At 36.0% G+C, this 57,671-nt stretch carries 49 protein-coding genes (1 of these 49 running past the window's edge); 30 read left to right on the top strand and 19 right to left on the bottom strand.

Annotated features, from left to right (window positions below; genetic code table 11):
* Positions 1-3,206, bottom strand: partial view of a preprotein translocase subunit SecA gene (gene secA / locus BMW53_RS14410; protein WP_038561892.1) — the 5' portion only. It extends 118 nt beyond the left edge of the window; 3,206 of the gene's 3,324 nt are visible here — the first part of the coding sequence; its start codon is at positions 3,204-3,206; the stop codon falls past the left edge of the window.
* A gap of 1,153 nt (positions 3,207-4,359) precedes the next feature.
* Here secA and BMW53_RS14405 point away from each other — a divergent pair.
* The 27 genes from BMW53_RS14405 to gmd all read left to right on the top strand — a co-directional run bounded on the left by BMW53_RS14405 (position 4,360) and on the right by gmd (position 35,465).
* Positions 4,360-4,626 (top strand): transposase, encoded by a 267-nt coding sequence (locus tag BMW53_RS14405; protein WP_038561891.1) that lies wholly within the window; start codon positions 4,360-4,362, stop codon positions 4,624-4,626.
* A 68-nt stretch (positions 4,627-4,694) separates the two neighbouring features.
* A complete protein-coding gene (locus BMW53_RS14400) occupies positions 4,695-5,285 on the top strand; it encodes a UpxY family transcription antiterminator (RefSeq protein WP_051568011.1) in 591 nt (196 codons plus the stop codon).
* 100 nt (positions 5,286-5,385) lie between these two features.
* Entirely contained in the window at positions 5,386-6,198 is an 813-nt protein-coding gene (gene rfbF, locus BMW53_RS14395) for a glucose-1-phosphate cytidylyltransferase (protein ID WP_051568009.1), read from the top strand.
* A 162-nt stretch (positions 6,199-6,360) separates the two neighbouring features.
* The gene (locus BMW53_RS14390) at positions 6,361-7,407 is read left to right on the top strand and encodes an NAD-dependent epimerase/dehydratase family protein (protein ID WP_038561888.1); all 1,047 of its coding nucleotides are present in this window, start codon (positions 6,361-6,363) and stop codon (positions 7,405-7,407) included.
* 10 nt (positions 7,408-7,417) lie between these two features.
* The gene (gene lhgD / locus BMW53_RS14385) at positions 7,418-8,620 is read left to right on the top strand and encodes an L-2-hydroxyglutarate dehydrogenase (RefSeq protein WP_038561884.1); all 1,203 of its coding nucleotides are present in this window, start codon (positions 7,418-7,420) and stop codon (positions 8,618-8,620) included.
* 42 nt (positions 8,621-8,662) lie between these two features.
* Entirely contained in the window at positions 8,663-9,958 is a 1,296-nt protein-coding gene (locus tag BMW53_RS14380) for a class I SAM-dependent methyltransferase (RefSeq protein ID WP_051568008.1), read from the top strand.
* Between the two features lie 45 nt (positions 9,959-10,003).
* Complete coding sequence (locus BMW53_RS14375) at positions 10,004-10,846, top strand: sugar phosphate nucleotidyltransferase (protein ID WP_074780844.1); 843 nt, start codon at positions 10,004-10,006, stop codon at positions 10,844-10,846.
* A complete protein-coding gene (locus BMW53_RS14370) occupies positions 10,833-11,474 on the top strand; it encodes a PIG-L deacetylase family protein (RefSeq protein WP_038561881.1) in 642 nt (213 codons plus the stop codon). Before BMW53_RS14375 ends, BMW53_RS14370 begins: the two co-directional genes overlap by 14 nt.
* A gap of 135 nt (positions 11,475-11,609) precedes the next feature.
* Positions 11,610-12,218: a hypothetical protein gene (locus BMW53_RS14365; protein ID WP_038561878.1), complete on the top strand. Its 609-nt coding sequence runs from the start codon at positions 11,610-11,612 to the stop codon at positions 12,216-12,218.
* A gap of 23 nt (positions 12,219-12,241) precedes the next feature.
* A complete protein-coding gene (locus BMW53_RS14360; RefSeq protein ID WP_051568006.1) occupies positions 12,242-13,414 on the top strand; it encodes a class I SAM-dependent methyltransferase in 1,173 nt (390 codons plus the stop codon).
* A 152-nt stretch (positions 13,415-13,566) separates the two neighbouring features.
* On the top strand, positions 13,567-15,084 hold the full coding sequence (locus tag BMW53_RS14355; protein ID WP_038561875.1) for a T9SS type A sorting domain-containing protein: 1,518 nt from the start codon (positions 13,567-13,569) through the stop codon (positions 15,082-15,084).
* A gap of 339 nt (positions 15,085-15,423) precedes the next feature.
* On the top strand, positions 15,424-16,578 hold the full coding sequence (locus BMW53_RS14350; protein ID WP_081804899.1) for a glycosyltransferase: 1,155 nt from the start codon (positions 15,424-15,426) through the stop codon (positions 16,576-16,578).
* A gap of 106 nt (positions 16,579-16,684) precedes the next feature.
* A complete protein-coding gene (locus tag BMW53_RS14345) occupies positions 16,685-18,169 on the top strand; it encodes a lipopolysaccharide biosynthesis protein (protein WP_051568005.1) in 1,485 nt (494 codons plus the stop codon).
* Between the two features lie 18 nt (positions 18,170-18,187).
* Complete coding sequence (locus BMW53_RS14340; RefSeq protein WP_038561870.1) at positions 18,188-19,525, top strand: hypothetical protein; 1,338 nt, start codon at positions 18,188-18,190, stop codon at positions 19,523-19,525.
* A 57-nt stretch (positions 19,526-19,582) separates the two neighbouring features.
* On the top strand, positions 19,583-20,749 hold the full coding sequence (locus BMW53_RS14335; protein WP_038561867.1) for a glycosyltransferase family 4 protein: 1,167 nt from the start codon (positions 19,583-19,585) through the stop codon (positions 20,747-20,749).
* Entirely contained in the window at positions 20,740-21,771 is a 1,032-nt protein-coding gene (locus tag BMW53_RS14330) for an ATP-grasp domain-containing protein (protein ID WP_038561864.1), read from the top strand. The genes BMW53_RS14335 and BMW53_RS14330 overlap by 10 nt, the downstream gene beginning before the upstream one ends.
* 31 nt (positions 21,772-21,802) lie before the next feature.
* Entirely contained in the window at positions 21,803-22,909 is a 1,107-nt protein-coding gene (locus tag BMW53_RS14325; RefSeq protein WP_038565323.1) for a glycosyltransferase, read from the top strand.
* Positions 22,910-22,978: 69 nt separating this feature from the next.
* Entirely contained in the window at positions 22,979-24,136 is a 1,158-nt protein-coding gene (locus BMW53_RS14320; RefSeq protein ID WP_038561861.1) for a glycosyltransferase, read from the top strand.
* Positions 24,137-24,185: 49 nt separating this feature from the next.
* Positions 24,186-25,316: a glycosyltransferase family 4 protein gene (locus BMW53_RS14315; protein ID WP_038561858.1), complete on the top strand. Its 1,131-nt coding sequence runs from the start codon at positions 24,186-24,188 to the stop codon at positions 25,314-25,316.
* Positions 25,317-25,404: 88 nt separating this feature from the next.
* Positions 25,405-26,196 carry a polysaccharide biosynthesis/export family protein gene (locus BMW53_RS14310; RefSeq protein WP_074780840.1) on the top strand — a complete coding sequence of 264 codons (792 nt, stop codon included), beginning with the start codon at positions 25,405-25,407 and terminating at the stop codon, positions 26,194-26,196.
* A gap of 12 nt (positions 26,197-26,208) precedes the next feature.
* On the top strand, positions 26,209-28,563 hold the full coding sequence (locus BMW53_RS14305) for a GumC family protein (RefSeq protein WP_038561855.1): 2,355 nt from the start codon (positions 26,209-26,211) through the stop codon (positions 28,561-28,563).
* 44 nt (positions 28,564-28,607) lie between these two features.
* Positions 28,608-28,985 (top strand): BT0820 family HAD-type phosphatase, encoded by a 378-nt coding sequence (locus tag BMW53_RS14300; protein ID WP_051568002.1) that lies wholly within the window; start codon positions 28,608-28,610, stop codon positions 28,983-28,985.
* A gap of 404 nt (positions 28,986-29,389) precedes the next feature.
* On the top strand, positions 29,390-30,109 hold the full coding sequence (locus tag BMW53_RS14295; RefSeq protein WP_051568001.1) for a WecB/TagA/CpsF family glycosyltransferase: 720 nt from the start codon (positions 29,390-29,392) through the stop codon (positions 30,107-30,109).
* A 153-nt stretch (positions 30,110-30,262) separates the two neighbouring features.
* Positions 30,263-31,198, top strand: coding sequence for an NAD-dependent epimerase/dehydratase family protein (locus tag BMW53_RS14290; RefSeq protein ID WP_074780837.1), 936 nt, complete (start codon positions 30,263-30,265; stop codon positions 31,196-31,198).
* A 10-nt stretch (positions 31,199-31,208) separates the two neighbouring features.
* Positions 31,209-32,174 (top strand): MraY family glycosyltransferase, encoded by a 966-nt coding sequence (locus tag BMW53_RS14285; protein ID WP_074780833.1) that lies wholly within the window; start codon positions 31,209-31,211, stop codon positions 32,172-32,174.
* A gap of 75 nt (positions 32,175-32,249) precedes the next feature.
* Positions 32,250-34,265, top strand: a complete 2,016-nt coding sequence (locus BMW53_RS14280) for a polysaccharide biosynthesis protein (RefSeq protein WP_074780830.1) — start codon at positions 32,250-32,252, stop codon at positions 34,263-34,265.
* Positions 34,266-34,283: 18 nt separating this feature from the next.
* A complete protein-coding gene (gmd, locus tag BMW53_RS14275; protein ID WP_038561853.1) occupies positions 34,284-35,465 on the top strand; it encodes a GDP-mannose 4,6-dehydratase in 1,182 nt (393 codons plus the stop codon).
* An 86-nt stretch (positions 35,466-35,551) separates the two neighbouring features.
* Here the strand turns inward: gmd and BMW53_RS14270 are convergent, their stop codons facing one another.
* From BMW53_RS14270 to BMW53_RS14260, 3 genes are all read right to left on the bottom strand, one after another.
* Positions 35,552-35,821 carry a hypothetical protein gene (locus BMW53_RS14270; RefSeq protein ID WP_139178181.1) on the bottom strand — a complete coding sequence of 90 codons (270 nt, stop codon included), beginning with the start codon at positions 35,819-35,821 and terminating at the stop codon, positions 35,552-35,554.
* 28 nt (positions 35,822-35,849) lie between these two features.
* A complete protein-coding gene (locus tag BMW53_RS14265) occupies positions 35,850-41,546 on the bottom strand; it encodes a LamG-like jellyroll fold domain-containing protein (protein WP_081804898.1) in 5,697 nt (1,898 codons plus the stop codon).
* A 417-nt stretch (positions 41,547-41,963) separates the two neighbouring features.
* Positions 41,964-42,293, bottom strand: coding sequence for a hypothetical protein (locus BMW53_RS14260; RefSeq protein WP_038561845.1), 330 nt, complete (start codon positions 42,291-42,293; stop codon positions 41,964-41,966).
* Between the two features lie 299 nt (positions 42,294-42,592).
* On the opposite strand from BMW53_RS14260, the gene BMW53_RS14255 reads away from it, so the two are divergent.
* Positions 42,593-42,775, top strand: a complete 183-nt coding sequence (locus BMW53_RS14255; RefSeq protein WP_038561842.1) for a hypothetical protein — start codon at positions 42,593-42,595, stop codon at positions 42,773-42,775.
* A gap of 60 nt (positions 42,776-42,835) precedes the next feature.
* On the opposite strand, the gene BMW53_RS14250 is transcribed toward BMW53_RS14255, so the two are convergent.
* Together BMW53_RS14250 and BMW53_RS14245 are read right to left on the bottom strand one after the other, a co-directional pair.
* Complete coding sequence (locus tag BMW53_RS14250) at positions 42,836-43,306, bottom strand: hypothetical protein (RefSeq protein ID WP_038561840.1); 471 nt, start codon at positions 43,304-43,306, stop codon at positions 42,836-42,838.
* Positions 43,307-43,702: 396 nt separating this feature from the next.
* The gene (locus BMW53_RS14245) at positions 43,703-44,173 is read right to left on the bottom strand and encodes a hypothetical protein (protein ID WP_038561837.1); all 471 of its coding nucleotides are present in this window, start codon (positions 44,171-44,173) and stop codon (positions 43,703-43,705) included.
* 385 nt (positions 44,174-44,558) lie between these two features.
* Between BMW53_RS14245 and BMW53_RS14240 the strand changes: the two genes are divergently transcribed.
* Positions 44,559-45,077: a nitroreductase family protein gene (locus tag BMW53_RS14240; RefSeq protein WP_038561834.1), complete on the top strand. Its 519-nt coding sequence runs from the start codon at positions 44,559-44,561 to the stop codon at positions 45,075-45,077.
* On the opposite strand, the gene BMW53_RS14235 is transcribed toward BMW53_RS14240, so the two are convergent.
* From BMW53_RS14235 to BMW53_RS14225, 3 genes are all read right to left on the bottom strand, one after another.
* A complete protein-coding gene (locus tag BMW53_RS14235) occupies positions 45,067-46,224 on the bottom strand; it encodes a pyridoxal phosphate-dependent aminotransferase (RefSeq protein WP_074780827.1) in 1,158 nt (385 codons plus the stop codon). The two genes, BMW53_RS14240 and BMW53_RS14235, sit on opposite strands and share 11 nt — an antisense overlap.
* Before the next feature lie 60 nt (positions 46,225-46,284).
* Positions 46,285-47,220 (bottom strand): SIS domain-containing protein, encoded by a 936-nt coding sequence (locus tag BMW53_RS14230; protein WP_038561831.1) that lies wholly within the window; start codon positions 47,218-47,220, stop codon positions 46,285-46,287.
* Positions 47,221-47,296: 76 nt separating this feature from the next.
* Positions 47,297-48,187: a fructosamine kinase family protein gene (locus BMW53_RS14225; protein WP_051567997.1), complete on the bottom strand. Its 891-nt coding sequence runs from the start codon at positions 48,185-48,187 to the stop codon at positions 47,297-47,299.
* Positions 48,188-48,283: 96 nt separating this feature from the next.
* On the opposite strand from BMW53_RS14225, the gene BMW53_RS14220 reads away from it, so the two are divergent.
* Entirely contained in the window at positions 48,284-50,353 is a 2,070-nt protein-coding gene (locus tag BMW53_RS14220; RefSeq protein ID WP_051567996.1) for an ATP-binding protein, read from the top strand.
* A 5-nt stretch (positions 50,354-50,358) separates the two neighbouring features.
* Here the strand turns inward: BMW53_RS14220 and BMW53_RS14215 are convergent, their stop codons facing one another.
* From BMW53_RS14215 to BMW53_RS14165, 10 genes are all read right to left on the bottom strand, one after another.
* The gene (locus BMW53_RS14215; protein ID WP_038561829.1) at positions 50,359-50,691 is read right to left on the bottom strand and encodes a TraR/DksA family transcriptional regulator; all 333 of its coding nucleotides are present in this window, start codon (positions 50,689-50,691) and stop codon (positions 50,359-50,361) included.
* 15 nt (positions 50,692-50,706) lie between these two features.
* The gene (ftsY, locus tag BMW53_RS14210) at positions 50,707-51,657 is read right to left on the bottom strand and encodes a signal recognition particle-docking protein FtsY (RefSeq protein WP_038565303.1); all 951 of its coding nucleotides are present in this window, start codon (positions 51,655-51,657) and stop codon (positions 50,707-50,709) included.
* A 141-nt stretch (positions 51,658-51,798) separates the two neighbouring features.
* Positions 51,799-51,951, bottom strand: coding sequence for a DUF4295 domain-containing protein (locus BMW53_RS14205; RefSeq protein WP_074780824.1), 153 nt, complete (start codon positions 51,949-51,951; stop codon positions 51,799-51,801).
* A gap of 7 nt (positions 51,952-51,958) precedes the next feature.
* Entirely contained in the window at positions 51,959-52,141 is a 183-nt protein-coding gene (gene rpmG / locus BMW53_RS14200) for a 50S ribosomal protein L33 (protein ID WP_038561825.1), read from the bottom strand.
* A 13-nt stretch (positions 52,142-52,154) separates the two neighbouring features.
* Positions 52,155-52,397: a 50S ribosomal protein L28 gene (gene rpmB / locus BMW53_RS14195; protein ID WP_038561818.1), complete on the bottom strand. Its 243-nt coding sequence runs from the start codon at positions 52,395-52,397 to the stop codon at positions 52,155-52,157.
* A 383-nt stretch (positions 52,398-52,780) separates the two neighbouring features.
* Positions 52,781-53,578 carry a tetratricopeptide repeat protein gene (locus BMW53_RS14185; protein ID WP_074780822.1) on the bottom strand — a complete coding sequence of 266 codons (798 nt, stop codon included), beginning with the start codon at positions 53,576-53,578 and terminating at the stop codon, positions 52,781-52,783.
* Positions 53,579-53,764: 186 nt separating this feature from the next.
* The gene (locus BMW53_RS14180; protein ID WP_038561802.1) at positions 53,765-54,052 is read right to left on the bottom strand and encodes a tetratricopeptide repeat protein; all 288 of its coding nucleotides are present in this window, start codon (positions 54,050-54,052) and stop codon (positions 53,765-53,767) included.
* A gap of 2 nt (positions 54,053-54,054) precedes the next feature.
* Complete coding sequence (locus BMW53_RS14175; protein ID WP_038561797.1) at positions 54,055-56,247, bottom strand: RelA/SpoT family protein; 2,193 nt, start codon at positions 56,245-56,247, stop codon at positions 54,055-54,057.
* Positions 56,248-56,310: 63 nt separating this feature from the next.
* A complete protein-coding gene (locus tag BMW53_RS14170) occupies positions 56,311-56,826 on the bottom strand; it encodes a ferritin (protein ID WP_038561792.1) in 516 nt (171 codons plus the stop codon).
* A gap of 163 nt (positions 56,827-56,989) precedes the next feature.
* Positions 56,990-57,565 (bottom strand): carboxypeptidase-like regulatory domain-containing protein, encoded by a 576-nt coding sequence (locus tag BMW53_RS14165; RefSeq protein ID WP_038561787.1) that lies wholly within the window; start codon positions 57,563-57,565, stop codon positions 56,990-56,992.
* Positions 57,566-57,671: the final 106 nt, after the last annotated feature.

Here is a 57,671-nt window from a genome sequence, read left to right as displayed (position 1 = left end):
GCCGTATTTGTATTGGCTCCTTCCATGGCATTTTCGGCCGATGGAAGTTCTGACTTCTGTGTTTTATAACGGCTCATATCCGTTCTACGTCGTACTTCTGCCTCACGAACCTGCTCCGGGCTCTGAATCGGAATCTGTCCTTTCATTAAGGTTGAAACAACATCCTTATTCACTTTGGCAACCATTATCTTAAACAGGTTAAACGACTCGAACTTGTAAATTAACAATGGGTCTTTTTGCTCGTAAGTAGCATTTTGTACCGATTGTTTTAATTCGTCCATTTCGCGAAGTTGTTCTTTCCACGATTCATCGATCGTGTTCAGCACAATTTGTTTCTGGTACGATTTTACCAATTCCTTACCTTTATTATTGTAGGCCTTTTCAAGGTTACAAATAATCTGGAATACACGTTTTCCATCGGTTATCGGGACAACAATATTTTTGTAAACCTCTTTTTTGGTTTCGTAAACATTTTTAATTACCGGATAAGCTTGTTGCGCAATGGTTTCAACTTTACGGTTGTAATTGTTGATCATTTTTTCGTAAATACTCTCGGTTACCGCTGCAGCATTCAAACTCTTAAATTCTTCCTGACTAACAGGCGATTCCAGCGAAAGCAAACGCATCAGTTCCATGTTGAAATCTTCGAACATATCGGAACCGTGGTATTCATTTACCAACTCTTCAACCGAGTCGTACATCATGTTCAGCACATCAACTTCCAAACGTTCGCCATATAATGCATGGCGACGTTTTTTGTAAATCACTTCGCGCTGCGAGTTCATTACATCATCATATTCAAGCAAACGCTTACGAATACCGAAGTTATTCTCCTCAACCTTTTTCTGCGCCCGTTCAATCGATTTCGAAATCATGGAGTGTTGAATCACCTCTCCGTCTTCCAAACCAAGCTTGTCCATTACTCCGGAAATACGATCGGAGCCAAACAAACGCATCAAATTATCTTCCAGCGAAACGTAGAATTGCGAAGACCCCGGATCTCCCTGGCGTCCTGCACGTCCTCGCAACTGTCTGTCAACACGTCGGGAGTCGTGACGTTCGGTACCAATAATTGCTAAACCACCGGCTTTTTTAACCTCGTCGGTCAGCTTGATATCGGTACCACGACCTGCCATGTTAGTTGCAATTGTTACTGCTCCGGCCTGACCGGCTTCGGCAACAATATCAGCCTCGCGTGCGTGTAATTTCGCGTTCAAAACGTTGTGCTTAATACCTTTTATTTTCAGCATTCGGCTTAACAACTCCGATATTTCAACCGAAGTTGTACCCACCAATACCGGACGACCTTTTTTGTTTAGTTCAACAATTTCGTCGCTTACCGCATTGTATTTTTCGCGCTTGGTTTTGAAAACCATGTCTTCCCTGTCGTCGCGAACAATCGGACGGTTGGTGGGAATTACCACCACTTCCAGTTCGTAGATGTCCCAGAACTCGCCTGCTTCCGTTTCAGCAGTACCGGTCATACCGGCCAGTTTGTGGTACATTCTGAAATAGTTCTGAAGCGTAATGGTTGCGAAAGTTTGCGTTGCAGCTTCCACTTTCACCTGCTCTTTGGCTTCAATTGCCTGGTGTAATCCATCAGAATAACGACGACCTTCCATAATACGACCGGTCTGTTCGTCAACAATTTTCACCTTATTGTCCATCACCACATATTCCACATCTTTTTCAAACATGGCATATGCTTTTAACAACTGGTTTATGGTATGAACTCGCTCTGATTTTATCGCGTAGTCCTGCAGTAACTTATCTTTTTCAAGCTGAATGTCTTCCGGCGCTTTCTCACTGTTTTCCAGCTCGGCCATTTTTCCACCCATATCAGGCAAAACGAAGAATTCAGCATCTTCAAAACCGGCAGAAATCAAATCGATACCTTTATCGGTAAGCTCTACCGAGTTTTGTTTCTCTTCGATAATAAAAAACAGCGGATCGGTTACAATGTGCATGTTTTTGCTGTTCTCTTGCATGTACAGGTTTTCTGTTTTTTGCATAACAGCTTTCATGCCATCCTCGCTCAAAAATTTAATGATCGATTTGTTTTTAGGCATCCCTTTGTGGGCACGCAATAAAAGCAAACCACCTTCTTTTTTCTCGTCGGAAGTTGCATCGGGTTTGGTAAGCAGGCGCTTGGCATCAATAAATATTTTATTGACCAATTCGCGCTGCGCCCGGTATAATTTTTCTACGTAAACTTTCAGTTCTTCAAACTGCTGGTTATCGCCTTTTGGTACCGGCCCCGAAATAATAAGTGGCGTACGTGCATCATCAACCAACACCGAGTCAACCTCATCGACAATGGCATAATGATGTTTGCGCTGCACCAAATCCTCGGGATTGATGGCCATGTTATCGCGCAGATAATCGAAACCAAATTCATTGTTGGTTCCGAATGTAATATCCGAGTTGTATGCTTTTCTTCGTGCTTCAGAGTTTGGCTGGTGCTTATCGATACAATCAACCGATAATCCGTGGAACTCGTATATTGGCCCCATCCACTCGGCATCACGTTTCGACAGGTAATCGTTCACCGTTACAATGTGTACCCCTTTTCCGGTAAGTGCATTCAAAAACACAGGTAAAGTTGCTACCAGCGTTTTTCCTTCTCCGGTTGCCATCTCGGCAATGTTCCCCCGGTGAAGTACCACACCACCAATCAGCTGCACATCGTAGTGAACCATGTTCCAGGTTACCCGGTTTCCTCCGGCTAACCAACTGTTTTCCCATATGGCTTTGTCTCCGTTAATTTTAATGCTGTCGCGGGTTGTCGAAAGATCGCGGTCGAAATCGTTGGCAGAAACCTCAATAGCTTCATTTTCTGCAAACCGTCGTGCTGTATCTTTTACTACAGCAAAGGCAGTTGGCAGAATTTCATTGAGAACTTCTTCTATTTTCTCATCAATTTTTTCTTCCAACTTGTCGATACGTTCGTATATCTTTTCGCTTTCCTGAATTTCAACTTCTTCAACTTCTACTTTTAAAGCAGCAATTTCGTCTTCTTCAGGTTTAATTCGGTCGGCTATAATTTGCTTTAATTTCGCCGATTCGGCCCTAAGATCATCATGAGATAATTTGGAGATTCTTTCGTATTCCTCTTTTATTTTATTGATGATAGGAGTTATTTCTTTAATATCCCGCTCCGATTTGTTTCCCAGCAATTTTCCCAGGATCTTATTTACAAATGCCATCTGTGCAACTTATATTTAAATTATATGAAACCTGTGCAAATGTAATTAATTGTACAGGCTAAAAAAACATTCGATTTACTTATTACTAATAATTATGCCAAATATAAACTGGATTATTTTATAGACAGAATTTCATACTTTAAACTGCAATATGTGACAATCACGTCAGAATATCATGAAAGAGGCACTAAAGTTTCCATTTTCTGCTATTGTGTGGCGATTACTTTTGAGCAGGACACCTCTTTTTATAAGCACAGAATATTTGTTAAGAATGAATAAAACAAATCCTATTTTTATTCGACAATAAAATAAGACTTATCTATCTTTTTTAACAAACCACAAAACACTGAAATACTGATTATTACACACAACAAAGTTGGAGCAAAATAGAAAAACCAGTAAAAAATCTAAGAATTTTATTGCAAATAAGTTTGTAGTATTAGAAATTATACGTAACTTTTTTTTCGAAAACGATAAGATAAAAACATTAAAAAATCATTTTCGTTGTAAAGAACTTATAAGTTGAGGATAGTAACATGGATTAGAAAATGTTTTCAACTTTAAGTACTGCACAAACACAGAATAATAAATAAGGGTAATCATTTATTTTCTGTATTCTCACCCAAAATAAGTTGTACCAGTGCATTATTAGTGTAATTGTTTTACAGAAATTAAAAATTTTGTGATTCATTGTAGGGAGACCTCTGTTCAATTTCACACTATTTATACATTTTCTGTAAAATAATTTAAAAGGACAAAAAGCATTTATATTAAACTATAAATGCTTTGACGAAAGGCTTTTTCGTCTTCGGATTTGTTAAGACTTTGTGATTAACTGTAGGGATACCTTTATTCTTTTTCAAAAAAAAGAAGAGAATACCAGAACGCCTCCAAAAGTATGACTTAGAGCAATTAAGCAGCTTTTTTTTAAACTTTTAATTCCAATATTTTATAAATAAATTTTAAGAATTAAGAGCCTTAAACTTTGAAAAACGAAAAAAAAGAGTGGTAGAGGGTTTGTTTATACAAAAATAGAGAGCAACTATTGTTCTTTCCTTAAAGAAATTAAACCACCCAACCAAATTACAGCTCCACTCTTAGAAAAGTTCAATCAATACCTAAATCAGTCTTTTCCATACCAAAAACTATTCAGATGGTAAAAAAGAGATTTAAAAAATCTGAAATAGCCCAAATACTTCAGGAAAATAGAGATGGCAAATCTATTCAGCAAATTATAGATGAATATGGAATTAGCCAGGCTACATTTTACAACTGGCGGGCCAAATATGGGAAAAGCAATTCAGACGAACTTTTAATGATTAATAAACTCAAAGAAGAAAATGATCGCTTAAAACGTATGTATGCCGACTTAAGTTTGGAGAACTTAATTTTAAAATCAAAACTAGAAAAACAGAATTGATATAAAAATAGCTAGTGCTACTAACTGTTTTGTTCTTATTGAAAACAATAACTCTTAAAATATAAAAAATGAAGCTGGAAGAACCATCGTATTTTTGGTATGCTATTTATACCAAACCGAATAGAGAGAGAAAAATTCTGGAAAATTTAAAAGAGCAAAATTTAACTTGTTATCTCCCACTACAAGAATCATTACGAATATGGAGCGACAGAAAAAAATGGATTGAAGCGCCTTTGTTTAAAAGCTATGTTTTTGTTAAAGTGAGTTATAAAGAATTTTTTAATGTTCTTAGTATTCCGGGAGTAATTCGCTACGTAAGTTTTGGAGGAAAAGCACAAGCAATTCCAGAAAAACAAATTGAAGACATTAAAATTTTTGTTGAACAAGACAAAACAAAAATTGCCATAACAAAAGAAAACATTGCGCCAGGCACAAAAGCAGAGGTTTTATATGGTGCACTAAAAGGAGTTCGTGGAGAGATCGTCAAATTCAACGGAAAATTCCGAATTCTAATTCGTATTCCCATGATGGGGTACTGCTTACATGCCAACATCTCGAAAGATGAAATAAAAATACTTAAGCCCGAAAAACAATCTGACGAGTTAAAAAAGCGAACCCTCCCCCAAAAAAGTATCGCAAAAACATCAGTAAGATTCTAATGACCACAAACTGCAGGCTTAAACGCTAACTAACATCTACACATCTCTTTCAAATAGAATTACATCTACAATCACTCTCATAATTCTTAAAAATGAAAAAATGAAAGTACTTATACTTGCAGGAGGATTAGGTTCCCGCCTATCCGAAGAAACAGATATTAAACCTAAACCAATGGTTGAAATAGGTGGCAAACCCATCCTATGGCACATAATGAAAATCTACTCCCACTACGGATTTAATGACTTCATTATTCTTCTTGGCTATAAAGGATATGTTATTAAAGAATATTTTGCCAATTACTACATGCACCAGTCCGACATTACCTTCGATATGGAATCGAACGAAATGAAAATTCTGAACAATCAATCGGAACCCTGGAAAGTTACCTTGATTGATACGGGCCTTAACACCATGACTGGTGGACGAATTAAAAGGGTTGCAAAATACATTAATAACGAACGTTTTATGCTCACCTATGGTGACGGAGTTGCTAATATCAATATCCAGAAATTGTTGGAATATCATACCTACAACAATAAACTTATTACAATGACATCGGTTCAACCAGAAGGAAGATGGGGGTCGTTAGTAATAAACGAGAAAAATGAAGTAACGAAATTCCAGGAAAAATTAAGTGGAGACGGGCAATGGATAAATGGTGGTTTTTTTGTTTGCGAACCAGAAGTGCTAAACTACATAGAAGGAGACTCTACTGTTTTTGAAAGAGCTCCGTTGGAAAACCTGGCTTTTGATAAAGAATTAGTTACTTATAAACATGAAAATTTCTGGGTTCCGATGGACACTGCTCGCGACAAACGACACCTGGAAAGACTAATAGAAGCTGACAATGCCCCATGGATGATCTGGAACAAGATTCCGACCGATAAATATCAAAAAACAATCAGGCCATGAGGTCAAAGGTTACTTCATCACTCTTAACGCACAATCTGTTTCTGTAAAATCAATAATAATCTAATCGATAAACGAACTTGTAATATTTCGACATCTAAAAATATGATTAAAACAAATGCAAGTTCCGCACTACACCTTTAAAAACCAACAATTTTAAATAGTATGAAAATATTAATAACCGGCAATATGGGCTATGTTGGTCCGGGAGTTGTTAGTCAACTTCGAAAAACCCATCCAAACTCCAGGTTAATTGGTTTCGACACTGGTTTTTTTGCAAGACATCTGACAAATTCGGCCATTTTACCCGAAACCAAACTCAATGAACAGATTTTTGGCGATGTTAGAAATTTCGACACGGAAATTCTTAATAATGTTGATGCCGTTATTTACCTGGCCGCCATTTCAAACGACCCCATGGGAAACAAATTTGAACAAATAACCATGGATATTAATTACAAAGCAACCATTGAGCTTGCAAAAGCAGCAAAAGCCAAAGGTGTTCGTGCGTTTATTTTTGCCTCGAGTTGCAGTGTTTACGGCGCAGCAGACGATGCTGCAAAAATTGAGACCGATACCTTAAACCCACTTACAGCTTATGCCCGATCAAAAATTGCTGCAGAAAAAGATCTGGAAACCATAGCTGATAAAAATTTTACAGTAACCTGCCATCGCTTTGCTACAGCATGTGGGGCCAGCAACCGGCTACGTCTTGATTTGGTAGTAAACGATTTTGTAGCCGGTGCAGTTACCTCTAAAAAAATCGACATTTTAAGCGACGGAACTCCCTGGCGACCTCTGATTAACGTGTTCGATATGGCCAGGGCAATTGATTGGTCGGTTACGCGAAAACCGGAACAAGGTGGTAACTTCCTGGCTGTTAACACCGGCAGTAATGAATGGAACTACCAGGTAAAAGAACTCGCCGAAGTTGTTGCAGAGGTTGTTCCCGGTTGTAAAGTATCAGTCAATGCAGATGCACCTCCTGACAAGCGTTCATACAAAGTTAATTTCGATCTGTTCAAAAAACTGGCTCCTAATCATCAACCCATCTATAGCCTAAAACCCAGCATACAAAACCTGTATGACCAATTAACAAACATGGGATTTAATGACGCCAATTTCAGGTCATCTTCACTTATGCGATTAAACGTAATTAACCAGCTACTTGAAGCAAAAACTCTTGATGATAACTTGAGCTGGAACTGGTAATCCGTAATCCATGAAACAAGATATAATTATAATTGGAGGGGGAATTGTTGGACTTGCAACCGCCTTGTATCTAGCGGAAAACAATCCTTCAAAAAAGATTACAGTTCTTGAAAAAGAGGCCAAAGTTGCCCTGCACCAAACCGGTAATAACAGCGGAGTTATACATGCAGGAGTTTATTATAAACCGGGTAGTCTGAAAGCCATTAATTGCCGGAAAGGTTATCAAAAACTAATCGATTTTTGCGAGAACGAAAACATCAAATATGATTTGTGCGGAAAGTTAATAGTTGCTACCCGCGAAGATGAATTGCCGCGGCTTGAGGATCTTTGGGAAAGAGGTATTCAAAACGGATTGGTTCGGATGAGAAAAGTGCACCGGGAAGAAATTAAAGCTTACGAACCACATGCCTCGGGAATAGCTGCCATACATGTGCCATACACCGGGATAATTGATTATGGCGATTTGAGCAATAAATATGCTGAAATTTTTACCGAAAGGTTTGGTGGGCACATAAAGCTGAACACCAAAGTTGAAAAAATCGGTTTGATTAATAATGGTGTTACCATCGAAACAAATCAGAATACATATACGTGCCGAATTCTAATTAATACAGCAGGCTTGTATTGCGATAAAATTGCGGCCTTGTCTGAATCGGAACTAAATGTACGAATCATTCCATTCAGAGGAGAATATCACCAACTAACCGAAGCGAAAAGTCACCTGGTGAAAAACCTCATATACCCTGTCCCCGATCCGAATTTTCCATTTTTGGGTGTTCATTTTACACGGATGATACATGGTGGTATTGAAGCCGGCCCCAATGCTGTATGGGCATTTAAACGAGAAGGTTACACGAAATACTCATTTAAATGTACTGAATTTTTAGAGTCACTCGCATGGCCTGGATTCAGGAAAGTAATGCGCCAATACTGGAGAATGGGATTAGGAGAATACTACCGATCGTACAATAAAGCTGCCCTGGTTAAAGCACTGCAAAAGCTGGTGCCTGAGATTCAATATGATGACATAAAAACGGGAGGCGCCGGAGTAAGAGCGCAGGCATGCGATCGTAACGGAAAGCTGATTGACGATTTTCTGATTTCTGAAAACAAGCATATCCTTAATGTCTTAAACGCACCATCTCCGGCAGCCACAGCTTCGCTAGCAATAGGAGAAACAATAGCCCAAAGGGCAATGAGCAAACTGACTTAATCAAATTTTCGCCAAAATATAAATACACACGAACAGCACATTATGAAATCAAAAACAGCTTTTAACAAATGTAATTTCTGCAAATCTTCGTTAACGCATGAAGTTACCGACCTTGGAATGCAACCACTCTGCCAGGATAGAATAAAACCTGAAGACCTGAACAAAATGGAACCACATTTCCCTTTGAAGGTTTATATTTGTGAAAATTGCTATCTAACCCAGGTACCAGAAAGTGCTTCGCCCGAACAGATTTATCGCGATTATGGGTACTATTCATCATTTTCCGACACATGGCTCAACCATGCAAAAAGGTATGTTAACCATGCGATGAAACAATTTAAAATAACCTCAAATAGTTTGGTTACCGAAATTGCCAGTAACGATGGATATCTGTTACAATATTTTGTTGAAAAAGGAATTCCGGTTCTTGGGGTTGAGCCATCAGAAGGGGTTGCCGACTATGCCATTAATGAAAAGAATATCAGAACGGAAAAAAAGTTTTTTGGTGTTAATACCGCAAAAGAGCTGGTTGAAAAATACGGAAAATCAGATTTAATAATAGGAAATAACGTATTGGCACATGTCCCCGACATTAATGATTTTGTTGAGGGAATGAAGATATTTCTAAAAGACGAAGGCGTTATTACAATGGAATTTCCGCACCTGATGCGACTTGTGGCCGAGAACCAATTTGATACAATTTATCATGAACATTTCTCCTATCTTGCATTTACCGTTGTTCAGAAAATATTTTCAAAACACGATCTTGAATTGTTCGATGTTGAAGAACTTACAACACATGGCGGTTCAATACGGATATATGCACATCATAAAAATGACACGAAAAGGAGCATCCAACAAAGCGTATTCGACCTAATGGAGACTGAACACAAGGCAGGTATGAATAACCTGCAATATTACGATTCGTTTAACGAAAAAGTAAAAGAAACCAAGCGCAACATTTTGGCCTTTCTGATTCAGGCAAAAAATGAAGGGAAACACATAGCCGGTTATGGAGCACCCGGCAAAGGAAACACACTTTTAAATTATTGTGGTATCCGATCTGATTTTTTGGACTATACAGTTGACAGAAGCCCACATAAACAAGATACCTTCCTGCCCGGTTCTCACATTCCGGTTTATCATCCTGAAATGCTGAAATCTACTAAACCTGACTATGTTTTTATACTTCCCTGGAACTTAAAAAAGGAAATTATCAGTCACCATAAATATGTATTCGACTGGGGCGGAAAATTTGTTGTTCCAATTCCCCGGCTAACTGTTATCGATCACGCCTATGCAGAAAAGAATCATTACTGCGTAGAAGAAATCGGTTAATCATTTATCTTAAGCAGCACAACAAACTCATCCTCATTTTTCCCTATGAAAGTAGTTTTATTTTGCGGTGGACAAGGAATCCGACTCCGAGAATATTCGGAACAGATTCCCAAACCAATGGTAACAATTGGTTATCGTCCAATTCTTTGGAATGTAATGAAATACTACGCCAGTTACGGACACAAAGATTTTATTCTTTGCCTCGGATATAAGGGCGATTACATAAAAAACTATTTCATTAATTACAACGAAACACTATCGAATAATTTTGTCTATACCAAAGGAGGCAGTGAAATCGAGCTTCTAAATTCGGATATAGACGATTGGCGAATAACCTTTGTTGATACCGGTTTAAACTCAAACATAGGTATGCGACTATTGAAAGTGAAAGAATACCTTAAAGATGAAGATTTATTTTTGGCTAATTATAGTGATGGATTAACAGACCTCCACCTACCTGATATGCTAGACTGGTTTCTAAATGATAAAAGCAAAACTGCTGCTATTATGGCCTACCAACCAACACAAAGTTTCCATGTCGTACAACGTAAAAATGATGGAACTGTAAAGAAAATTAGCCATATTGGATCGGCCGGATTGCATATTAATACCGGTTATTTCATTCTTCGCAAAGAGATTTTTGACTACATGGAGCAAGGTGATGAATTGGTGGATCAACCATTCAGTCGCTTGATTAAAGAAAACAAACTCATTTCATGGGAACATAACGGTTACTGGGCTAGCATGGACACGTTTAAAGATAAAAAGAATCTGGATGACATTTATGCACAGGGGAATCCTCCCTGGGAAGTTTGGACACGCTTTGAAAATCAGGAAAAGAAAAAAACTAAATTAATTAAAAGATTTACGAAATATGTTGTCCTTTAAATTTCAGAACGATACTCCATTAAAAATCCTTTGTTTAGGGGCACATTGCGATGATATTGAGATAGGAGCAGGTGGTACCCTACTTAAGATAATTCAAGAAAATGAAGTTAGCCACCTTAGTTGGATAGTTTTCGCATCTAACAAAATAAGAAAGCAAGAAGCTCTTATAAGTGCTCATAGGTTTGTAGAAGATATCCCTAACAATAAGGTTTCAATAAATACATTTCGAGATGGTTTTCTTAAAACCGAATTTGTGAAAATAAAGGAATATTTTGAGGAACTAAAAAAGGATATTGACCCCGACCTGATATTCACACATTATAGAAAAGACAGGCATCAGGATCATCGTTTAATAAGCGATTTAACCTGGAATACCTGGCGAAATCATATGATACTAGAGTATGAAATACCAAAATACGATGGTGATTTGGGAATCCCTAATTTTTACGTTCCACTCCAAGAAGAAATTATACACAAAAGGAACAAGATAATCTTGGAAAGCTTTATTTCTCAGCAAAATAAACATTGGTTTGATGAGGCAACTTTTAACGCACTCCCCCGCCTAAGAGGAATAGAATCAACATCAAGATTTGCAGAAGCATTTTATGTTAGAAAGTTGGTGATTTAAGCGACAATATTCAACTATACATTTGAGCTTAAAACCGGCACTTGTTAACTTGATGATTGGCAGAGAATCACTTCTTTTCATTACTGTCTCCAAGATATCTGCTTAATAAAAGAACACTATAAATAAGAGCAAAATATGACGTTAGTTATCAAATCAAAACAAATATTACGTAAAATAAGGAAATACTATTTACAAAAACAAAATGCAAAAACACCTATAAGAAATAGAATAACGATAAAAATTGAGCTCTACAACCAACTAGATAAAACAACATTATCGGCAATTGACAATATATTCAAAAAAGTATTCAATCGCACATTAAGTTCTGATCAGGAGTGGCACACCCCGCACTTGATTGCGATTGCCTATCTAAGGAATAAAATTATCAGCATCAGATATATTATTAAAACAAGTGCACTGTTTGATTCCAAACCAGTTATTGTAGGAGGAACTGGAGGGCTTTTAACCTTGCCATCTTACAGAGGCTTTGGAATTGCAAAAAAAACATTCAAATATGTTGACAACCATCTTTTTAACCAACTAAATGTAGAGTGTGGATTATTTATTTGCGGGGAACAACTAGTACATTATTACCGCAAGCTTGGTTGGTATAGATCAAAAAGCCAACTGTTTTATTACAAGGATAATATCAGAACAGAATTAGTTGAATATTGCGTCATGTTAAAGAGTAAGAATAACAAATATCAACCTAATATTATTGAAATAAATGGGGAACTATGGTAGAAATTTCTTTATAAAACAACACAATGAAGCATTTACACTGCCCTTCTTGTAACAGCCATAAAACAGAAGAATTCTTTCGGGTAAAAAACGCACCTGTTCAAAGTGTGGTTACTGTAAAATCATACGAAGAAGCAATATCAATTCCTCGGATGGATATTACACTGGCTTTTTGTAATTCATGTGGTTTTATTTACAACAGCTCTTTTGACACCAGTATTGATTACTACACAAAAGGATATGAAGACCAGCAAGGTTATTCGCCAACATTTAAGAAGTTTATTACCGAAATTACCAACCGGTTTATTAATAAATACAATGTTCGGAATAAAGATGTTGTGGAAGTAGGTTGTGGCAAAGGCGATTTTTTAAACCTGATTTGTGAATTAGGCAACAACAGAGGTATTGGAATTGATCCGGCCTATGTTAATGGCCGATTAAAACCAAATCCGAATGTTTCATTCGTAAAAGAATTCTATTCAAGCGAACATGGCAAATTGCCTAACGATGTAATTGTGTGCAGGCACACACTGGAACACATTCACAATACAAAAACTTTTTTAGATACGATAAAACAATCCATACAGGCAAAGAATGAAGTAATTGTATTTTTCGAAGTTCCCAGCATCGTTCGCATTTTAAAAGTCCAGGCTTTTTGGGATATCTTCAACGAACACTGTTCCTATTTTAGTCCGGGTTCACTGGCACGCCTGTTTAAAACGTCTGGGTTCGAAGTTCTGGATCTATATCAGGAATATGAGGAACAATATTTGTTTATCGAAGCAAGAGTATCGCAAAATTCGTCACAGCAAATTCACGCCATAGAAGAAAGTATTGAGCAGCTCCGCAAACACGTTAATGAGTTTGCAATAAAAATAAATCATCAATTGAACAGCTACAAAAAGTTACTTCAAAAGTTAAAAGATGAAAACAAAAAAGTTGCGTTATGGGGCGGTGGTTCAAAGTCAGTAGGTTTTTTGACACATTTTGATGAAATGAAAGTAATTAAGCATGTTGTTGATATAAATCCTCACATGCAAGGTAACTATATTCCGGGAATTGGTATTCAGTACGTACATCCCAAAATTCTTCATTTGTTTAAACCAGATACCATTATTATAATGAATGCCGTTTATAAAACGGAAATAGAAAAAATGTTAACTGAAATGGACCTTTTTCCTGAGCTAATTTGTTTATAGGCCGTTAAGGTCAAAATTTATCTAAATGGCAAACTCCGGAATAATTTATTGCTGATTATGCCTTATTGCTATGCAATATCTATCCACGCTTAAATAACTGATCTATATAAGATTAACATTTTACAGTTTTATCTCACTTAAAAACAAGAGACATGAAAAAAAATTTACTTTTACTTGTTTTGAGTATTGCATTCTTTCAGTTTGCAAATTCTCAGGTTATTGAACTCGTTGGGATTGGTGTAGAAAATACCAATCCTTCAACGCTTTACATTTCCGATCGGGGCACAGTTGACCATGTTGTAGTAGAAGCGGCTTCAGTATTTCGGGGCACCACACCTGCTGATGTTACTTTTTCTGATGCTAATGAAAATTACACTGTTTCATTCAACCTTGCAGAACAAGACTTTGCTCCAACCGTTCCGAATGGAGTAAGCCAACATTGGGGATATTACACTGCAACTTTCACCGATGTTGATGCGGGAGGAATTACTCTCCAGAATTACGACCAGTTGGAAAATGTAATCTCTTTCACGGCATATGTTTACCGATCGGGTGGAGATCCGGATGTGTACAGTATTGTTGAATATGATCATGCCTTTGTATTTCACAATGGAGCCGCTGATCCTTTAACTTACAACTTTACTTTACCATGGAGCATGGAAGCACGTGATATCGAAGTAGATATTCCGATTAGTGAGCTAACTGAAGACCATCGGTACGTTGTTATTAAACTAACTGCAGGGGCAGAAACTGAGGAATTAGAATTTGACTCTAATAATCTTGGACATCTTTTAAATATCCAAAACATTATGCTCTCAAATATCCCGGGCGATGTTACTGAGGTAAGCTTAGAGATCTATTCTCCAAATTATCCTGTTGATGATAAAGTAGGCGATTCATTTCTTACAGGTACCATCTTACTAACAACCACAGTTAACCAGGGCTGTACTTATACCCAGGGATACTGGAAAACCCACTCCGAATACGGACCGGCCAGCAAACCTGACGCTACCTGGAACGAACTCTCAGATGGTCCTGATACTGAATTTTACTTATCAGGAATGAGTTGGATCGATTTATTTAATACTCCGGTAAAGGGAAATGTGTATTATAATTTGGCGCACCAGTTTATGGCCGCCTACCTAAATACCTTACGAGGAATATATGTTCCTTCTGAAGTTGAAGATGCTCTAACTGATGCTATGTCCATTTTTGAGGTAGATGAACCTGGCTACTACGAAAAGGTAAAAGGCAAAACAGATGCAAGTAAAGAAGAAATCAAAGAACTGACTGATCTTGCTTCAATACTTGCCGATTATAATGAAGGAAGAATTGGTTCTGGTCATTGTGACGACGAATCCTATTATATGGAAAAATCGGCATTCATAACTGCTCCTGATGAGATGGGAGTCGTTGATTTACAAGTTTATCCAAATCCAGTAAAAGGAATAGCTACAATTTCATTCACTCCTAAAGTTAGTTCAAAAGCTACCATTGACATTTATAATTCAACCGGCCAAAAAGTCAGAAGAATTTATGATAAAAATGTGGTAGAAAACATTCCGGAAACTCTGCGTTTCGAAAGTACACGATTTAATGAAGGTCTTTATCTCCTGGTCATTCAAAATGGTGCCAGCAAACAAATCACAAAAGTTATAATAAAAAGGTAAGTTATTTTCATTATATATTGAGGTTGGCTGAGATTAATAAGGGTGTACAATAAAAGCATCTCAGTTTCTAATAGTATTCCATAAGAATAACAAAGACACCCTTGTTTTTTATCACTCCGTTCTGGAGTTAGGAAATGACGGTTTCCGTGTCAAGTTTTTATTCTATAATAACAACTCAATTTTATGGCATAAGATTTTTCTACGGGAACTGTTGTTTCCTTTTCATTAAATACACCAAAACATATTCCTCTTTTTTAGTAATTTATTCAATATTATTCCCTAAATAACGGATAAGACATCATGTTCGAAATTCCCTAAAGTAAACGAAACAATATAATCATGACTAATATTGCTCAAGTATTACGCTTCTATTCATTAAATGAAATTATGGATTTTAAAGACCAGGGGGGAGAATACCCCGGACATAATATGTGGGGCTATGATCAAATAAAAGAATATGGATATTATATTAATGAAATTAATTTCAACAAAGAAAGCTTCTTTAATAAACTAGGTAAGAAAATCAAAATCCTAAATCTCCAGCAACAATTAAATTTATTACGAGATTCGAACAATTATAATATCATTTACAGTCCTTTTATTGAAGATGTTTTCTTGCTAGCATTATTAAAAACACTGGGGCTTTATAATAAACCTATCATCGGGATGGGTATCGATGATCATACTCCGTATAAGAAAAATATTTTCAAAAAATTACGGCAGAAAATTGTACGATATATATATATTCATGGTATCGATAACTTACTTTATATAACTGAAAAAACCTACTTAAAATCCAACGAGTACAGTAAATTAAAAAATGGACACAGCTTCTCTAGGTCATGGGGAGCAGATTTGGACTTTATCAATTCATTTATAGATAAACAAACCGAACCTCCAACGCTGGACTATATATATTCAACGGGTGGCTCAGGTCGAGATTATAAAACATTAATTGAAGCTTTTGCTGAAATCAACTTTAATCTCAGAATAACAACAAAACGAGATATGGAGCAAAGCATAACGAAACAACTAACACCAAATATTTCCATTAACAATACGATAAAACCAGGCTTAGACTCCGTCAGTATTATGCGGAAAGAATATTATGATGCATTGGCTGTTGCGATACCATTAAATGGAGCAATCCAGAATGCCCCAATTGGCCTTACAGTTATTTGGGAAGCTTTGGCCATGGGTAAACCTATAATTTGCACAAAAAACCAACTCCACCAGTTTGATTACGAAAAAGAAAAAGTTGGTTTTATTATTAATGACAAAGATATTGAAGGTTGGAAACAATGCATTAAATACCTTATTAACAATCCTGATGAAGCTAAAGAGATGGGAGCAAGAGGAAGGTATTTATGCGAGAAGAAATATAACTACAAACTATTTTCTAAAGAGATTATTGAAAGAGTTAATTATTGGAATCATCAACATGATATTGAATATAAAACTTTAAAAAGAAAATTTAAACAACCAACACTCTAATTTTTTAAATGTACTAGTGCAACTTCGTAAAGCATCCAAAATTTAATAGAGACAAAGCAAGAAAAAGTTATGAATAATAAATTCCCCATGCATAATTTCCTTTAATATGGATGAGCACAAAAATATTTCACTGAGTCAACTTAAGGAAAAAACGTTAACTGGATTTAAATGGTCATTCTTCGATAATGTTGGTCGGTTAGGTGGACAATTTGTAATTGGAATAGTATTGGCCCGTTTACTTGATCCTGTTGATTTTGGGCTAGTTGGGATGCTTACCATCTTTATTGTTATTGGCAGCTCTCTTACGAACAGTGGTTTTGGCCAAGCCTTAATTCAGAAGAAAGATGCAGGTGATGTTGACTTTTCTACCGTATTCTATTTCAATGTCTTCACAAGTATATTTCTTTATATTCTTGTTTTTGCATGCTCCGCACTAATATCAAGATTCTATAATGAAACAGACCTTATTTCTCTGACCCGAGTTCTATGTCTTATTTTTATTATTGATGCTTTTGGCCTAGTTCACCGAACCTATTTAGAAAAAAAATTAAATTTCAAAGCTCCTTCCATAATCGGAGTTGTAAGTATTTTTACGTCAGGCGCAATTAGCATTTATCTTGCATTAAAAGGCTTAGGCGTATGGGCTTTAGTTTGCAATTCAATTTTAAGAAGTTTTATCACCACAACTTTATTGTGGATATTAAGCGGATGGAAACCTTCTTTTGTTTTTAGATTCAAATCGTTTAAGGTTTTATTTTCATATGGATCTAAAATATTAATAGCAGGAATACTAAACTCAATATTTAACAACATCTATTATCTTATAATTGGTCGATTTTTTCAAGCTGCAAGTTTAGGTTACTATACAAGGGCGGTTCAATTTTCCAACTTACCTGTAAATACATTAACTGTTGTTGTACAAAAAGTTGCCTACCCTGTTTTTTCTCTTATGCAGGATAACAATCCTAAACTTATAGTAGGATATACCAAAATAATCCGAATACTGGCTGCAATAGCTCTCCCTCTAATGGCTTTAATCTACATTATTGCAAAACCGATAATTATAGTTGTTCTGGGAGACAAATGGCTACCAGTTGTCCCCTATTTAAGAATTATGTGCATTTATGGCTGGATATTTATATTATATTCTATTAATAATATAGTAATTACAGCTAAGGGAAGAAGCGATTACTATCTACAATTACAGATTATAAACAAAATAATTATTGCAGGAGCGATTGCAATAACATACAAACACGGAGTTTCAGCATTAATTTACGGACAAATGGGAGCAACGGTTCTTACCTATTTGGCAAGTAGTTGGTATTTAAAAAAAGTAATAGATATTTCCATCGGGTATCAATTGAAAAATATTTTACCGTTCTTTATTTCCACCATACTTATGTTTGCTGCTAGTATTCCAGTCTCTCATTTAATATCCAGCGATATAATACGTATACTATGTAGTACATTATGGGGAATATTTATCTACACAGCCTCCTTATGGATGATGAAAATTGGAGAACTGGAAACCTGCATAAGATTCGTCAAAAATAATATGAAACAATTTTATATTAAAGCCAAGTTATAATTACTGTATGAAATTGATATGGAAAGCATCAGGTCTTCATCAAAAAATAGCTTACTCTATATATTTGAATATTTTACAGTTTTTATTGTAATTTTTTATGCAGGTAAAGCCAGTTTGTTTGTAGGTGCAATCGAGAGTTGGGCAAATCCAATCGGGTTAATGCTACCCATCTTAACATTTGGTGCGTTAGCCTTTATGAAAGGTATTCATTTTAACTACAAATTTATTTTATTAATATCTGGTTATATTATATATACAATTGCCTCCACAATTAAATTTGGAGCGATTCACCCCAGGTTTTTTGCTATATATTTAATCAAATTTATTTTTGCTTATATAATAATTGCAAGTTTACGTATTCGTTTTTTTCGAATTTATGAAGACCTGATCTATTACCTGTGTATTATAGCTCTTGTGTTTTGGACAATCCAAAATATTATTCCTGTCCCATTTATCGAATTTCTTCGCAATTTCGAATTTTCAACACAAGGACCAGTAAAGGGAAATGTGGACTTCAACACAATTGTTTATACAATTCCAAATTTTAAAGAAGTACCTAAAACAATTATGCATTTAGGAGGCATTCAAGTCTTCAGAAATGCCGGATTCGCATGGGAGCCAGGAGGATTCGCTACTTTTATAAACCTGGCAATTTTAATTAACCTGATACGAAACAACATGTCAATCAACTCAAACAAACATTTTTTTGTATTTGTATTTACTCTGATAACAACCTTCTCTACCACTGGATATTCAATTTTTATTATTATTATTCTCTTCTATATATATAATCAGCATTTGATTAAAATGGTCTGGATGGCTCCCATTGTTCTTATAGCAACAACACTAATCTTTACACTTCCATTTATGCGTGAAAAAATTACAGACGATCAAGGATATACAACAAAGGAACTTGTCTATTATTCTGCAAAATACGGGAATCAATATTCCACTCAACGATTTCAATCATTACAAATAGATTTTGTAGATTATTTGAATCATCCTATAATCGGGTATGGAGGGCACGAGGAAGCAAGATGGACCAACAACCTAGGGGCCCAAATATTTACAGTATCAGGCATTGGAAAAATTTTAGCCAGGTTTGGTACCATTGGCTTCATTTTCTTTCTCTTTAGTTTATGGCAATCAACAAAAGAGATATTAAAGTTATATAAATTAAAAGGCACTATCTTCCCAGTACTAATTATGTTTATGATCTCTATCAGTTACAGTCTGTTCACGATATTGTTCATGTGCATTTGGTTGTTCTATCTTCCTGGTATATTAAAGGTTGAGAATTATCGAAAACACATTCTCTCCTATGTATTAAAAACAATAGAGACTCAGAGCTCATAAGTTCAATATTAACACCGGCAATATCGTGTTCAAATAATTAATGAAGTACATAGCCAAATGAAGATATTTCTGCTTCTAAATCAACCCTACCCACACGGATTTGCATTAACAAAACGATTTCATTTATATGCAAAAGGATTTGTACATGAAGGGCATATCGCTAAAGTAATTCTGCCTGTACCAACTGAAGCGAATAATGTTTTAAATAATTCAAAAATCTCCGGAATATTTGAGAAAATACCTTTTGAATATACTTGTAACAATACAATACGAAGTAAACGATTTATTTTAAGGAGATGGCAAGATATTTTAGGATCGATTAAAGCAGGTTTAGTTTGTATACGAGAACTACCTGATGTGCTTATTATATCTGCTTTTCCAATCTATTTTTATCTATTTTTGAAAGTTATTTCTATTGTGACCGGAACCAAATTAATTCGCGAAAAAAATGAAGTGGATTTTTTGGATGAGAATGAAATATCTGAAAAGCAGATAAAACAAATAAACAGGAAAAACAGATTATTTCATGGTTTTATTGTAATAAATAGTCAATTACAAGATTACCTAAGAAATGATTTGAAATTAAAGACAAAGTCGCTTGTTGTACCAATTTTAATTCAAGATTTTAAAGCAGACAAACATCTTTCAACCACCCGTAACATCACATACACAGGAACTTACCTAGAGAGGAAGGATGGTATACTAACCATATTAAAGGCATTTTCAAAGCTTATACAAAAAAATCCTGATTTGAATCTGGTACTAACCGGGTCCCCTCAGAGGTCAAAAGATTATCATGCATTAAAAACTATTATAGAAAACCATAATTTAGAACGGAACATCTGTTTCCCAGGTTATTTATTAGAAACAGAATTGCAGGATATATTAATGTCTTCAAGTATGTTAATTCTTGCAAAACCGGAAAATCGGCAAAATAGATATAATTTCCCTACAAAAATTGGAGAATACTTGATTTCCGGCAGACCTGTTATCTCAACAAAAACAGGGATAATTGGAGATATTTTGAAAGATAGAGAAAATGTAGTGTTCACTGAATTTAGCGCAGAAAATATCTGCCAAAATATCGAATATATTCTAAACCATCCCAAGGAGGCAAATACCATAGGGAGTAATGGAAGAAAGTTTGCATTAGAAAACTTCGATTATCACACACACACACAACGAATGATTCGTTTCTTTAAAATGATACAATCATGCAAATAGCAATTCATGACAGATCCGGTAGTTTTAGTGACATATGGATTGAACACTGTATTGAGAATGGCATTCACTACAAAGAAGTTAATTGTTACAACTCCAATATTATTTCAGAGTTGAAAGACTGTGATGGCCTAATGTGGCACTGGGATTTAACCGATTATAAATCAAATTTAATGGCTCGCCAATTAACTCAATCGTTGGAAAGAATAAATATTAAAGTTTTTCCGGATGTAGATACCAGTTGGCATTATGATGATAAAGTTGGACAAAAATATTTACTAGAAGCTATTGGAGTACCACTCATTAATACTTATGTATTTTTTTCGAAAAAAGATGCTGATAACTGGCTATCAAGAACTACATTCCCAAAAGTTTTTAAATTAAGAAATGGGGCCGGGTCTTCAAATGTCAGGCTAGTGAAAGATAAGCCTGAGGCAGAAAGGATGATAAACATAGCCTTTGGGCAAGGTTTTTCACAAACCAACCCATTTGCACGGTTAAAGGAACGAATCTGGATGTTTCGTCGCGATAAAAATTTAACCTCAGCTCAAAGACTACTCACAGGTGTAGCCAGGATTTTCGTTAAAAATGAAATAGAAAAATATTCACAGAAAGAAAAAGGATATATCTATTTTCAGGATTTTATTCCTCAAAATGAATTTGATATTCGTTTGGTAATTGTGGGAACAAGATGTTTTGGACTTCGCAGATTCTGCAGAAAGGGCGATTTCAGAGCTTCTGGTAGTGGATTAAAAGATTATGATTACACAAAAATCGATACTGAATGCATTCGCATAGCATTTGAATCGGCCCAAAAACTAAATGCACAATCGGTTGCTTTTGATTTTATTAGTCATCAAGGAGAATATAAAATAATTGAACTGAGTTACGCATTTACGTCGCACCAATTTCCTGGTTTCTGGGATCAGAACCTAAACTGGCATAAAGGAAGCGTCAGTCCGCAAAAATTTATGATCGAAGATTTTGTGAATTCTCTGGTAAAAGTTCACAAGTTTGTATCGTGATCCTATTTCAGAAGCCAAATACATTCAATCAATGTCAGAAGTGGAATCAAACAAAATTGCTCTTTTCGTTTATAACCTGGAGCATGGCGGTGCTGAAAAGGTAAGTACGCTTCTATGTAACGAATTATTCAGCAGAAACTTTGAAGTAGAACTTTGGGTAATCAATTACCGGGAAACATCTTTAAGTAAGGAATTAAATAAACAGGTTCCAATTGTCAACCTAAACAAAAAACATACGCGGAATGCCTTTTTCCCTTTACTTAAAACGATTTGGAAAAGAAAACCCGAAAGCATTTTGGTATTTCATACTGAGTTGGCAATATTGGTTTTTCTGGTCAAAAAAATCTTCTTTATAAAAAGAAAAGTAATTGTAAGAAACATTAATACACTTTCGCATTTCTTTCAAAATTCGGGAAACGTATTAAGAAACTTTATTACCTCAAAACTTACAGAACTTGCACTAAAAGACTGTCATAAGATTGTAGCACAATCGAAAGGGATGTGCGAAGATTTGGTTAAATCATTTAACATAGACAGCAATAAAATTGAAACAATTTTTAATCCGGCTTTAACCATTGGTAGTATAACTAAAGACAATCATGAACAAAAAAAGCTTGAAAATGAATTTCTGTATGTAGGAAGATTAAATGCTCAAAAAGGACTTACGTATTTGTTACGGGCTTTCGCCATTGCATTAAGAACTAACTCCAACCTGCACTTGACCATTGTTGGAGAAGGGGAAGAAGAGCCCCAGTTAAAAACCTTAGTAAAGGAATTAGGTTTGACACTACAAGTATCCTTTGAAGGTTTTCAGACATCAACTATATCGTATTATTTAAGAGCAAAAGCAACCGTTTTAACCTCTCTTTTTGAAGGATTTCCTAATGTTCTGGTGGAATCGATTTCACTTGGAACACCCGTTATTGCATTTGATTGTCCAAGTGGTCCGAAAGATATAATTGTACAGGAAGTTAACGGAATTTTGGTTGAACACAAAAATATTATCGAATTTGCAAAGGCATTATTAAGAGTGGCAAACAACGATGTTATGTTCAAGAAAAGTAACATAATCGATTCTGCTAGCAAATTTTCAGTAGAATCTACTGTTACAAAATACGTAAAACTATTAACTGCTTAAACAAGCAAATTTTAGAGACATAACACACTTTTACGTATTTAACCTCAAGCAAACTAAAATCATTACAAAATGAAAGAAATAACTGTTATAGAACCATGCAATTTTGTCGACTTCCCTACCGGAGGCCAACTTACATTCGTACGAAATTTATTACATTCGTTTAACGGAGAGCTAAATCTTGTAGGCATTTCAACCGGGAAAGAAGAAATTGGATCATGGACCATAAAAGAAATAGATGGCAAAAAATATCGTTTTTTCCCATTCATGAAAGGAATAAGAAGGAAAAACAAACCATTAATTCCAATGCGCCTACAGGCGTACAACAGTCTTCGAAAATACCGATCAACAATTGCAGAAGGATGTAGTGAAATAATCGTAATACAAGCTCCGGAAGTACTGTTGGCATTAAATTCAAAGATCCAAGACAGAAAAATATGTTTTATATTCCCCGGGATCAAAAATCCATTAAATTATTCCAGGTATTTTTATGCAAAAATATTTGCCAGTGCATATGATAGCCTATTCTTGTCTCAGGTGGCTAGTGCCCACTGGATTTTAGCTGCTGCCGACAGTTTGGCTATAAAAGAACTAGAAATCAGAGGCAAGGGGTTTAACGGAAAATCTGTGATTCAATTCCCAACTAGAATTGATGAAAATATTTTTAAAAAAGTAAACAACAACAATTACAAAGAAACATTGAAAATCGCCAAAAGCACAAAAGTGATAGTTACCTGTGGCAGACTTGGATATTATAAGGGCTGGCAACTAATGATTGATGCTTATAAGCTTTTTCATGAGAGATATCCTAACTCAGTATTTTTTGTGATTGGTGACGGAGAAGACCATGAAAAAATTGTGCGTTACATTGAACTAAATGAGCTTGAAAACAATATTTTTCTTCCCGGATTTTTAAAAAATACCGAAATCTCCAAATACCTTAATATTGCCGATGTATTTATTATGGGTTCGTACACCGAAGGATGGTCAACCACATTACTTGAAGCTGCGTGTATTGGTGTGCCGTCAGTAGTTACCAATTTTAGCAGTTCGTATGATATCATTAAAAATGGAATTAATGGTTATGTCGTGGAAAACAGGAGTGTGATTGATTTCTCAGAGATGATGATTAAAGCTTTACAAATCGACAGAAGAGCATTGCCTGAAAAAAGAATGGAACAATTTACCTTAAAAACATTAAAATCAGATTTGGTTAAAATTATACAATAAATGAAGTATTCGATACTTACTAGTTCTATCATCTTCTATATCGTCAATAATGCACAAAAGTAAAATTCTTTTTATTCTGCATTTACCCCCACCTACCCACGGCTCATCAGTTGTTGGAAAGAATATTCAAAGAAGTACATTGATTAATGATACTTTCCATTGCAAATATGTAAATTTAAATACCTCAAAAAATACAACAGACATTGGCAAAAGGAGCATATATAAAGTATTTATATACATTTCTATTCTACTCCATACATTTTGGCATGCAGTTACATTTAGACCTCATTTGTGTTATTTTGCAATAACCATTAAAGGAATAGGCTTTTATAAAGACTCGTTGGTGGTCTTGCTTTTAAAACTATTTGGAATTAAGTTGGTTTTTCACCTTCATAATAAAGGAGTAACTTCCCGGCAACATAAATACTTTGACAATTTTTTATATAAAGTTATATTTAAGAATGTAACATTCGTACTCTTATCAGAATACTTATATCCGGATATTCAAAAATATGTTTCCCGAGATTCAGTTTACTATTGTCCCAATGGTATAGATTTCGAGCAACAAAACACCAATCACATAGTTGATAAATTTAATGAGGCAGAATATAGACCGAAAACTGTCAAAATTCTGTTTCTGTCAAATTTAATCGAAACAAAAGGTGTCTATGTATTGCTTGATGCTTGTAAAATATTACACAACCAAAGACTCAATTTTCGATGTACCTTCGTTGGTGGAGAAGGTGATATTACCCAACAAAAGATTTGTGAAAAAATTCGTTCACTTAATATGAACGGTAGTATCCAGTACCTGGGGAAAAAATACGGAAGAGAAAAAGAAACTATCTATTCAGAAACCGACATTTTCGCTTTCCCGACTTTTTATCACAACGAATGTTTTCCTTTAGTATTGTTAGAAGCAATGAAACATAGCCTGCCAGTTATTTCTACTACAGAAGGAGGAATAAGAAGTATCGTTATCGAAGGGAAAACAGGTTTTTTAGTAAAAAAGGGAAACCCCGAAGAACTCGCAAAAAAATTAAGAATACTAATTACAAATCCAACATTGCGACAAACTTTAGGATCGGCAGCTAGAATAAAGTTCGAACGAGAATATACAATTTCTAAATTCGAAACGAACCTGGTACAAATTTTAAAATCAATTCTCAACATTGATTAATTCTCTCCAATTTAATATTTCAAAAGTTATTTCATTTATAATACACTAGTAAACTGAGTAATACATAACAACAATAACAATATACAGTATGAAAAAAAGATATATTTTCTATTTGTGTGTTTCCAGCATTCTAATTCAAACAGCGTGCAGTAATACAAAAAATATCACGATGTTTCAAACGAATGTAGAAAAAGCAGATTACTTCCAAGTTCCTGGCGCAGCACCTGAGCATAAGATTAAACCCTATGACAATCTTTATTTAAGCATTTTAACCTTGGACTCAGAGGTCAATAAGTTATTTAATCCGAGTCTGGCAGGAAATGGGATTTATACTGGAACTCAGCAAATGTTTGGCGATCCCACGAGTAAATATATCAATGGTTACAGAGTATCAGCTGATTCAACTATAATCCTGCCTATTTTAGGGAAGATAAAGTTGGTTGACCTTACTCTTGACCAAGCTGAAGACAGAGTAATGAGACGTGCGCAGGAGTACTTGAAAGAACCGACCGTACAAGTAAAACTCTTAAACTTTAAGGTAAATATTAGCGGTGAAGTTAAAAATCCAGGGATTTATTACAATTATGAAGGAAGCCTGAACATACTTGACGCCCTCAGTGAAGCAAACGGATACACGGACTTTGCAGATTTATCAAATGTTACTGTTAAAAGACATAATGGCAATCGTATATATACCCATAAAGTTGATTTTACAAATAATAGTATTTATTCATCAAATGTATTTTATCTTCAACCGAATGATATGGTCTATATTCCTCCAAGTAAGCTAAAAAGAAGGAATGTTAACAGCGATACTTACTCAAAACTACTTGGTACTTTGTCTGTTTTGTTGGTAGCTGCCTCAATATTTGCACTCTAAAACACATCTGATATGGAAAAGTTAGAAGAAATTATTAACCTGATTGACTCACACGAGAAAAAAGAAACAAGAAATTTCTTTTTAAGATATTTGAAAAAATGGCCATGGTTTGTAGGATTTTGCGCACTTGGTTTAGTTTTAGGATACTTCCACTTTATAAATTCACCAAATAAATATCAAATTCAAAGCAGAATACTTGTGGTAAATGAAGAAAGCTCAATAAGTTCAGTTTTGTCATTTGATAATCCCATGAAGGGAATGGGTAAAAAAGCGAATATTGAAAACAAGATTGGAATTCTTCGTTCGTATACACTATATCGAAAAGCTCTACGAAACCTTGGTTGGGACTATTCGTGGTACCATAAAAGGTTATTGTATAATGCTGACCTATATCAAAGAGCGCCTTTTCATTTAGACATCTCTCCTACGGCACAAAATGCCCAGAACATTCCTCTGTACATAAAAGTTCTCAACGAGAATGAATTCGAAATTATCGGAAAAGGACAAACCAGCCAGAATGGTTATCCACAACAAATTGATATGGATCAAAGACATAAATTTGGAGACCCCTTTTTTAACGATCTTTTCAATTTCACAATAACAAATAAAAATGCAACAGTTGATGAAACTTATATACTAGTATTCAATAACGTTGATAAGCTAACAACTCAATATCTGAAAAGAACACAAATCAATCTGGAAGAAATAAATTCTGACCTTATCTCAATTATGATTGAAGGAGAAGTCAAACAACGCGAAGCTGATTTCATAAACGAACTAAACGATGTATTTATACAGTTTGGGATGGAAAATAAGAATCAAAACTCAGAACATTCGTTAGAGTTTATTGACTCACAGCTTTCCAGAATAAAAAAATCGTTAGGTGCAGCCGAAGAAAATTTCAGCAGCTATCGCAAAAACAATCAGGTTATGAACTTAGGTCAGGAAGCCCAAACCGTATATACAAAGTTGGAAGAAATAGAACAAGAACAATATTTAACTCAGTTGCAGATCGATTATTACAACGATTTACAACAATACCTTGATGATTCAAAAAAAATTGAACAGATGGTTAATCCTGCTGTCATTGGAATTACTAATACAAGTTTAAACAGTACGCTCGACAGATTAAAAGATTTATATAGTAGACGTGAGGTTCTTTCTTTTAGTGTTCAGGAAAAAAATCCATCATTAATACTTATTGAAAAGGAAATAAAAATTACACGCGATGGACTTGAAGAAACGCTCAAGAACCAATTAAAAGTGACAGAATCAAAAATGGAAAGTATGCAAGAGCGATACAATACTATCCAGTCAAGGCTTAAAAAACTCCCTGATACTGAAAAAAAATTAATTGGAATACAAAGAGAATTTGATTTAAATAATGAACTCTATACTTACATGCTTCAAAAAAAGGCTGAAGCCTCCATTTCTAAAGCATCTATCGCTTCCGAAATACAAATTATAGATAAAGCCATGGTTGAAGCTGCGGTACAAATTGGACCAACGCTGGTAAAAGACGTTGGTATAGGATTGTTTGGAGGCGCAGCAATTCCATTCATTTTTATCACTTTAATTGGCTTCTTCAATACAAAAATAGAAACCAGGGAAGAGATTGAGCACAATACCAGTACCCCAATACTAGAAGGTATTGTTAAACATAAATATAAAGTTAAGTTACCTGTCGTCCATCATCCCCGATCGGGAATTGCAGAGTGCTTCAGAGGTATTAAATCTAATCTTAACACAATCCTAGATCAATCAGGAACAAAGGTTATCGCCATACACTCACTAGTTCCGGGTGAAGGGAAATCATTTATTTCATCTAATTTATCAGCAATTCTTACAAAATCAGACAAAAAAGTTTTGCTCATTGGTGCAGATTTACATAAACCTACCTTACATCACTTCCTGAACAAGCAAGAAGCGATCGGATTGAGTAACTACCTTAAAAATGAAAAATCAATTGAAGATATAATTGAGCAAACAGACATATCTAACTTACATTTTATACAAGCTGGGCCAATTCCACCAAATCCGTCTGATCTTTTAGATTCGGTCAAATTTGAAAAATTAGTAGATAGTGTACAGCACAAGTATGATTACATCGTAATCGATAATGCCCCCTTGTTATTAGTTCCAGATGCTATTTTAACAAGCGGATTCTCAAATATCTCTCTTTTCGTTCTTCGCATTAACCATAGCCACAAAAACGAAATTAAGCAAATCAACAAAATTATTCAGTTCAATAGAATAAAACGTGCAGCAATTATAATAAACAATGCACCAGACAGAGGGTATGGTTATGGTAACAAGTATTGGAAAAAAGGCTATGGCGGTTACAAACACAAAATGAGTATTGCCTAAGTATTATGCTTAAAAACTACTAAACACTTAAAAACACAATTATTATGATTATTGCAGTAGATTTTGATGGAACAATTGTTGAACACAAATATCCATCCATTGGAAAAGAAATTCCGTATGCCATAGAAACGCTCAAACTATTTCAGGAGAAAGGCCATAAGTTAATCCTATGGACTTACAGAACTGGTACTGAACTTGATAAAGCAGTAGAGTTTTGCGGGGAAAAAGGACTGATATTTTATGCCGTTAACAGCAATTACGAAGGCGAAGAATACGATGAGACGATTAGTCGCAAAATTTATGCAGATCTATATATCGACGATCGGAACATTTTAGGTCTTCCTCAGTGGAAAAAACTTTACCGGTTGCTAACGGATGGAGAAAAAGTAAAGGATTATACAAAAAACTTCATCGCAAATTAGTTATTGCCGATTGTTCCACAATAACTTTTCCTCAACCACCAGACCATAATTTTATTAGCAAATATTTATTTACAGTCGAATAAATAAAATTCTTGAAGTTGACTATCCCCGTGGCAAAGCCAAGGGTATTACTCCAACTTCATTTCAGCTAAAATGCTGAAAACCGAATTTTCTTTATTTCCCCCTCTGACATCCGTCAATTGACGAATGCCATCTCCCCTCACCAGGGAAAAGAATGCGAAACCCTGAGGCAAAGCCACAGGGAATTATTCCGATTATAACTTAAAAAGACAATCGAATGAAACGAACATGAATTTTAGCTTTCAGGAATTCACCAGCGAGAATACCTAAAATTCATCGGGAGTTCCATCTGTTGCCTTACCATTTAAACAATTTGTAAACAGATGAAATACTTTAAAATAAATTTTGAGTTCGATCATCATAAATTCGAAGAAATAGTAATACTTACTTCTTTAACTGCCAAAGGCTATTGTTGTTTTATCGACAGCAATATACTAATTGAAGCACATAAAAAAAGAAATAATGCATTACTGGAGATTCTGAATGGATCAACCGTAAACTCTTGCGATGGAAGCTATATTGCAAAGTTAGCCTCGATATTTTACAACAAAAAGTTAAAGGCATATAATGGTCCGCAGTTTTTCAACAAGTTTGCCTATCATCCTGGCAACCACTGCATTGTTGGAAACACAGTAAGTGTATATCAAAAAATAAAGGATAAAGTTGAAAAGCAAAGCACTGCTTCGCAATTACACTATATTCCTGTTCCATATTTAGAAGCTGATCAATTTAACTACGAAGAAATTGCAAGGCAAATAAACAGTATTAAACCTGAACTTATTTGGGTGTCGTTAGGCGCACCAAAACAAGAAATATTTATGTCAAAACTACTTCCCTACTTAAATAAAGGTATGATGCTGGGAGTTGGGGCAGCTTTGAATTACTTTTCGGGAGATATTAAAGATATACCGAAGTGGGTCACCAAATTCAATCTAATTTGGTTATACCGCATCCTCACCGAACCCAAAAAACAACTTAAAAGAGTCGGTAAAATTATAAAACATTATCCCCGGATTATATTACTTGAAAAAAGTGAAGTTTAATTATACCGATATGCCTTTAGCACTTGCTTTCGATTATGGTAATACAATTAAAAATAATTTCGGAGTACAAGTTTCATTAAGTAAAGAATGGTAGACTTTTATTTCTGATTTGAAGAAATAAATCAGCCATAGTGCTATAAAATATCAAAACCTATGAATATTCTAATAACTGGTGCATTTGGTTTTGTTGGAACAAATCTTGCAAAATCAATAAAATCAGAATTAACAGCTCAACTTATTGCTTTAGATATATTTCAGCCGAAAAATCACGCGTACGACGAATTTATTTTTTGGGATGACCTAAATAAAAAAAAGAACGTAGAATTTGATGCCATTATACATTTGGCAGGAAAGGCTCACGATGTAAAAAATACGACAGATGAAGCTGCTTATTTTGAAATTAATGTGGAGCTAACGAAGCAGATTTTTGAATACTTCATACAGTCCAATACATCGAAATTCATTTTTTTCAGCTCAGTAAAAGCTGTTGCCGATGAGTTAAATGGAAATCATCTCGATGAATCAGAAATTCCGAATCCAAAGACGCCTTATGGCAAATCAAAACTGGCAGCTGAAAACTTTTTGTGTAGCCAAGAATTGCCAAAAAGTAAGAAGCTCTATATACTTCGGCCATGCATGATTCATGGCCCTGGGAATAAGGGTAATTTAAACCTGCTTTACAAGCAAGTTGCTAGCGGAATCCCATGGCCTTTGGGAAGTTATGATAATGAACGATCTTTTACATCCATTGATAATCTTGCATTTGTAATAAACTCATTGCTTGAAAAAGACATAAAGCCAGGAATCTATCAAATTGCGGATGATGAAGTTCTTTCAACCAATCGACTCATTGAACTTATTGCAAAATCAAAAGGAAGAAAGGCTCACATTTGGAACATAAATAAAAAGATAATTTACTCCCTAGCTAAATTAGGTGATACCATTCATTTACCTATCAATACTGAACGACTAAAAAAGTTAACTGATTCATACGTCGTTTCAAATGAAAAACTAAAAAAAGCATTACGTATCGATAAAATGCCAATGCAAGCAGAACAAGGTATTACAAAAACAATTTCATCATTCTAATTATCCTGAAATGATATATATTTTTACCTTCGTTGCACTTACCATTATTCTTTTGGGTTATATTAAAATTGCCAAAACTTTAAACATTGTAGATAGGCCCAATAATAGAAGTTCACATCAATATGTTACTGTTCGCGGTGGAGGTATAATTTTTCCAATTGCAGCAGTTTTATGGTATTTTTTTTATGGACAGATAGCCCCCTGGATTATTGTCGCATTATTAATTATAGCATTTATCAGTTTTATCGATGATATAATCCCACTAAAATCGAGTGGTAGAATGCTAGTTCATATAGTAGCTACAACTATTTTATTATGGCAAATACAGGTCTTCGATCTGCCATGGCATACGGTCATTTTAATATATATTCTGACTCTGGGATGGATTAACGCATTTAATTTCATGGATGGGATCAATGGAATTACAGGGATATACGGTTTGGTTTCATTATGCACATTTCTTTGGCTTAATCGATCCATTAACTTTATTTCTACAGAACTGCTGATAACAATGATTATATCTACCCTCGTTTTTCTATTCTTTAATTTTCGCCGACGTGCAAAGACATTTGCAGGTGATGTTGGCAGTGTAAGTTTGGCATTCCTGCTAGCCTGGTTTATGATCTCTTTAATTATAAGAACAGGAAGAGTTGAATATATTTTATTTTTTTGCGTTTATGGAATTGATTCGGTTGTAACCGTGCTTATGCGTTTGGCTCACCGTGAAAATATTTTCAAAGCGCACAGAACGCACTTGTATCAGTTTTTAAGTAACGAATATAAGTGGTCGCACACTAAAGTAGCCTTAATTTATGGACTAATACAGCTGACTATCAATATCACTGTCATCCTGTCAATTACAAACAACTGGATGAACTTCTTTGTACTTCTCTTTTCAATAATAGTACTTTCTGCAGCCTACCTGATTATACGCTACAAAATACAAAAAGCTATTAATTGGAAATACTCTTATTAGTTAGCAAATAAGTACCTATCAATATCGCTTTTATCTACTGTTTGAATAAATACTTGTTAACCTAAAATTTTTAAAATGAAAACATTTAAACGCTTCTTTACTCGTAATTATTTACCCCGTTGGGCAATTCTCTTGTTCGATGTAGGTATCGCGGCATTATCATGGTTTACAGCTTTTGTTTTGAGGCTTAATTTCAATTTGGTAGCTGTTGACCAAACGATTAATCCGTGGCATCTCTCCATTGTTTTACCCCTATTCATTTTGTGTTGCTGGAAAGCCAATTGCTATTCTGTTATACTTCGTCATACAACGATCAAGGATATAAAGAACATAATATTCTCGGTGCCATGCACCGGAGCCTCTCTTGCGGTTATATCGCTAACCATAAGAAAAATAGACGAATCTTCCTTTTTTAATATGCCCTTATCGGTAATCGTAATTTTTGTTCTTCTTGTTACCACATCTATGGTAATGTCGCGTTTGTTTGCAAAAATACTTTACCAACACTGGATACTTCATAAAAAGGATTCAGAAAATGTATTGATCTTTGGTACAGGAGAACTTGGTCAAACAACTCTCAATGCCCTCACCAACAACAATATGCAAATAAAAGCAATTGGATTTATAGATGAGAATGTATCCATTCAAAATAAGTTTTTGTCAGGTTATCCAATTTACTCTATAGATAAGGCGATAAAACATATCATTCCGAAAAATAATGTTACAGAAATAATTTTTGCCATTGAAAAATCGGAATTATCCTATCAAAGAAAAAGACAAATAACCGATCAATTCTTACAACATCATCTTTTGATCAAAGAAGTACCTCCTTTGGAATCATGGATTAATGGCAAACTTCATGCAAACGAAATTCATACCATTAAAATTGAAGATTTATTAGGACGAAACTCCATTCAGTTAGATCGAATAAAAATTAAAAATGGATTAAAAAATTCTGTTGTTCTGGTAACCGGGGCAGCCGGTTCAATCGGTTCAGAAATAGTACGCCAACTTATTGGTTTTGGGGTTCGGAGAGTTATTTTATTAGATAAAGCAGAATCGGATCTTTATAATCTGCAACAGGAAATAATTGCAAATTATCCCAACACAAACTTTGAAGTTATTGTTGGTGATGTAACGAATGCAATTAAAATGCGCAGAATTTTTAAAGAGTATTCTCCTACAATTGTATTTAGTGCTGCTGCTTATAAACATGTTCCCTTAATGGAAAAATACCCAAGCGAAGCAATTCATATTAACGTGGGAGGGAATAAACTAATGGCTGATCTTTCTGCAGAATTCGGTGTTGAAAAATTCGTACTGATTTCAACCGACAAAGCCGTTAATCCAACAAACGTAATGGGAGCAACCAAACGTTTGAGTGAAATGTATATTCAAGCACTGGCGCAATCAGTAAAATTTAAAACTCAGTTCATTATTACACGGTTCGGAAACGTTCTTGGATCAAACGGATCGGTTGTGCCATTATTTAAAAAGCAGATTGAAAAAGGCGGTCCGGTAACAATCACCCACGAAAAAATCACACGTTATTTCATGACAATTCCGGAAGCCTGCCAACTGGTACTTGAAGCAGGATTTATTGGCAAAGGTGGAGAGATATTTGTTTTCGATATGGGTGAACCTGTTAAAATAATTGATCTGGCCAGAAAAATGATCTCTCTTTCAGGATTCGTTCCTGATGAAGACATCAAGATAAAAATTACAGGATTACGCCCGGGTGAAAAACTTTACGAAGAGTTGCTTGATGACAAAGAAGAAAAACTCTCACATACCCATAATAGCAAGATAATGATAGGAAAAGACAGAACCCAGGATCTTGCCAACTTGAATCATGCCATCATTGGATTGTTAAATTCAATTGAAACAATGAGTCATCAAGAGATTGTAGATGAACTCATGCGTATAATTCCTGAATATGTTTCCATGAATTCATATTACAACAAAACTAAAGAGTCCGATGTATTTATGAAGTTTGATCAAATTTACAACAACAAAAAGAAATTACACCCGGTTAAATCGATGAGGAAAAATGGTCGCAAACCAATCTCGATTCAACACAAAAATCATTAGTCCTTAAAAAATCACAATATGAAAAAAGTAGCACTTATTACAGGAATTACAGGTCAGGATGGTGCCTATTTAGCTGAATACCTTATAAAAAAAGGTTATATCGTACATGGTATCAAACGAAGAGCCTCCATGTTTAATACCGAGCGTATTGATCATATTTATCAGGATCCGCAATTAGATAACCGGAACCTTATTTTACATTATGGAGATTTAACCGATAGCTTGAACCTGACTCGAATAATACAAGAGGTACAGCCCGATGAAATATACAACCTGGCAGCAATGAGTCATGTACAAGTAAGTTTCGATACGCCAGAATACACCGCCAATGCCGATGGAGTTGGCACCTTGCGTATTCTCGAGGCAATTCGATTACTCAACCTGGTTGAAAAAACAAAAATTTACCAGGCTTCAACCTCAGAATTATATGGTCTTGTTCAAGAAGTTCCACAAACAGAAAAAACACCCTTTTATCCACGATCACCATATGGTATTGCAAAATTATATGCTTATTGGATTACTGTAAATTATCGCGAAGCATATAAGCTCCACGCATCTAATGGTATATTGTTTAATCATGAATCGCCAATTCGGGGCGAAACATTCGTAACCCGAAAAATCACCCGGGCTATGGCACGTGTAGCCCTCGGTATGCAAGAGACAATTTTCCTTGGAAATTTATCGGCAAAACGAGATTGGGGCCATGCAAAAGATTACATTAAAGCGATGCATCTCATTCTTCAACAAGATAAACCTGATGATTATGTTATAGCCACTGGAATTACAACATCAATACGCGATTTTGTAATCATGGCCGGCAAAGAAATTGGACTGGAAATTACTTTTACAGGAAAAGGTGTTGAGGAAAAAGGATATATTTCGGATATAGATGAGACGATTTTTACTTCGCGGGTTGGCCTTGAATATCTTTCCCATATTAAAGATCGAATTAAGAAGAATAATTCGGGGATGAACAATAATTTTACTCCTGTTATTTCTGTTGATCCGAGTTATTTCAGGCCAACAGAAGTTGATTTACTGGTTGGCGATGCTTCCAAGGCAAGAAATATACTAGGCTGGAAACCAGAATACGATTTAAAGGCTCTCATCTCAGAAATGATACATTCAGACATTAAATTAATGCTGAAAGATGCATACCTAAGAAAAGGCGGATACCGAACTTTAAACTATTTCGAATGATGTAAAAAGAGAGACTATCCTATATAACGATAGTCCCTCTTTTTCCTAATATCTTGAAAAATTAACAAACACTGATGAATCGTTTATTAAAAATTATGATCCATTATTTTTAATAACTCTTCGTGTTCAAATTCAGCATTTTTCAAAAGAGCTCTCAATATTTTATTCTGAGATTTTAAATCATCTGCACCGAGATTGCTTTTTTCGAATATCCGAATGATATCAGTGGCACCATATTTTTGACGCCAACTATGCAACAACGCGCTATCAATCCCTATATCAGCGGCAACGCTATCCACATCATTTCTGATGTACGATAGTAGAACTGCCTCTTCTATTAACTCTTTGTCATACATTGTCCATTCTGATTTAGCATACATGAGATTAATTCTTAATGAGCTTATTCGTTTTTACGAAGTCACCTACAACAGTTTTTATAAAATATATACCTGCTGGATAACTACTAATATCCAATCTTTCAAGTGTTGATTGTACCTCCCGACTTTGCAACTGTTTACCGTTAATATCCAAAAGCAACAATTGTGCTCCACTCTCCGGAATTTGAGAGAATCTGACATTCACATTATTTGTAGCCGGGTTGGGATACATATCAATAGAAAAAGATACATTTTCATCATCAAGAAGCTGATTTTCAAACCTTATAAAAACACTTGAATGCATGGTGTATGTTAATTCACCATTCACAACTGAAAGATTAAAATCTTTTACTTCATTGGTTTCAGAATCCCAAAATTTCAGTTCAATGTTATTGTCTTCTGTAAAGCCGTTATTCTCGCCTATATCAGTGGATGAAGCATTAATACTTACTGCTTTATTTCTCAAATCAGAAGCAGTTATAGTAATTGCACCAACACAAATGTCGCCATCATAGGCTGCAATTTCGTCTCCAATCGATAAATGAGAGTCATCAAATCCGAATAAATTTATATTCATATGATTTGAGCCATTTCCATGAAATTCAGGTTGAAAATACACTGTTTCAATATTATCATCTACATAAACAGATTTTTCGTATAAATTTCCAATCGTTAGAACAACATCTGAATTAACCTGAACCTGGTAACCTTGTCCAACATTAAAATTACCGATACCATTTAGCCAACCTATTTCAGTTCCCCAGTATTCTATTGAATTTCCTTTTTGATCCTGCACTTTTTCCAGAGCCCCGGCATCAATTAAAGGCTGAATAACCTGCATTGCATCAACAGATCCATTATATGGAAAAGAAATAAGGTTTGATCCGGCTTTAAGGTTTATACTCATTGGCAAACTAACCTGGGATCCCGTAATTTCAATGCTACAAGCTGATTTTACACGAATACGGTAACCTTCCGTTTGTTTCATATCGCCAATATTATTTATCCAGGTGCTACGAATTTTCTCATAGGTTTTACCTTCTTCATTCTGCACCTTAAAAAGATCTTTACTCTCAACCAAAACACTACTAATTACTTCTATGTTCGGATCATCAGGCACAACTGCAGCGGAAAAAATATTCCATCCCAGTTCAAGCTGTATCGTTTGAGTAATAATTGGTTCTTCATAAACATAACTGATTTCGACTACTGAAGTACCTCTCGACTTAAATTTACCAGAAATTATCCATTCGGGTAAATCATCGTGGTAAATAACATGGTTAGCAACTTTTTCAACCTGTTCTTTTGAATCCCAAATCTTAAATATTACATCATTTCCATCAGTAAACCCATTTAAATCTTCGGTTGCCTGCGAAGCAGATATGAAAACATAGGAATTTTCGTCGTCAATATTTATGCTGCTTGTCAAAACCACAGAACCAACACATATGTCATTATCAAAAACTGCTATTTCATCACCAATGCCAAGTTCAATACTGTCAACAAGAGCCTTGGTAACAACAAAAGTCATATGATCCTGACCATTCTCTCCATCCCAAACAGGAACGAAATGTCTGGTATCTTCTTCTACAATCAAATGTGTTGTTATGGTGCTGTCACAACCAAAAATGGTAGTTAAATTACGAACATATTCGCCCGAAGTGGTCCAACCGTTATAATCTTCGCCTGCCTGGATAACGATATCTTCGACTATATCATAAACCGGATTAACGGTTAAATAGGTAGTTACAATACTGTCGCCACCAGTAATACTTTGCAGTACTCTTGGGTATTCGCCTGCGGAGGTTAAGCCTTCATACGATTCACCTTCGCAAATAGAAATTTCTTCCGTGGAATATACTGTTTCATGAGCAGATTTTTCTTCAACACTCAGAACAGTGGTTATAGTGCTGTCGCATCCCAAAACTGTAGTTAAGTTACGAATATATTCCCCTGAAGCAGTCCAGCCATTATAATCTTCTCCTGCCTGGATAACAATATTTTCAACTATATCATAAACCGGATTAACGGTTAAATAGGTAGTTACAATACTGTCGCCACCGGTAATACTTTTTAGTACTCTTTGGTATTCGCCTGCGGATGTCCAGTTGTTATACGATTCACCTTCGCAGATAGAAATTTCTTCGGTCGTATAAATTGGGTTTTCTTCAACACTGAGAACAGTTGTTATAGTGCTATCACAACCAAAAATGGTAGTTAAATTACGAACATGCTCCCCTGAAGCAGTCCAGCCATTATAATCTTCTCCTGCCTGGATAACAATATTTTCAACTATATCATAAACTGGATTAACAGATAAATTTGTTGTTACAATACTATCTCCTCCAACAGCACTTTGCAGAACCGTTTGGTATTCGCCTGCGGATGTCCAGCCTTTGTATGACTCGCCTTCGCAAATTGAAATGTCTTCTGTTGTGTAAACGGTATCAATCTTATTAACTATAGAATTATAGATTTCTTCAATTTCAGAGCTTGTTAATCCATAGTTGTATACTCTAACTTCATCGATATATCCGGTGTATAACAAAATAGGTTCAATTCTGTCTCTTCCTGCCCCAATAAGTAAGTTGTATCCTTCTCCTGACTCGATAGTACCATTTCCAGACACCGCGAAAATTTCCTCAGCATCAAGATAAATTATTTTTTCTGTGCCATTATAAGTTACCGCTAATTGGTGCCAATCTCCATCCCACAATTTATCAACATTGTCGATGGTAGACCAAGATGAAGTAGTGCCTGTTGTTTTAAATGCAACAGTTTTCGTATCAGGCTTTATATATAATGCAAAAGTATCATCATTCGGGCCACCGTGCATTATTAATCCCTGATAATCACCAGACATAGCAGGCTGTTTTATCCAGGTACTCATTGTTATTCCATCAATTACATTGGTGGAAAAACATTGTCCTAAATTAATATAACCATTTCCGAGAAATTGTAATCCCTGTCCTTTTACTCCCTCAACTCTTAGCTCTTCATTAAAAATAATACCATCATTTGCTCCTTTTGAATCAATTACAGAGGCCCCAGACGTTTCTTCAAAGCGGTATTCAGAATAAGTAGTACTATTATCCAACGTAATTAATGTAGTCGCACTAGAAGATGTAGAAATATTTCCAGTTGCATCTTTTACCCATGCATAAAGCTTATTCTCACCACTCTTACTAAAAACATATACTTCTGGGTTCGACGTCGTCCAGTTACTATCGTCCATTATCGGCTCGTCAGATGAGGTACTCAGCAGATAACTTACGACATTTCCATCAGTAGAAAAAGAAGTAATTGGAACTGTTAAAGACGACGAGGAAGGTGGCAGTGTAAATGATGTAATAGAAGGCAAGATGTCCCCATCCGGAATGTTAGTATTGACACCCGAAATGTTCATTGTAATTATAGCTGAAGCAGATAATGACTCTGTAGCATTATCTGTTACAGAAACAACTAACTGAATTGATTTATCATTTGTTTCGTAAATTGATGAAGCAGCATAAATAATTCCCGTTGTTGCGTCGATATAAAATAGGCCATCCTCATTACCACCCTGAATATCGTATGTGAGCGTCTGTCCATCATTCGGATCACTTGCAATTACCTGTGCAAGAAACTCATTAATTTGTTTATCACCTATAAATCCAAAAGATTGATCATAAATCTCAGGGGTAGTATTAATATCACTTGTAGATGATGTTTTAATTAAAATTACTCCTGTAAATGGCTCTAAACTAACATTATTAGTTACTATTTCCCCATCCAAATTACGGTACTTCGTACTGCCTAGAGAAATAGTTTTTGTTTGTTTTGTATCATTGTAGAGCAATTCCTCTGTTTCTCCATCATTCAGAATGGAGATATCTATTGTCGAATTTCCATCCTGTTTCGATACACTTTTCCAACCAGCAAAATCAGCATAAGTACTTATTTCTTTAAATATTTTTGCGGAATTGTAGTGACTAACATATTTATTGTAATCAAAAGAAGTATTAACACTGTTTCTTTTTACTAACAATTGGTTTGGTTCATATTCATCCTCATCTAATACATAAATAATATTATTGTTAATTGAATTAGCCCCATGCTCTTTGTTAATCTGAATACCATATCTTGCATCTAGTACTGTGTTATTTTTAACAACTGTAGATGCATTATCGTGTAAAAATATACCTGAATTTGAACAATGTGCAACCACATTATTTTCGACAATAACCTCTTCGGCACTTTCATCTATATATATTCCCTCACCATAAGCCCTGCTTGCTGTATAGCCATATCTGCTACCTGTAACATTTAATACAATGTTATTTTTAACTACAGATCCATTTGGTCCTGGACTCGTACGAAAACTTGTATAAATTCCACCACCATCACCTTTTATCTTACAAGCACCATCAATAAAATTATATTGAATGCTATTGTTTGGTCTAGCAAAATATATCCCGTGATACCCTATATCGGTGAGTCGATTGTATTGCACAGTGTTTCCTCCATCAATACCTGCCATAAAAATACCTCCTCCTTCTGCATGGTCTCCTGTCCCTGAAATTCCAAGTTCATCAAATACTGCAATTTGTGATATGGTATTATCCGATATCAACGAGTTCATCATTCTTAAATAAAGTGCAAAGTGATTCGAACCAATTATAGTATTATTGGTAATTGTATTATTTGAAGAGTGAGAATTATCATATATTCCATAGGCGTCTGCATTCAATATATCGTTATTATTTACTGTCAATTCATCACAATTGTTGACGTAAATCCCAGTTTCCGCAAATTGGGTTATATTCAAATTCTCAATGGTTAGATTATTAATTCCATTAGCATAAAATCCATTTTTATAAACAGAACCTTTAACAGTATAATTGTCTGGAGAATCGCCATTTGGCATCCACACATAAACGGTTTTTGAGGATGCATCGTAATACCATTCTCCTGCTTGATCTAAAAACTCCAATTTATTCATTAACAAGAATCCCCGGTCAACCCCCAAGTCACCTGCAGGCGCACTATTTAATATAATTGTTTTTGAGTTTGAAGAAGATACTGTTGTTGTTGGCGTAAAATATACAGAAGTTCGGCCAAACCATGTAGCACCTGCATAATTTACTCCTCCATCTAGTTCGTTAGAAGTAAAAGTTGTCGATCCCTGTACCGAATTAATAAATAGGTAGCCGCTATTTGGATAGCGTGCCACTTTCAATTTTGAATCTCCAACAAATAATTGGTTGATTGAAGAATTAAAGGTAGCTTTATAAATATTCCCCGAATGTTTTGTCCAACCTGTAATTGCTTCAGAACCATAAATCTTTGGTTTCTCACCTGATCCATAAGCTCCATAAACAATTGGACTTCCTGCACTTCCCGATGAAGTTACAGTAATAGTTCCTGACCACTCATCACCTCTTTTAAATAAGATTTGGTCGCCCGGACTAAAAGAAGTGCTACTAACCTTTGCCAAAGTTTTCCATGGCTGGCTTTCGCTGGTTCCAGTATTTGCATCATCTCCTGATGCACTTACATAATACACTGTTGCATTACCAATATTTACCAGCAATACAAAGAATAACACAAAAAGATACCTTGTACCTTTCTTTACATTTAGTTTTCTTCCCTCGAATCTTTTAACACTCTTGTTAAAATCCCACATACTAAAATAATTCACGATAATTTGTACTAGCGTCCACATTTTATTAACAACTTAAATAGGTTTGTAAATTCTCTACAAATATATTCCAAATGCAAAGCAAAAAATAAGTTGTTCTCAATGTGAATGCTCCATCGCAATTACCTGGCATAGAATATGGATTTCATTAATTATATGTTAATATACACAATTTTAAGCAGATTTCTTAATGATTATTTGAATTTTCTAATTAGCATTTTTCCGGATTAATAGAAATTATTTACCTCTGTTATTTTATTCACTAACAATTTATGATGTCCCCTTATTCTTAATGCTATTGTTAGTAATTAGAATTTTCTAAATATAGAACCGCCTTACAAGAAGCCCGTATCTAGGCAATCTATACTCAACTTAACAAAATGTTTCAAATAAAAAAATTGTCAATTTTTGTAATTTATAATGTTTCTAAATAAAGTATTGCTAAATTCTCAGATTATTTGAATTTCGCATGATATTTAGCCTTGCACATTGCTGATTTCGCCTCAGTATTTTTAGTTTTTCACATAAGTATTTTTTGAAAATTAACTGTTCGGGCTCGGTTTCTAATGTGTGCGCAACGTAAGGCGTGTTCATCAATAGTTTTCCGGCAAAAACCACAAGTTCTGCTGTTGATTTTTCGCTGTGTTGTTGCAGTTCTGCAAGAATGTGTTTGCAAATTGCTTCGTCAGCATTATTGCTACCATGCTGGGCAAGAAGGATTGAAAAGCTAAAAAGCAGCGCGCCGGCCAGCAGAAAAATTCTCTTGTTCATTCTTGATATATTTTTTTGATTATCCGTTCCATGTCATAATTAATATTTAGCACGTCATGCTGAACTTGTTTCAGCATCTCTCGCATTTAATAATCAGTTGTTTGTAAGAAAGACCCTGAAACAAGTTCAGGGTGACGTTCTGGTTGTGACCAATTGCGGACATTCAATTTTGAAAATTAATTAAGTTTTGAACCTGCGAAATTCATGCTTTATACTTAGTCTTCAAACAATTGTTATTTTTGAGATGAATTTTGCACTAAAAAATATAACACTACACAAAGCATATCGAATTAATTTAAATGGGAGACTTGAAAAATACCTGTTTTGTTTGTAAAGAGCCGATCACTACTGAGAATTCAGAATTGAATACTACCGTTAATTTACCGGTTTGCATGAAATGTAAAGGAACCGATACTGAGAAAAAGGCAGAAAAAGAGGCACTCGATAGCCTGGCAGATGGCTTTGTTTGTGGCTGTATATAAAAAAACCGCGATTACTCGCGGCTCCCTTAAAATTGCTTTCTATGAAATAAAATTTGCTGCTTAATTCAAAAGATGCGTATAACCATCGTTAATCAGGTCGGGCAAATAACTTGCAATTAAACCCAGCGCAGTTTCATCGTCAACTTTATTAGGAGTAATAATACGTTGGCGCTCCATTTCTTCCTGACTAATAACGGCCCTTGCAATTCTTTTTGGCACATCGCTCCAGGCTTTTCTGGTTTCTTTAGCTCCAAATCCTTCGCTGGTTGCCGCATAGCTTACCTGAAAATGTTTTGAATGCACAACATATTCAACGCCTTCAAGCGTCGTACGTTTTACAACTGTAACAGGATCTTCCTCGGCACTGTAACTTACCGTCCAAAGTGCTTTCACCGATTTTCCCATGTAAAGATTATCGACTTCTTTAATTTCAAACGATTTGAATTGAGTACGCACTCCGGTTGCTGATGCACTAACAGAAACGAATAAGGTTGCTAAAACCAATACGGATAATAAATTAACTTTTTTCATGACTCTAAATTTTTGTTTTCTGACTGTAATTGTTTTCGTAATTATTTGTATTAAAGAGACGCACGAATTACATTTTGGTGACATCCAAAAGCCTTGCTGTAAAACAGATTCCGTTCACAGAAAAAGGTTGCTTTTTACATACTGATAGTCTCAACCCCAATACATATTCAATTTGAAAACAAAAGGTGATTTTTATTTACATTTTTTATAATATTAAAAAAATGCAACTACATCAACTCTGAGGGCTAATTAAAATCTGTCCACGAACGACAGATTTAATCGACGAATAGTTTATGATTCTATTATGTTTTTTACCCTCCCAAACAGTAAAAACAAAAAGCCACCCGTAAAACGGATGGCTTCGAATTAAAATTGCTTTTATTCTATTTATTGCGATTAATTGAGTAAGTGCGTATATCCATCATTTAAAAGATCGGGCAGGTAACTTGCAATAAGCCCTAAAGCCATTTTGTCATCCACCTTGTTTGGCGAAATAATTTCTTGATTTTTTAATTCGGTTTGATTAATAACTGCATTGTTGATTTTGCTATCTACATTACACCATGATTTTCGAACTTGTTTTGCACCAAAACCTGATGCATTAGCCACGTAACGAACTGAAAAGAACTCTGCGCTTACCACATATTCTGTTCCTTCGATTGTATTTCGTTTAACAACAGTAACCGGTTTTTCTGATTTGTCGTAGCTCAAGGTCCAAATTGCATCTACCTTTTTGCCCATGTGCAAATCATCAACAAGGGTAAATTCAAACTCATTAAATTCAGTACGTATTCCGGTGGCATTGGCTACAGATGTGGCCATGGTAAAAAATGTTACAATTGCGATTATAAAATTTACTTTTCTCATGACATTAAAATTTAAGGTTCAACTCTAAACTTTGTTATTGTTTAATTTTCGTGCAAATGACGTATATTTTTTAATGCTGCAACAAGAAAAATGAATGCTCTAAAACACATTTCAAACACCATTAAAACATTGAAAATAAAAGACTTTAAGCACAAGTCATTTTTCCCTTACACTCTGAACTTTAAAATTTGAAAAACGGATTAAAAATTGACAGAAAACCATATTTCTGCTTACACTTTTAAAAACTGAAAAAGTTTATATTTACATACTAAAAGTGCAGATTTTATCAGAATTCCCCGCGAAACACCGGCCCAACGGCCGAAACGGTAAAATAAAAGCTGAATGCACCAGCTGGCGAACAGTTAAAATAAACAATTAGTGGCCTATGAATTTGTCAGATATTATAAAAAACCGTTACTCGGTTAGAGCTTATAAAGATACCAAAATAGAAAAGGAACTACTTTTTGAAATCCTGGAAGCTGGCAGACTGGCACCGTCGGCCGTTAATTTTCAACCCTGGCATTTTATTGTTGTGCAAAACAAGGAAGTCCTGACTCAGCTCTATAAATGCTACGACCGCAGCTGGTTTCGCACAGCGCCGGTAATTATAGTTGCTTGTGCCGACCATTCTCAATCGTGGAAACGGGCTTCAGATGGCAAAGATTCTGCCGATATCGACCTGGCAATTGCCATCGACCACATAACCTTAAAAGCCACCGAATTGGGCTTAGGTACATGCTGGGTGTGTAATTTTAATGTAACCTGTTGTTCCAACCTGTTGCAACTGCCAGCTAATATCGAGCCTGTTGCCTTACTTCCGCTTGGATACCCAAATAGCAAAAGACCGGATAAAAAGCGCAAACCTATTGACGAGATCGTTCATTTCGACCGCTTTAATTCATAGGCACATTGTGATATTTAACCAGGTAGTTCTGTAAACGATTCATTCCTTCTTCGATATTCTCGATTGAATTGGCATACGAGAAACGCAGAAAGCCTTCGCCGTTATCGCCAAAATCGATTCCGGGAGTTACGCCAACATGCGCTTTTTCCAGTATATCGAAAGCCAGCTTATAACTATCATTTGAAAGGTGTTTGGCATTTACCATTACATAAAAAGCTCCTGTGGGTTTCACTTTAATATCGAAACCCAGCTTCGTTAACCGTTCAATTAAATACCGGCGTCTTTTATCGTAGGTTAAGCGCATTTCCTCCACCTCGTTACCCGCATTTTTTAATGCTTCAATGCCGGCGCGCTGAGTAGTTGAACCTGCACAAATAAATAAGTTCTGCTGCATTTTCTGCATACATCTTAAATACTCCATCGGAGCAATAACGTATCCTAAACGAAGCCCCGTCATTGCGTAAAGTTTCGAAAATCCATTAAGAACAAAGGCCTTGTCGGTTACTTCCAGAATAGAATGAGCACGATCTTCGTAAACCAAACCGTGATAAATTTCGTCGGAAACAATTGGAATATCAAATGTTGCCAGATCTTTCATCAACTCAACCGACAAAAGGTTTCCGGTTGGATTCATGGGGCTGTTTATCATTATTGCGCGTGTTCTGTCGGTAATGCGCTTTTTTATTTCCTCGTACCGGTACTGAAATCCATCTTCCTCGTAAACCGGCACCTTAATAGCTTTTGCACCAATAAAGCGTATAAAATTCTCGTAGCAGGCATATCCCGGGTCGGAAATTATTACTTCATCGCCGGCATCGCACAACACGCCCAACGTTAATAAAATGGCAGGCGAACTTCCCGATGTTACAATAATCTGCCCGGGCGACACGCTTACATTATATTCCTCTTTGTATTTTTCGGCAATTTGCTTGCGCAGTTCGGGGTCGCCAAGGCTGTGTGTATAATGCGTTCGGCCTTCGTCGAAGGCTTTTTGTTCGGCAACCGAAACACATTTTGGAACGTTAAAATCGGGTTCTCCCACTTCCAGATGGATTACATTTATTCCCTGCTGCTCCATTTCGGCAGCCTTTTCAAGAACTTCCATTACAATAAAAGGAGTAATTTCCTTAGCCTTTTGTGCGATCATTAGAATCGGATTTTGGTTTTGAGGCTAATTTAATCATTAAGGCAACCGACAACAATGGCTTTACTCATAATTTTTATCGATGATAACCTTGCTTACCACTTTATCGCCCACCTGGAAAAGTGTTTTTACCTTTAGTTTTTGTGATAAATATTCGGCAGCATAATAAAACGGAATGGGTAACGTAACCGGACTAAAAATGCTTTCCACATACCTGTTCGATATTTCGCAAGTTTCGGCACCTGCAACATTCACTTTCTTCAACAACCTTTTTGTGCGTTTATGTTCGCGCCCTTCGTGGTTTATAGCAATAACCATCGAATCTTTGGCTGTTTCAATAAATCCGTGTTCGTATTGCGAAACCGACATACTTAAAACCGGCATTCGCATTACCTGGCTGAGCACAAGTGCCGCAATATTAGCGGTAGCAACATTTGGTCCGTTGCCAAGAATATACAAACAACAGCGTTTCTTCCGTTGTGTTTTCGTATAGATTCGTGCGCCAATATCGGTACCTAAGGCTTCAAATTCTGCCTGATGTTTTTTTAGTGCTTCTACTGCTTCGCCCGGATCAAAACCAAACCCCAGATACAATACCAGCAAAGTATTAATGTATGTTTTTGTGGCGATATGATTTTCAATCCCGGAATACAACATTACCTTCTTCGAGCAGTTCGGATGTTTTCCCAACGGACTGTTCTCGTCGTTTACAATAGCGGTAAAAGACTTAAAATAGTCGGCACACCAAAGCGTTTCAGAACTTTGCCCCGATTGCGAAATAAGTACGCCTTTTTCAGGCTCTTTATACTTTAACAGGTAATTAAAATATTCGGCTGCTTTCTCAGGAAAAAAGTTTATTCCCATAAAACGAAAAGCTTTTGTTGCAATATGCGAAGCCCCCATACCAATATAAGGCACCTCCTCCGGCAATATCAACCCCTTGTTCTTCATGTAACACAGCTCTGCCCTGTACGGTATTTCAAAAACTTCATGTTTCATTGCTGTAACCTTTTGGATTATAACTATAAGTTACAAAAACAAAACGTACAAATACAAGTATTTACCGGAAAGAAATTTACAAATACCGTTTTGCTATTGCTACAGCCTGATGCAGATAAGCACCTCCAAATAAATAATAATGATTAAGCACATGATACAACTGATACAGCTGATTTCTTTCTTGCCATCCGGAATCGAGCGGAAATTCGTCGTTATAGGCATCAAAAAAACGCGAAGAAAAACCCCCAAACATAGTAACAATTCCAAATTCCATTTCGCGGTGCGAATAACTGGCTGCCGGATCGATTAATGCCGGACCATTCTTTGTTAACATGTAATTGCCCGACCACAAATCGCCATGAATTAACGAAGCCCTTTCTTCATTCGGAATCAACAATTCGAGGCGATCCAGCAACTTTTCAAACAAACGCAAACAAGAACTGTCTAACCCCCTGCCTTCCCGAATCATATTTATTAAAAACGCCAATCTCTTATCACGGAAAAACGGCACCCAGCTTTTTCCCCAGGTATTATTTTGTGTAGTTGCGCCACAATAATTATCGGAATAAAATCCAAAATCATTTTGCTGATATTTATGAATTAGTGCCAACCCTCTTCCTAACCTTTCCGACTGATCGAAACCTCCCGGTTCCAGGTATTCCATCACCAGCAAAGCGAGCATTTCGTCAAGTTCTTTTGCATATAACACTTTGGGCACACAAAACGTCCCGTCTGATGCCTTGCTGAGTTCCTTCAAACTCTCTGCTTCGCGGATAAAAATATCGCTCTCGCAATCCGAATTCCATTTCAAAAAAAAGCTGCCACAATTGGTATCGATTTTCGAAGCATGATTTATACATCCGCCAGACAAAACTTTGGAAGATGTAATCATTACCGTTTCTCCAAGTACATTCGACAATTGCTTTTCAACTTCCTGCAAAATACGACCTTGACTATTTACCCCCATTTTGTTTGTTTATTTTCTTAATTAAAGAATATGTTTAAATTTAGCAGGAAATTAGATTACAAAAAACTTTTTAGCGTTGTTTCAAAATAACCCAATATGCGATTATTTTTAATTTGCGTAATAGTATTTACTAATTGCTATTACCTAAATGCTCAATATAAAATTAAGGCGAGTAATAATTATCCCCCGTTTAATTATATTGATGAGAATGGGGACCTTGTTGGCTTTAACATCGATTTGGTAAAGGCCATAAATGAGCTGTATAATAACCAAATTGAAATATCGGGAGCAGAGTGGCAAGCGGCTAACTCGTTACTGGAAAACGAACAAATTGACGGTATTGCCGGAGCTCACTACCCCGGCTATCCCGATAATCAGCACCTTTATACCCGATCGGTTATAAATACTTCGCATTGCTTTTTTTACAACAATAATTACCATAAAACTATAACGATAGAGTTTTTGCGAACTCAAAAACAACCCGTTGTTGCATTATGGAAAAACGATGTACTGGTGCGCTATGTTTTAAGTATAAATCCTGCCGCGAAATTTGTTTATGCTGCCAATTACAATCAATTAGTTGATTTACTGGAAGACGAACAGATAACTTGCGCCATTGCCCAACGAATTGGTGGGATGTATTATGTAACTAAACATCAAAAAGACTACATAAAAACTACTAACCACCGAATACTGGAGCGAAGCATGGGGTTTATGCTTTCGCCAGGTTCGATTGAATTGGCAGCAATAATAAATAACGCCACAGAAATACTGCTTTCAAATGGCGAATACCAACGCATTTATGACCAGTGGCTCGCCGAGTACGACAAAGAATCGAATGGATTGAGAGATTACTGGCGGTACATTATACTCATCAGTGCAATTGTTGGCTTCATACTTCTTCTTCTCATTGTAGTCAATCGAATTCTTCAAGCCAGGGTTCGAAGAAAAACACATGATCTCCAACACCAACTCTACCTGAACTCTGAGATTATGAAAGAACTTTCGCGTCAGAAAAACAAGGCTGAGCAAAGTGATAAAATGAAGTCTGCTTTTTTAGCCAATATGAGCCACGAAATACGAACCCCAATGAATGGCATTCTGGGTTTTGCAGAACTCTTAAAAACGCAGGCTTATTCAAAGGAAGAAGAACTTCAGTTTATAAACATCATTCAGCAGAGTGGCGACAGAATGCTGAATACCATCAATAATATTATTGATATCTCGAAAATTGAATCAGGAAACGAGGAGGCACAAATTAAAAAGGTAAACATTGCAAAAATCGTATCCGAATTGTATGATTTTTTTAGCGTTGAAGCCGATGAAAAAGGAATTGATTTGCTTGTTGAGCCGGAAATTAATACGCCGTTGCAGAACTTTTACAGCGATTCGTACAAGCTGACTTCCATTTTAACCAATCTCATTAAAAATGCCATTAAATTCACCAACAAAGGCTATGTAAAAATTCATTACTCGCTTAACTCTACCGAGTTAAAAATTACGGTAAGCGACACCGGAATTGGAATTGCTCCCGAAAAGCAAAAAGCAATATTCGATTACTTTGTTCAGGCCGACCATTCACACTCTAGCGGCTATGAAGGATCAGGACTGGGACTTTCAATAACACGTGGCTATGTAAAGCTGCTAAATGGAGAAATCAGCGTTTCTTCAACACCGGGCAAAGGCACTTCATTCACTTTTGTTTTGCCCAATTTAAAAACGGTATGCACACCGCAGGAATTAACTATAACAGAGGCGCATGCAGAACAAGTTAATTTTAGCCGGGACAATGATTTAAACATTGTAATTGCAGAAGACGATGAAATTTCATTTGACTTTTTAAGCCATATTCTTTCCGACATATCAGGAAGTTTAAAGCGGGTTAAAAATGGTATCGACGTAGTTAAAGTTGTTCGGGAAAATCCAGCTACCGATGTCGTTTTAATGGACATTAAACTGCCAAAAATAAATGGTTTTGAAGCAACAAAACGGATAAGGACATTCAATAAAGACGTGTACATTATTGCACAAACCGCATATGCGCAGGAAAACTACAAACAAGAAGCAATTGCCGCGGGATGCGATAATTTTATTGTAAAACCGATTGATAAAAACCAGTTAAAAAAGATTCTGTCGAAGTTAAAACAACCGGCCATATCTGAATAGCAGAATTAATGCGAACAACTTACGCAGGTTCGCGCTTGCGGCATAATAAGAATCCTACCCAGCGGAATTGGTTTTTTACAGCTTATACAGCGGCCAAAATCATCGTCATCAACTTTCGATAAGGCAAATTTCAACTTCTCAAGCTTTTCTTTTGCCTTACGCAAAGTGGCTTCAGTAACACTTTTGTTGTTTATAGCATCCATCCGGGATATTCGTCCAATGGCATTTTCCGGCTCAACAGGTTTTGTCAGTTCGGTATATTCCTGAATAAGTTTTTCCGTTTTATCAATTTCGGAAGTGATTTGAACTTTTATTTCAACCTTATTCAGTTCGGCCATGGCAACAAATTAGCATTACGAAAACAGCGAATCGACAAACTCGCGACGACGGAAAATTTGCAAATGCTCCATTTTCTCGCCAATACCAATATATTTTACAGGAATTTTAAACTGGTCGGAAATACCAATTACAACACCGCCTTTAGCAGTTCCGTCGAGTTTGGTTAGTGCCAGTGCCGTTACTTCAGTAGCTTTTGTAAACTGTTTGGCCTGCTCAAAAGCGTTTTGCCCGGTAGATCCATCCAGAACGAGTAACACTTCATCAGGCGCATCGGGAACGATCTTTTGCATCACTTTTTTAATCTTGCTTAGCTCGTTCATTAAACCAACCTTATTGTGCAGTCGGCCGGCCGTATCAATAATCACCACATCAGCATTGCTGGCTTTTGCCGATGCCAATGTATCGTAAGCTACCGATGCCGGATCGGATCCCATTTTTTGTTTTACAATAGGTACATCTACCCTTTCGGCCCAAACTTCCAATTGCTCAATTGCAGCGGCTCTGAATGTATCGGCAGCTCCCAAAACGACCGATTTCCCGGCTTGTTTAAAATTGTATGCCAGTTTACCTATGGTGGTGGTTTTTCCTACTCCGTTTACACCAACAACCATAATTACATAAGGCCCGTCTTTTTGCGGAAGATCAAAGTCTGAAACATCAGTGGTATTATTTTCCTCCAATAAATCAGATATTTCATCTTTCAGGATGCTGTTCAATTCGCTAACGCCCATGTATTTATCGCGCGAAACACGCTCTTCGATACGTTCAATGATTTTAAGCGTTGTATCAACTCCTACATCTGATGTAATAAGTACCTCTTCCAGGTTGTCTAAAACTTCGTCGTCAACTTTCGATTTTCCAACTACCGCACGACTTAGTTTCTTAAAAACACTCTCTTTTGTTTTCAACAACCCCTCGTCGAGACTCTCTTTCTTCTTTCTGCTAAAACTTCCGAATATGGCCATATAAAAATGATTTGCAGGTTCTAAAATAGTACAAAATTTGGTTACAGTAAATTTGTGGTACAAAAAATATCAAAACGTTCATATAAACAAAAAAAGCTTTCATCTTACATGAAAGCTTTTCCTGTTATACATTATATTTTCTTATTTTTTAAAATACGTTTTAACGTCGTCGTTTGGCACCATTTCTTCTTTAAAAGCGTATGCTCCGGTTTTCTCCGACTTAATCATTTTGATTACTTTCGCATAACCTTTACCGGCACCTTTTTGTAGTGATGCTACTGCTTTCTTTGCCATGTCTTAATTATTTAATTTCTTTATGTACTGTTACTTTCTTAAGAATAGGATTGTATTTTTTTAATTCCATACGCTCCGTAGTATTCTTTCTGTTTTTTGTAGTAATATACCTTGAAGTACCTGGCACACCACTATCCTTATGCTCTGTGCATTCTAATATCACCTGCACTCTGTTACCTTTTTTTGCCATTGCTTAAGATCTTTTAAAATTTATCAATAAAACCTTTTTCCTGTGCCTCGGCTAAAGCAGACTTAATGCCTTTTTTATTAATGGTACGCATACCGGCAGCAGATACTGTTAGTTGCACCCAACGATCTTCGTGGGGCATATAAAATTTCTTTTTAAACAGGTTTACATCGAACTTTCTTTTAGTTCTTCTTTTCGAGTGAGAAACATTGTTACCCACCATTGCTCTTTTACCTGTTATTTGACAAACTCGTGACATTTCTTTTTAATTTCTTGATGTTCAAAATAAACACATTACTAAAAACGGAGTGCAAAGAAAATACTTTTTTAGAAAATAATCAAGTAGTTATCCTAATTTTTGCAAAAACAATTAACAATACCGTGTTAATACTCAGGAAAAAACGAGTTTTCTACTCAATCGCCTGCAAATATATGCTAATTTTCGATAGCATGAAAAGAATATTGACGCAATATTAATTTTTCTGAAAACAAAGAATTAGCTGAATATTTTATGATTAATTCGCGTTGTTTGCCTTACTCCGGAAACGTAATGAACAACCGTTTTTGGATTTAGAAAGCGCCTGTAAAAACAAAAGGTCCGGAATCACTCCCGAACCTTTCACTGTTTATTTAAAAATTCGCTTATAAACTTTGCTCACATGCAGCTAATACCTTTTTTGCATTTGCATTATTAGGATCAAGCTCTAAGGCTTTTTTCAAGAACGGAATGGCTTGTTCAAAGCTTTTCTTACCGGCTGCTACTGCGTTTTTATATTCATCGTCTAAAGTTGTGATGCTTCCGGAATTAACACTTTCGGTTGCACTTTTAATCGTTGCAGCACCTTCCTGGTATTTGTCATATCCTTGAGAAAAATAAACCTTGGCAATGTTTTCAACCAATTCGGCTTTATTTGCCTCGCTAACAGCAACACCTTCAACCGACGATTTTCCTTCGGCAACCAAAGTTTCAGCAGCCTTTTTCAACGAAGCACTTTTATATTTTTCGGCTTTGTCGTAATTGAAATCGTTTTGCGAAACGGCAAAACAATTGGCAGCCTCAACAAAATCTTCGCTTTTATAGCTTTTAATTCCTTCATTATAGAAAATTTTACCCGCTTGCTCTTCAATACCTTCATTTGGGTAATCGGCAATAGCAGCTTTATAAAGCTCAATTGCTTTATCGTACTCTTTACTATCTACTGCATCCGATGCTTTACTTTTTGCTACAGCCGGGCGCAATTGACCAAGTACGGCGTTAATATTATCCACATTCTGTCCATGATCCGGGATGGCCAATACAGATTCGAATAATTCAATAGCCTTTTCAAAATCTTTACTTTCAACAGCGGCATTTGCCTGCGTCATTAATTCACTGGCGTCCTGGGCAAATGTCATTACTGAAATAAACACCATCACCATTAACAATACTACTCTTTTCATTTTTCAACTACTTTTTGATATTTTATAATTCAATTTAATTTTTCTCTAAATTTCGTCGATGAGCCCCAAAAATAGTAATTCTGAATTAAAAACCTAAAATACAGTAATTAAGATTCCCTACTCATTTTTCTTATTATTGCCGAAACAAAAACAGTACCGTTAAAAAATGCATTATTTTTTAGCGAGTTACGGGTTAAGCAAATCCGGATTCCAAAAGTTCAATATATTTTTAATCAGGTGAAGATTGTTTATTGCCTCGGTATTACCGGGCTCCATATCCAACACACGGCTAAAAGCATTTATGGCTTCGCCCCAATTCTGGTATTTTTGTTCAATCTTCCCTTTCAGCAAAAAATAACGTACAGAATTCTGTTCCTCAAGCTCTTCAAAAAGTTTTCGGGCCTGTTCTGCTTTTTCAGTTTTCAACAAATCTTCAATTACTTTCAGGCTGTTTTCAATTTCTATGTTCTCCATTTCTATTTCTCTCCCCTGCTTACTGAAATAACACCTTTTACCTTTTTTAGTTTATGAATAAGGAATTCAAGGTGATCGAGGTTATAAACCAAAATCTGCAATACGCCTTCAAAATTGCCTTTATCGCTCGAAATATTTATAGCTCGCATTTGTGTGCCAACATCTTTTGCAATAATGTGTGTAATCTCGGAAATGATCCCTACTTCGTCGGTTCCTGAAATATGCAACGACGTTAAGAATGAGCTATTGCTGGTATTGTCTTTCCATACGGCTTTTATAATGCGGTAAGGAAAGCGCTCTCTCATTTGAGGTGCATTCGGGCAACTGGCACGATGTATTTTTATACCTTCGTTTATGGTAACAAAACCAAATATTTTATCGCCAAAAACCGGATTACAACATTTTGCCAGTTTGTAATTTACATTTTTCAGGTTGTTGTCGATGATCAGAAAATCTTCGCCACCATCATACGTCAGATTTTTTGCTTCGCTTGTTGGCAACAGTTCTTCAATCGTCTTCTTCGTTGTATCGGGTTCCTCCTCTTTTTCAACAAACAGCGATTTTACTTCAAGCGTATCGATTTTACCATTTGCTATTTCATAGTAAAAATCAATTGCCAGTTTAAAGCCAAAATGTTTCAGAATTTTACGAATAGCATCGTCGTTTAAATCCAGTTTCCAGTTTTTAAACTTGCGTAACAACATTTCGCGGCCATCACTCGCCTGGCGGTTACGATCTTCGTTTAAACTCGTTTTAACCCGGTTTCTGGCTTTCGAGGTTACTACAAATTCCAACCAGTCTAACTTTGGTTTCTGATTATTCGACGTATCGATCTCAATTTGATCGCCGTTTTTAAGCTTGTGTTTTAAAGTAACTTTTTTACCATTTATTTTGCCTCCGACACAAGTATCACCAAGGCGCGAATGAATGTCGTAAGCAAAATCCAGCACTGTAGCTCCTGAGGGCATTTTCTTCAAATCGCCCTTTGGCGTAAAAACAAATATTTCGTCGCTGTATATATCGGTGTTAAAGTGTTCGATAAAATCAACCGCATTTAATTCCGGATTTTCCAGAATATCGCGGATACCAGCCAGCCACGAGTCGAAACCCGATTCCTTGCCTCCTTTATATTTCCAGTGTGCAGCCAAGCCTTTTTCGGCAACCTCATCCATTCGTTTGGTACGAATTTGAATTTCAACCCATTTTTTATGCGGTCCCATTACCGTTGTGTGCAACGACTCGTATCCGTTTGATTTCGGAATGGTTATCCAATCGCGCAGCCGGTTTGGATTGGTTTGATACTCTTCAGTAACAAACGAATAAGCTGTCCAGCAGTCGGCTTTTTCATTTTCCGGTTCCGAGTCAAGAATCACACGAATGGCAAACAAGTCCATTACCTCGTCGAACGAAACATTCTTTTTGCGCATTTTGGTATTTATCGACGAAATAGACTTTGTGCGTGCCTTCATCGAAAATTTCAATCCGCGCTGCTGCAGCTTTTTCTCAATAGGTTTAACAAATTCGGCTACAAAGTTGGCTCGCTCGCGTTCGGTTTCCTTTAAACGGTTTACAACGTAATAATACTCATCAGGCTTTTGAATTTTCAGGCAAATATCCTGCATTTCGGAGTTTATACTGTACAAACCAAGCCGGTGTGCCAAAGGAGCGTATAAATATTGTGTTTCGTAGGCGAGTTTCTGCTGGTTCGCCTTGCTGTAAACTTCGAGATTACGCATTACCTGTAACCGGTCGGCGATTTTAACCAAAATAACTCGTACATCGCCGGCCAGTGCCAGCATCAGTTTTCGGTAATTTTCCGAGTGCAAATCGATGGTATCGGTTCCCAGGGCATTGATCTTTGCCATTCCTTCCAGGATAGAACTTATATGCTTCCCAAATTTTTCACCAATTTCTTCCTGAGTTGCCTTTTCCTTTAATCCGGCATACATTACATTGTGTAACAAACCTGTAATTACCGAATCGGGTTCAAGACCGATCTCCATCGCAATTATGGAGGCAACTTCGAGCGAATGGCTTAAAATTACTTCGTCGTGAGAAAAGCGGGTCTCGCCAAGAACTTTCCGGGCAAACTCAAAAGCATTCTCAAGTTTCAGAAACGATGCATCGTCCCATGTTAACTGGCAAAACTCTTTTAAGTGGTCGTATCTGGTATATATTTGTTCTCTGGGTTCCATGATGTAAAAATAAAAAAGGCTGCTATAAGAGCAGCCTTTTAATTCTATATATTGATTTTAATATTATTGAGCTGCAGCAGTAGTATCAACAAAGGTACGATTACGCATTTCACGATCCAGCATAAAAATACCGTTACCCTGGCCATTAATGAGTTTTAAGGTATCAAGTATTTCAGTAACGTTAGCTTCTTCTTCAACCTGCTCATCAACAAACCAGCGCAAAAAACTTTGTGTTGCATGGTCTTTTTCTTCAATAGCAACATCAACCAATTTATCGATTAAACTGGTAACCAACTGCTCGTGCTCCAGTGTTTTCTCATAAACATCAATAACACCTTCCCAGGTTGTTGGCATTTGGTCAATAGCTTTCAACTCCACTTTACCTCCTCGTTCAACTACGTAATTAAAAAACTTGTTGGCATGAGTCAGCTCTTCCTGGTATTGAACATACATCCAGTTAGCAAAGCCCGGCAGCCCTTTATCGTTAAAATAGGCCGACATTGATAGGTATAATAATGAAGAGTATTGTTCCGCGTTAATTTGCTCATTTAGCGCTTTTAGCATTTTTTCTTTCAACATGATCTACTTGTTTTATGATTTTGTGCTTAAAAGTAGGAAAAACAACAGAAAGATAAAAAAGAAAGATCCAAAAACGGATCTTTCTTAACGAATTGTAATTTGAATTACCTTATCGAGCAATATCGACTTGCTTTTTCTTTTCGAGCCAAATATAAATGTGCTGCTATTCTTCATCAACCCTGGTCTTGAATGTCCATGTTGGGCTGTTTGCCACACGGTCTCCTTCATATTTAGCAACTACATACCAATAATATGTTGTATCGTAACTTAAGCCATCAACTACGACTTCATTACTGGTTAAGTTTTCGCCGGCAACTTTTTGCGTGGTAGAGTTCGACTGGAAATAATACACTGTGTATTCTAACTCTTTTCTTGAGTATTCCTGCTCAACTGCCCACCTAAAAGTTATACTTGTACTTTGTTCAACAGCACCATTGCCCGGTACGGGATCATAAATTTCTATCCATCCAATATCGTTTTCATCTTTCATAAGAAAGAATCTTAAATCCGTTGTTTCGTTTTCATAAACAGCAATGCTAACGGTACTACTTAGATAGTCATTTTTACGTGCGGTAACTGCTAAATCACCTTCTTTAACTTTGGAAAACTCAAATACTCCATCGTCAGCTGTTATAGTAGACGTACTAGCCGGATTGGTTACTATCTGCACTCCGGAAAGAGGCTGATACGTCTCACCATCAACAATTTGTCCTTTAACTATTCCGTATTTCTCAATCATTAGTGTCCGGTAAAATTTACCGGGCAGTACATTTTAAAGAACCACCCGGTATGTCTACTTTTGAGTTACCACACCAAAAAGTTAGACATGGGTAAAAATACAATTT

The organism is Draconibacterium orientale (assembly GCF_900111425.1).
GTDB classification, from domain to species: Bacteria; Bacteroidota; Bacteroidia; order Bacteroidales; family Prolixibacteraceae; genus Draconibacterium; species Draconibacterium orientale.
This window is presented reverse-complemented; position numbering and strand designations above follow the sequence as displayed.

Excerpts from the sequence above, each read along its gene's own strand:
- BMW53_RS14245 (WP_038561837.1), bottom strand. The coding sequence starts at position 44,173 with ATGAGAAAAGTAAATTTTATAATCGCAATTGTAACATTTTTTACCATG.
- BMW53_RS14250 (WP_038561840.1), bottom strand. The coding sequence starts at position 43,306 with ATGAAAAAAGTTAATTTATTATCCGTATTGGTTTTAGCAACCTTATTC.
- lhgD (WP_038561884.1), top strand. The coding sequence starts at position 7,418 with ATGAAACAAGATATAATTATAATTGGAGGGGGAATTGTTGGACTTGCA.
- rfbF (WP_051568009.1), top strand. The coding sequence starts at position 5,386 with ATGAAAGTACTTATACTTGCAGGAGGATTAGGTTCCCGCCTATCCGAA.
- BMW53_RS14290 (WP_074780837.1), top strand. The coding sequence starts at position 30,263 with ATGAATATTCTAATAACTGGTGCATTTGGTTTTGTTGGAACAAATCTT.
- BMW53_RS14270 (WP_139178181.1), bottom strand. The coding sequence starts at position 35,821 with ATGTATGACAAAGAGTTAATAGAAGAGGCAGTTCTACTATCGTACATC.
- BMW53_RS14405 (WP_038561891.1), top strand. The coding sequence starts at position 4,360 with ATGGTAAAAAAGAGATTTAAAAAATCTGAAATAGCCCAAATACTTCAG.
- BMW53_RS14400 (WP_051568011.1), top strand. The coding sequence starts at position 4,695 with ATGAAGCTGGAAGAACCATCGTATTTTTGGTATGCTATTTATACCAAA.
- rpmB (WP_038561818.1), bottom strand. The coding sequence starts at position 52,397 with ATGTCACGAGTTTGTCAAATAACAGGTAAAAGAGCAATGGTGGGTAAC.
- gmd (WP_038561853.1), top strand. The coding sequence starts at position 34,284 with ATGAAAAAAGTAGCACTTATTACAGGAATTACAGGTCAGGATGGTGCC.
- BMW53_RS14315 (WP_038561858.1), top strand. The coding sequence starts at position 24,186 with ATGCACAAAAGTAAAATTCTTTTTATTCTGCATTTACCCCCACCTACC.
- BMW53_RS14375 (WP_074780844.1), top strand. The coding sequence starts at position 10,004 with ATGAAAGTAGTTTTATTTTGCGGTGGACAAGGAATCCGACTCCGAGAA.
- BMW53_RS14310 (WP_074780840.1), top strand. The coding sequence starts at position 25,405 with ATGAAAAAAAGATATATTTTCTATTTGTGTGTTTCCAGCATTCTAATT.
- BMW53_RS14320 (WP_038561861.1), top strand. The coding sequence starts at position 22,979 with ATGAAAGAAATAACTGTTATAGAACCATGCAATTTTGTCGACTTCCCT.
- BMW53_RS14305 (WP_038561855.1), top strand. The coding sequence starts at position 26,209 with ATGGAAAAGTTAGAAGAAATTATTAACCTGATTGACTCACACGAGAAA.
- BMW53_RS14295 (WP_051568001.1), top strand. The coding sequence starts at position 29,390 with ATGAAATACTTTAAAATAAATTTTGAGTTCGATCATCATAAATTCGAA.
- BMW53_RS14300 (WP_051568002.1), top strand. The coding sequence starts at position 28,608 with ATGATTATTGCAGTAGATTTTGATGGAACAATTGTTGAACACAAATAT.
- BMW53_RS14230 (WP_038561831.1), bottom strand. The coding sequence starts at position 47,220 with ATGAAACATGAAGTTTTTGAAATACCGTACAGGGCAGAGCTGTGTTAC.
- BMW53_RS14330 (WP_038561864.1), top strand. The coding sequence starts at position 20,740 with ATGCAAATAGCAATTCATGACAGATCCGGTAGTTTTAGTGACATATGG.
- BMW53_RS14225 (WP_051567997.1), bottom strand. The coding sequence starts at position 48,187 with ATGGGGGTAAATAGTCAAGGTCGTATTTTGCAGGAAGTTGAAAAGCAA.
- BMW53_RS14235 (WP_074780827.1), bottom strand. The coding sequence starts at position 46,224 with ATGATCGCACAAAAGGCTAAGGAAATTACTCCTTTTATTGTAATGGAA.
- BMW53_RS14355 (WP_038561875.1), top strand. The coding sequence starts at position 13,567 with ATGAAAAAAAATTTACTTTTACTTGTTTTGAGTATTGCATTCTTTCAG.
- BMW53_RS14390 (WP_038561888.1), top strand. The coding sequence starts at position 6,361 with ATGAAAATATTAATAACCGGCAATATGGGCTATGTTGGTCCGGGAGTT.
- BMW53_RS14170 (WP_038561792.1), bottom strand. The coding sequence starts at position 56,826 with ATGTTGAAAGAAAAAATGCTAAAAGCGCTAAATGAGCAAATTAACGCG.
- BMW53_RS14260 (WP_038561845.1), bottom strand. The coding sequence starts at position 42,293 with ATGAACAAGAGAATTTTTCTGCTGGCCGGCGCGCTGCTTTTTAGCTTT.
- ftsY (WP_038565303.1), bottom strand. The coding sequence starts at position 51,657 with ATGGCCATATTCGGAAGTTTTAGCAGAAAGAAGAAAGAGAGTCTCGAC.
- BMW53_RS14285 (WP_074780833.1), top strand. The coding sequence starts at position 31,209 with ATGATATATATTTTTACCTTCGTTGCACTTACCATTATTCTTTTGGGT.
- BMW53_RS14215 (WP_038561829.1), bottom strand. The coding sequence starts at position 50,691 with ATGGCCGAACTGAATAAGGTTGAAATAAAAGTTCAAATCACTTCCGAA.
- BMW53_RS14180 (WP_038561802.1), bottom strand. The coding sequence starts at position 54,052 with ATGGAGAACATAGAAATTGAAAACAGCCTGAAAGTAATTGAAGATTTG.
- BMW53_RS14325 (WP_038565323.1), top strand. The coding sequence starts at position 21,803 with ATGTCAGAAGTGGAATCAAACAAAATTGCTCTTTTCGTTTATAACCTG.
- BMW53_RS14365 (WP_038561878.1), top strand. The coding sequence starts at position 11,610 with ATGACGTTAGTTATCAAATCAAAACAAATATTACGTAAAATAAGGAAA.
- rpmG (WP_038561825.1), bottom strand. The coding sequence starts at position 52,141 with ATGGCAAAAAAAGGTAACAGAGTGCAGGTGATATTAGAATGCACAGAG.
- BMW53_RS14335 (WP_038561867.1), top strand. The coding sequence starts at position 19,583 with ATGAAGATATTTCTGCTTCTAAATCAACCCTACCCACACGGATTTGCA.
- BMW53_RS14345 (WP_051568005.1), top strand. The coding sequence starts at position 16,685 with ATGGATGAGCACAAAAATATTTCACTGAGTCAACTTAAGGAAAAAACG.
- BMW53_RS14280 (WP_074780830.1), top strand. The coding sequence starts at position 32,250 with ATGAAAACATTTAAACGCTTCTTTACTCGTAATTATTTACCCCGTTGG.
- BMW53_RS14240 (WP_038561834.1), top strand. The coding sequence starts at position 44,559 with ATGAATTTGTCAGATATTATAAAAAACCGTTACTCGGTTAGAGCTTAT.
- BMW53_RS14220 (WP_051567996.1), top strand. The coding sequence starts at position 48,284 with ATGCGATTATTTTTAATTTGCGTAATAGTATTTACTAATTGCTATTAC.
- BMW53_RS14340 (WP_038561870.1), top strand. The coding sequence starts at position 18,188 with ATGGAAAGCATCAGGTCTTCATCAAAAAATAGCTTACTCTATATATTT.
- BMW53_RS14175 (WP_038561797.1), bottom strand. The coding sequence starts at position 56,247 with ATGGAACCCAGAGAACAAATATATACCAGATACGACCACTTAAAAGAG.
- BMW53_RS14370 (WP_038561881.1), top strand. The coding sequence starts at position 10,833 with ATGTTGTCCTTTAAATTTCAGAACGATACTCCATTAAAAATCCTTTGT.
- BMW53_RS14350 (WP_081804899.1), top strand. The coding sequence starts at position 15,424 with ATGACTAATATTGCTCAAGTATTACGCTTCTATTCATTAAATGAAATT.
- BMW53_RS14185 (WP_074780822.1), bottom strand. The coding sequence starts at position 53,578 with ATGAAAAGAGTAGTATTGTTAATGGTGATGGTGTTTATTTCAGTAATG.
- BMW53_RS14165 (WP_038561787.1), bottom strand. The coding sequence starts at position 57,565 with ATGATTGAGAAATACGGAATAGTTAAAGGACAAATTGTTGATGGTGAG.
- BMW53_RS14255 (WP_038561842.1), top strand. The coding sequence starts at position 42,593 with ATGGGAGACTTGAAAAATACCTGTTTTGTTTGTAAAGAGCCGATCACT.
- BMW53_RS14205 (WP_074780824.1), bottom strand. The coding sequence starts at position 51,951 with ATGGCAAAGAAAGCAGTAGCATCACTACAAAAAGGTGCCGGTAAAGGT.
- BMW53_RS14380 (WP_051568008.1), top strand. The coding sequence starts at position 8,663 with ATGAAATCAAAAACAGCTTTTAACAAATGTAATTTCTGCAAATCTTCG.
- BMW53_RS14360 (WP_051568006.1), top strand. The coding sequence starts at position 12,242 with ATGAAGCATTTACACTGCCCTTCTTGTAACAGCCATAAAACAGAAGAA.
- BMW53_RS14265 (WP_081804898.1), bottom strand. The coding sequence starts at position 41,546 with ATGTGGACGCTAGTACAAATTATCGTGAATTATTTTAGTATGTGGGAT.